Origin of the sequence: Winogradskyella psychrotolerans, assembly GCF_018860565.1 — a bacterium.
In the GTDB taxonomy this organism is placed as follows: domain Bacteria; phylum Bacteroidota; class Bacteroidia; order Flavobacteriales; family Flavobacteriaceae; genus Winogradskyella; species Winogradskyella damuponensis.
The window spans coordinates 1-57,671 of sequence record NZ_JAHKPS010000012.1; the positions used below are offsets into that span (position 1 = coordinate 1).

The 57,671-nt window shown below is 31.9% G+C and carries 57 protein-coding genes (1 of these 57 running past the window's edge); 42 read left to right on the forward strand and 15 right to left on the reverse strand.

What is annotated here, in order from left to right:
- Window positions 1-28: 28 nt before the first annotated feature.
- The 5 genes from KO504_RS04130 to KO504_RS04150 all read right to left on the reverse strand — a co-directional run bounded on the left by KO504_RS04130 (window position 29) and on the right by KO504_RS04150 (window position 3,372).
- Window positions 29-328, reverse strand: a complete 300-nt coding sequence (locus tag KO504_RS04130) for a type II toxin-antitoxin system RelE/ParE family toxin (RefSeq protein ID WP_215925070.1) — start codon at window positions 326-328, stop codon at window positions 29-31.
- Window positions 321-572, reverse strand: a complete 252-nt coding sequence (locus KO504_RS04135; RefSeq protein WP_215925071.1) for a type II toxin-antitoxin system ParD family antitoxin — start codon at window positions 570-572, stop codon at window positions 321-323. Before KO504_RS04135 ends, KO504_RS04130 begins: the two co-directional genes overlap by 8 nt.
- Before the next feature lie 221 nt (window positions 573-793).
- Window positions 794-1,516, reverse strand: a complete 723-nt coding sequence (locus KO504_RS04140) for a T9SS type A sorting domain-containing protein (protein WP_215925072.1) — start codon at window positions 1,514-1,516, stop codon at window positions 794-796.
- A 165-nt stretch (window positions 1,517-1,681) separates the two neighbouring features.
- Window positions 1,682-2,416, reverse strand: a complete 735-nt coding sequence (locus KO504_RS04145; RefSeq protein WP_215925073.1) for a hypothetical protein — start codon at window positions 2,414-2,416, stop codon at window positions 1,682-1,684.
- A gap of 149 nt (window positions 2,417-2,565) precedes the next feature.
- Window positions 2,566-3,372, reverse strand: coding sequence for an AraC family transcriptional regulator (locus KO504_RS04150; protein WP_215925074.1), 807 nt, complete (start codon window positions 3,370-3,372; stop codon window positions 2,566-2,568).
- A 180-nt stretch (window positions 3,373-3,552) separates the two neighbouring features.
- On the opposite strand from KO504_RS04150, the gene KO504_RS04155 reads away from it, so the two are divergent.
- Window positions 3,553-5,061 carry a succinate CoA transferase gene (locus KO504_RS04155; protein WP_215925075.1) on the forward strand — a complete coding sequence of 503 codons (1,509 nt, stop codon included), beginning with the start codon at window positions 3,553-3,555 and terminating at the stop codon, window positions 5,059-5,061.
- 83 nt (window positions 5,062-5,144) lie between these two features.
- On the opposite strand, the gene KO504_RS04160 is transcribed toward KO504_RS04155, so the two are convergent.
- Both KO504_RS04160 and KO504_RS04165 read right to left on the reverse strand, forming a co-directional pair.
- Window positions 5,145-5,534 carry a VOC family protein gene (locus KO504_RS04160; RefSeq protein WP_215925076.1) on the reverse strand — a complete coding sequence of 130 codons (390 nt, stop codon included), beginning with the start codon at window positions 5,532-5,534 and terminating at the stop codon, window positions 5,145-5,147.
- Window positions 5,535-5,604: 70 nt separating this feature from the next.
- Window positions 5,605-6,168, reverse strand: coding sequence for a hypothetical protein (locus tag KO504_RS04165; RefSeq protein ID WP_215925077.1), 564 nt, complete (start codon window positions 6,166-6,168; stop codon window positions 5,605-5,607).
- A gap of 343 nt (window positions 6,169-6,511) precedes the next feature.
- Here KO504_RS04165 and KO504_RS04170 point away from each other — a divergent pair, with 343 nt between their 5' ends.
- The 5 genes from KO504_RS04170 (at window position 6,512) to KO504_RS04190 (ending at window position 15,958) form a co-directional block, all read left to right on the forward strand.
- Window positions 6,512-9,562, forward strand: a complete 3,051-nt coding sequence (locus KO504_RS04170) for a PAS domain S-box protein (protein WP_215925078.1) — start codon at window positions 6,512-6,514, stop codon at window positions 9,560-9,562.
- Between the two features lie 70 nt (window positions 9,563-9,632).
- Window positions 9,633-10,013 carry a response regulator gene (locus tag KO504_RS04175; RefSeq protein WP_215925079.1) on the forward strand — a complete coding sequence of 127 codons (381 nt, stop codon included), beginning with the start codon at window positions 9,633-9,635 and terminating at the stop codon, window positions 10,011-10,013.
- Between the two features lie 5 nt (window positions 10,014-10,018).
- On the forward strand, window positions 10,019-14,896 hold the full coding sequence (locus KO504_RS04180) for a PAS domain S-box protein (protein ID WP_215925080.1): 4,878 nt from the start codon (window positions 10,019-10,021) through the stop codon (window positions 14,894-14,896).
- Between the two features lie 187 nt (window positions 14,897-15,083).
- The gene (locus tag KO504_RS04185; RefSeq protein WP_215925081.1) at window positions 15,084-15,497 is read left to right on the forward strand and encodes a hypothetical protein; all 414 of its coding nucleotides are present in this window, start codon (window positions 15,084-15,086) and stop codon (window positions 15,495-15,497) included.
- A gap of 11 nt (window positions 15,498-15,508) precedes the next feature.
- Entirely contained in the window at window positions 15,509-15,958 is a 450-nt protein-coding gene (locus KO504_RS04190; RefSeq protein WP_215925082.1) for a DUF7793 family protein, read from the forward strand.
- A gap of 29 nt (window positions 15,959-15,987) precedes the next feature.
- Here KO504_RS04190 and KO504_RS04195 read toward each other — a convergent pair whose 3' ends face one another.
- Window positions 15,988-16,605 (reverse strand): DUF6134 family protein, encoded by a 618-nt coding sequence (locus KO504_RS04195; RefSeq protein ID WP_215925083.1) that lies wholly within the window; start codon window positions 16,603-16,605, stop codon window positions 15,988-15,990.
- Window positions 16,606-16,924: 319 nt separating this feature from the next.
- Here KO504_RS04195 and KO504_RS04200 point away from each other — a divergent pair, with 319 nt between their 5' ends.
- The 3 genes from KO504_RS04200 to KO504_RS04210 all read left to right on the forward strand — a co-directional run bounded on the left by KO504_RS04200 (window position 16,925) and on the right by KO504_RS04210 (window position 19,581).
- Window positions 16,925-17,773 carry a universal stress protein gene (locus tag KO504_RS04200; RefSeq protein ID WP_215925084.1) on the forward strand — a complete coding sequence of 283 codons (849 nt, stop codon included), beginning with the start codon at window positions 16,925-16,927 and terminating at the stop codon, window positions 17,771-17,773.
- 75 nt (window positions 17,774-17,848) lie between these two features.
- Window positions 17,849-18,682 (forward strand): universal stress protein, encoded by an 834-nt coding sequence (locus KO504_RS04205; protein ID WP_215925085.1) that lies wholly within the window; start codon window positions 17,849-17,851, stop codon window positions 18,680-18,682.
- Window positions 18,683-18,744: 62 nt separating this feature from the next.
- Window positions 18,745-19,581: a universal stress protein gene (locus KO504_RS04210; protein WP_215925086.1), complete on the forward strand. Its 837-nt coding sequence runs from the start codon at window positions 18,745-18,747 to the stop codon at window positions 19,579-19,581.
- Between the two features lie 45 nt (window positions 19,582-19,626).
- On the opposite strand, the gene KO504_RS17390 is transcribed toward KO504_RS04210, so the two are convergent.
- Window positions 19,627-19,752, reverse strand: coding sequence for a hypothetical protein (locus KO504_RS17390; RefSeq protein ID WP_289846245.1), 126 nt, complete (start codon window positions 19,750-19,752; stop codon window positions 19,627-19,629).
- A 239-nt stretch (window positions 19,753-19,991) separates the two neighbouring features.
- On the opposite strand from KO504_RS17390, the gene msrB reads away from it, so the two are divergent.
- The 10 genes from msrB to KO504_RS04260 all read left to right on the forward strand — a co-directional run bounded on the left by msrB (window position 19,992) and on the right by KO504_RS04260 (window position 29,055).
- Entirely contained in the window at window positions 19,992-20,444 is a 453-nt protein-coding gene (gene msrB, locus KO504_RS04215; RefSeq protein ID WP_215925087.1) for a peptide-methionine (R)-S-oxide reductase MsrB, read from the forward strand.
- A gap of 169 nt (window positions 20,445-20,613) precedes the next feature.
- Window positions 20,614-22,182, forward strand: a complete 1,569-nt coding sequence (locus KO504_RS04220) for a protein adenylyltransferase SelO (RefSeq protein ID WP_215925088.1) — start codon at window positions 20,614-20,616, stop codon at window positions 22,180-22,182.
- Window positions 22,183-22,215: 33 nt separating this feature from the next.
- Window positions 22,216-22,713: a peptide-methionine (S)-S-oxide reductase MsrA gene (gene msrA / locus KO504_RS04225; RefSeq protein WP_215925089.1), complete on the forward strand. Its 498-nt coding sequence runs from the start codon at window positions 22,216-22,218 to the stop codon at window positions 22,711-22,713.
- Between the two features lie 10 nt (window positions 22,714-22,723).
- Window positions 22,724-23,683 (forward strand): aldo/keto reductase, encoded by a 960-nt coding sequence (locus tag KO504_RS04230; protein WP_252723619.1) that lies wholly within the window; start codon window positions 22,724-22,726, stop codon window positions 23,681-23,683.
- 75 nt (window positions 23,684-23,758) lie between these two features.
- Entirely contained in the window at window positions 23,759-24,040 is a 282-nt protein-coding gene (locus tag KO504_RS04235; protein WP_215925090.1) for a DUF427 domain-containing protein, read from the forward strand.
- A 16-nt stretch (window positions 24,041-24,056) separates the two neighbouring features.
- Window positions 24,057-24,581, forward strand: coding sequence for a peptide-methionine (S)-S-oxide reductase (locus KO504_RS04240; protein WP_215925091.1), 525 nt, complete (start codon window positions 24,057-24,059; stop codon window positions 24,579-24,581).
- Window positions 24,578-25,801, forward strand: coding sequence for a bifunctional alpha/beta hydrolase/OsmC family protein (locus KO504_RS04245; RefSeq protein WP_215925092.1), 1,224 nt, complete (start codon window positions 24,578-24,580; stop codon window positions 25,799-25,801). The genes KO504_RS04240 and KO504_RS04245 overlap by 4 nt, the downstream gene beginning before the upstream one ends.
- Before the next feature lies 1 nt (window position 25,802).
- Complete coding sequence (gene egtB, locus KO504_RS04250) at window positions 25,803-26,957, forward strand: ergothioneine biosynthesis protein EgtB (protein ID WP_215925093.1); 1,155 nt, start codon at window positions 25,803-25,805, stop codon at window positions 26,955-26,957.
- A 1-nt stretch (window position 26,958) separates the two neighbouring features.
- Window positions 26,959-27,900 (forward strand): L-histidine N(alpha)-methyltransferase, encoded by a 942-nt coding sequence (locus tag KO504_RS04255; RefSeq protein ID WP_215925094.1) that lies wholly within the window; start codon window positions 26,959-26,961, stop codon window positions 27,898-27,900.
- Between the two features lie 222 nt (window positions 27,901-28,122).
- Complete coding sequence (locus KO504_RS04260) at window positions 28,123-29,055, forward strand: sterol desaturase family protein (RefSeq protein WP_215925095.1); 933 nt, start codon at window positions 28,123-28,125, stop codon at window positions 29,053-29,055.
- Window positions 29,056-29,102: 47 nt separating this feature from the next.
- Here the strand turns inward: KO504_RS04260 and KO504_RS04265 are convergent, their stop codons facing one another.
- Window positions 29,103-30,908, reverse strand: coding sequence for an SLC13 family permease (locus KO504_RS04265; protein WP_215925096.1), 1,806 nt, complete (start codon window positions 30,906-30,908; stop codon window positions 29,103-29,105).
- A gap of 274 nt (window positions 30,909-31,182) precedes the next feature.
- Here KO504_RS04265 and KO504_RS04270 point away from each other — a divergent pair, with 274 nt between their 5' ends.
- On the forward strand, window positions 31,183-32,025 hold the full coding sequence (locus KO504_RS04270) for a phospholipase A (protein WP_215925097.1): 843 nt from the start codon (window positions 31,183-31,185) through the stop codon (window positions 32,023-32,025).
- 5 nt (window positions 32,026-32,030) lie between these two features.
- On the opposite strand, the gene KO504_RS04275 is transcribed toward KO504_RS04270, so the two are convergent.
- Entirely contained in the window at window positions 32,031-33,029 is a 999-nt protein-coding gene (locus KO504_RS04275) for a metal-dependent hydrolase (protein WP_215925098.1), read from the reverse strand.
- 131 nt (window positions 33,030-33,160) lie between these two features.
- Here KO504_RS04275 and KO504_RS04280 point away from each other — a divergent pair, with 131 nt between their 5' ends.
- The 3 genes from KO504_RS04280 (at window position 33,161) to KO504_RS04290 (ending at window position 34,778) form a co-directional block, all read left to right on the forward strand.
- A complete protein-coding gene (locus KO504_RS04280; protein ID WP_215925099.1) occupies window positions 33,161-34,165 on the forward strand; it encodes a c-type heme family protein in 1,005 nt (334 codons plus the stop codon).
- Between the two features lie 13 nt (window positions 34,166-34,178).
- Window positions 34,179-34,475, forward strand: a complete 297-nt coding sequence (trxA, locus tag KO504_RS04285; protein WP_215925100.1) for a thioredoxin — start codon at window positions 34,179-34,181, stop codon at window positions 34,473-34,475.
- A gap of 126 nt (window positions 34,476-34,601) precedes the next feature.
- The gene (locus KO504_RS04290; RefSeq protein ID WP_215925143.1) at window positions 34,602-34,778 is read left to right on the forward strand and encodes a hypothetical protein; all 177 of its coding nucleotides are present in this window, start codon (window positions 34,602-34,604) and stop codon (window positions 34,776-34,778) included.
- Window positions 34,779-34,844: 66 nt separating this feature from the next.
- Here the strand turns inward: KO504_RS04290 and KO504_RS04295 are convergent, their stop codons facing one another.
- Together KO504_RS04295 and KO504_RS04300 are read right to left on the reverse strand one after the other, a co-directional pair.
- Window positions 34,845-36,947, reverse strand: a complete 2,103-nt coding sequence (locus tag KO504_RS04295) for a TonB-dependent receptor domain-containing protein (RefSeq protein ID WP_215925101.1) — start codon at window positions 36,945-36,947, stop codon at window positions 34,845-34,847.
- A gap of 66 nt (window positions 36,948-37,013) precedes the next feature.
- Entirely contained in the window at window positions 37,014-37,394 is a 381-nt protein-coding gene (locus tag KO504_RS04300) for a hypothetical protein (protein WP_252723620.1), read from the reverse strand.
- 186 nt (window positions 37,395-37,580) lie between these two features.
- Here KO504_RS04300 and KO504_RS04305 point away from each other — a divergent pair, with 186 nt between their 5' ends.
- The 16 genes from KO504_RS04305 (at window position 37,581) to KO504_RS04380 (ending at window position 52,192) form a co-directional block, all read left to right on the forward strand.
- A complete protein-coding gene (locus tag KO504_RS04305) occupies window positions 37,581-38,306 on the forward strand; it encodes a peroxiredoxin (RefSeq protein ID WP_215925102.1) in 726 nt (241 codons plus the stop codon).
- Between the two features lie 75 nt (window positions 38,307-38,381).
- The gene (locus tag KO504_RS04310; protein ID WP_215925103.1) at window positions 38,382-38,834 is read left to right on the forward strand and encodes a methyltransferase family protein; all 453 of its coding nucleotides are present in this window, start codon (window positions 38,382-38,384) and stop codon (window positions 38,832-38,834) included.
- Window positions 38,835-38,840: 6 nt separating this feature from the next.
- The gene (locus tag KO504_RS04315; protein WP_215925104.1) at window positions 38,841-39,446 is read left to right on the forward strand and encodes a class I SAM-dependent methyltransferase; all 606 of its coding nucleotides are present in this window, start codon (window positions 38,841-38,843) and stop codon (window positions 39,444-39,446) included.
- A 109-nt stretch (window positions 39,447-39,555) separates the two neighbouring features.
- The gene (locus KO504_RS04320) at window positions 39,556-40,890 is read left to right on the forward strand and encodes a cytochrome ubiquinol oxidase subunit I (protein ID WP_215925105.1); all 1,335 of its coding nucleotides are present in this window, start codon (window positions 39,556-39,558) and stop codon (window positions 40,888-40,890) included.
- 2 nt (window positions 40,891-40,892) lie between these two features.
- The gene (cydB, locus tag KO504_RS04325; protein ID WP_215925106.1) at window positions 40,893-41,969 is read left to right on the forward strand and encodes a cytochrome d ubiquinol oxidase subunit II; all 1,077 of its coding nucleotides are present in this window, start codon (window positions 40,893-40,895) and stop codon (window positions 41,967-41,969) included.
- Between the two features lie 14 nt (window positions 41,970-41,983).
- Window positions 41,984-42,280 (forward strand): hypothetical protein, encoded by a 297-nt coding sequence (locus KO504_RS04330; RefSeq protein ID WP_215925107.1) that lies wholly within the window; start codon window positions 41,984-41,986, stop codon window positions 42,278-42,280.
- Window positions 42,281-42,383: 103 nt separating this feature from the next.
- Complete coding sequence (locus KO504_RS04335; protein ID WP_215925108.1) at window positions 42,384-42,998, forward strand: TetR/AcrR family transcriptional regulator; 615 nt, start codon at window positions 42,384-42,386, stop codon at window positions 42,996-42,998.
- A gap of 1 nt (window position 42,999) precedes the next feature.
- Complete coding sequence (locus KO504_RS04340; RefSeq protein WP_215925109.1) at window positions 43,000-44,250, forward strand: TolC family protein; 1,251 nt, start codon at window positions 43,000-43,002, stop codon at window positions 44,248-44,250.
- 95 nt (window positions 44,251-44,345) lie between these two features.
- Complete coding sequence (locus KO504_RS04345) at window positions 44,346-45,257, forward strand: HlyD family secretion protein (RefSeq protein ID WP_215925110.1); 912 nt, start codon at window positions 44,346-44,348, stop codon at window positions 45,255-45,257.
- A gap of 30 nt (window positions 45,258-45,287) precedes the next feature.
- Window positions 45,288-45,746 carry an OsmC family protein gene (locus tag KO504_RS04350; RefSeq protein ID WP_215925111.1) on the forward strand — a complete coding sequence of 153 codons (459 nt, stop codon included), beginning with the start codon at window positions 45,288-45,290 and terminating at the stop codon, window positions 45,744-45,746.
- Window positions 45,747-45,752: 6 nt separating this feature from the next.
- Window positions 45,753-46,655, forward strand: a complete 903-nt coding sequence (locus KO504_RS04355; protein WP_215925112.1) for an ABC transporter ATP-binding protein — start codon at window positions 45,753-45,755, stop codon at window positions 46,653-46,655.
- A gap of 71 nt (window positions 46,656-46,726) precedes the next feature.
- Entirely contained in the window at window positions 46,727-47,455 is a 729-nt protein-coding gene (locus KO504_RS04360) for an ABC transporter ATP-binding protein (protein ID WP_215925113.1), read from the forward strand.
- An 84-nt stretch (window positions 47,456-47,539) separates the two neighbouring features.
- The gene (locus KO504_RS04365; protein WP_215925114.1) at window positions 47,540-47,926 is read left to right on the forward strand and encodes a GxxExxY protein; all 387 of its coding nucleotides are present in this window, start codon (window positions 47,540-47,542) and stop codon (window positions 47,924-47,926) included.
- A gap of 400 nt (window positions 47,927-48,326) precedes the next feature.
- Entirely contained in the window at window positions 48,327-49,433 is a 1,107-nt protein-coding gene (locus KO504_RS04370) for an ABC transporter permease (protein ID WP_215925115.1), read from the forward strand.
- Window positions 49,434-49,543: 110 nt separating this feature from the next.
- Entirely contained in the window at window positions 49,544-50,665 is a 1,122-nt protein-coding gene (locus tag KO504_RS04375; RefSeq protein ID WP_215925116.1) for an ABC transporter permease, read from the forward strand.
- A gap of 69 nt (window positions 50,666-50,734) precedes the next feature.
- Complete coding sequence (locus KO504_RS04380; protein ID WP_215925117.1) at window positions 50,735-52,192, forward strand: NAD(P)/FAD-dependent oxidoreductase; 1,458 nt, start codon at window positions 50,735-50,737, stop codon at window positions 52,190-52,192.
- 349 nt (window positions 52,193-52,541) lie between these two features.
- Here the strand turns inward: KO504_RS04380 and pncA are convergent, their stop codons facing one another.
- Together pncA and KO504_RS04390 are read right to left on the reverse strand one after the other, a co-directional pair.
- Window positions 52,542-53,147: a bifunctional nicotinamidase/pyrazinamidase gene (gene pncA, locus KO504_RS04385; protein WP_215925118.1), complete on the reverse strand. Its 606-nt coding sequence runs from the start codon at window positions 53,145-53,147 to the stop codon at window positions 52,542-52,544.
- A gap of 43 nt (window positions 53,148-53,190) precedes the next feature.
- The gene (locus KO504_RS04390; RefSeq protein ID WP_215925119.1) at window positions 53,191-54,588 is read right to left on the reverse strand and encodes a nicotinate phosphoribosyltransferase; all 1,398 of its coding nucleotides are present in this window, start codon (window positions 54,586-54,588) and stop codon (window positions 53,191-53,193) included.
- Window positions 54,589-55,153: 565 nt separating this feature from the next.
- Here KO504_RS04390 and KO504_RS04395 point away from each other — a divergent pair.
- The 3 genes in view from KO504_RS04395 to KO504_RS04405 are tightly spaced (at most 54 nt apart) and all read left to right on the forward strand, a layout consistent with a single transcriptional unit that may run on beyond the window.
- Window positions 55,154-56,461 (forward strand): TolC family protein, encoded by a 1,308-nt coding sequence (locus tag KO504_RS04395; RefSeq protein WP_215925120.1) that lies wholly within the window; start codon window positions 55,154-55,156, stop codon window positions 56,459-56,461.
- A 54-nt stretch (window positions 56,462-56,515) separates the two neighbouring features.
- The gene (locus KO504_RS04400; protein WP_215925121.1) at window positions 56,516-57,592 is read left to right on the forward strand and encodes an efflux RND transporter periplasmic adaptor subunit; all 1,077 of its coding nucleotides are present in this window, start codon (window positions 56,516-56,518) and stop codon (window positions 57,590-57,592) included.
- A gap of 10 nt (window positions 57,593-57,602) precedes the next feature.
- Window positions 57,603-57,671: the 5' portion of an efflux RND transporter permease subunit gene (locus tag KO504_RS04405; protein WP_215925122.1), read on the forward strand. The gene runs 3,126 nt beyond the window's last position; 69 of the gene's 3,195 nt are visible here — the first part of the coding sequence; it begins with the start codon at window positions 57,603-57,605; the stop codon falls past the right edge of the window.

Consider the following 57,671-nt stretch of genomic DNA (forward strand, 5'->3'; position numbering starts at 1 on the left):
AACTCAGTTCTTTGTTGTGTGCAGTTTTTTATTCCGCTATTCTTTTCTTTAAGTCCATTCTTTCGTGCAATATTCTTGTTATCTCAACATAATTTTCATCCAGAGTTCTGTAAAAAAATATATGTCGATTTGCCTTAATTCCGAGAAGTTGTTTTGATATTCCTTCGTAGTTTTTTCCTAAATGAGGATTTTCTGCAATTTCTTGACAATCAGAAATTAGTCTATCGTAATATTTGTCAGCTTGTTTTTCCGACCAAACCTCAAATGTATAATCCCAAATCTTTGATAAATCCTCAACAGCTTTGTTCGTCAACTTATATTCAGCCATTCGAGTGCTTTTTCGCTTTTAGAGATTCAAGATGCTTTTTTGGGTCAAAATCGTGAGCTATTCCGCTGTCAATTCCTTCTTGTATTGCAGTTTTCAAAGCAATTACTTTGTTTTCTTCTTCCTCTAAAAGTCTCAATCCAGCACGAATTACTTCACTGACGTTTTTAAATCTTCCTTCACTAATTCGGCTTTGCACGAATTGGTCGAAATAATTTCCGAGTGATATTGATGTATTTTTGTTCATTTGATACTAATTTTAGCTCAAATATACCAAAAATTGGTATAAAAGTAAAATTTGCCTCAAATTGCACACAACGGTTTTGTATATGGTTTGTTGCGTGGTTTAGCACGTAATTTAGCAAATAAAAACCGAATAGAAAATCCGTGAGGATTTTCGTAAGTAGGCTTGAAACAGCCATTAATTATACACGGTGTTAGCAAAAGTATTTTAACTAAAATTTCATATCAGTATTTTATTATTTTTTTTCTTATAATTTGACCTATCTCATTTTGTAATGAAACGAAATATATTCCATCAGTTAAATCTTGTATATTAATATTAATACTAATTTTTTCTTCATTGTTTTCATACAGGTATAAAACTTGCTTGCCAAGAGAATTGAAAATTTGGATTGAGATATATTCAAAAGGTTTTTTAGAATCTATTTCAACCGAACTATTCTGTGCATTGTAAAATAAAGAAATATCATTTTTTTCATTATTTCCAATCGACAAAACCTCAGAACCATAAATAGCTTGATTACCATTAAATGACGTTATAATTAAGCTCATACTTTCATCACCGTTTGCAGTAATGGAATAGTCGAATGTGTTTCCATTATTATAATTCTCATAAAAGAAGTCAAAATAAATGCCTTCATAGATAGAATTTTCTGACTGCATACATCCTCCTCCAAGTGATTCGTATGGGCCATCCGAGAACGAAAAATTGTTACTAGTATTATTGAATTCTATTAATCCACCAATAGTTTCACAAGTTGTACCAAATAAATTAAAATATTCGATTGATTCATAGACATAGGAATCAAAATCTAAAGTCACGTATGTAATTTCTTCATTATTTGGTGGTAGATGACTATCGCTATCTATGACCAAATCCTGTAATATCCATATATTATCAAATAATATTTGGTCTTGAGCAAAGCTATTTAATGATATTCCAATCAATAATGTTAATATTCTAATTTTCATTCTAGGTTATATTTTTGCCAACGTTTATGTATAAGAATAGTTGCGGGTTTGTATGCGAGGATTTTCCGAAGGAAAATCAGACGTTACAAACACGCAACGACCTTTGATTAAGCACATAACCGCAATTATTTTTATACGGTGTTACCTACAGTTATTTTTTTTAAATAGTTCTTTAAATTCGATTATTTCAATTCGTTTTTTTTCATTTTCAGAAACTAATTCCAAAAAAATATATTTATCATTTAAATATAATATTTGAAAAGTTTGAATTTTCCTTTTAACGAGACATTCAATATTTTCCACATTCTTTAAATTTTCAGGTAACAGGAATGATTTATGAAAAATTTTAAAAACAAATGAAATAAAATATATAGAACCTATAAGTGATATTGCAATAATAATAGGGAAAATTAACTCACGAAACCATTCATTAAGAAAAATTTTGTTAATTCTTTTTTTACCAATAATTTCAACTAAAATCCCTATTAATAAGGTAGCTGAAAATAAAGCTGAATCTAAAAGAAATACATTTATCTCTTTATTTTTATTAAATCTGATTATAAAAAGGATAATAGGTAACGATAATATAACTGGTAATAAAAACAGTCTTATTTTATAAAGAATTCTAGGTTCTTTCTCAATATTAGCTGATAGATAAACTCCAAATTTAAAGGACAAATAAATTATTGAAAGGACAAATAAAATCAATAATCCATCAGCTATAACTTGTGAAATAGAGAAAAATCTTATGAATGAAGTGCTTATTTTTTGTAATTCAAACAGTTGCCAAAAACCTCCCAAAATTGTTGGAACAAGAAGTATTAAGGATAGGTTGCCTTTAACTAATTCTAATGTCTTTCTATTGTTCTCTGTCATTTTCTAATTGTAGGTAACGTGTTATATAAACATAATCATACCATTTATCCTTTTTGATATTCCGGATAAGAAGCGTTTTAACATGGTATTATAAGTTTATAAAATTAGGGAATAGTTTAGATATTTATATACGTGACTTTACGTATTTTTTAAGATTCGGTATAAATTTCGTTAGCTTTTCTGTATTCTGATGGACGTTTACCCATAACTTTACTAAAGGTGTTACTAAAGGTAGGCATGCTATTATAGCCAACCATATTTGCTATTTGAGATATGCTATAATCTGAATTCATTAAATATTCTAAAGATTTAAATATTCTTAATTGTGTATAGTATTTTATAAAAGACATGTTTAAGTCTTTTTTAAAAAGACGGTATAACGACTTGTCTGTCATACTAAAACTTGAAGCCAATTTGGGTAATAGGTGTTCCTGGTCTATTTTATCAGACATATATTTGGTAATGCTTATTAATCGGCTATCTGTAGGATGTGGAAGTTCTAAGTGTAGTGATTGTGAGACACTCTGTTCTAAAAGTGTTTTAAAAGCATATACAATTGGGTATTTGTTTGTTTGAGTTTTGATGATGTCCCCATTCCAATTTTTAGTAAATAATAACAATTCCATGAGCAGGTTGTTAATATGATAAATACCTTCTTTTTTGTAAAAGTCTGATGTCTGCGATGGCATTGGGAAATACAAGTTTCTCATAATTACTTTGGGAGAACTAGGGTAGATGGCGTGTTTTGTACCCGCAGGAATCCACATATAGTGCCTTGCTGGTAAATAATACATTCTGGTATTGGTCTTAACATGGACTACGCCACCTTCGGTATATAAAAACTGTCCTTTATCATGACTATGGTGTTCAATAAATAAATCATTCATGGTCGTATGGTAACAAAATATGCTTTTAGGGTTTTTGTCGACCTCTGTTAAATAATATTTATTGTTCATTATATAGGTAGCATTTGTGATGAATGCACTAAATTAATAATACAATGTCTTTTTTTAATAAAAAGACACTAAAAATCTTATATAAATTGCCAAAGTATTTTATTGAAAGCCCAATTGGTGGTTCAATTTTAATCAAATACGAGATTTTTTTTATCCCACAATTTATAAAAGACTCACATTATGCAAAGAATACATTACACCCCTTATTTAGATAAAATACAGACAACGGAACAAGCTGCTTTATTAATTAATAATAACGATGTTTTAGGTGTTAGTGGTTTTACAAAAGCAGGGGATAGCAAGGCTGTTTTGCCTATGGTTGCAGAAAGAGCTCTTTATGAGGGATTAAAAGTAACGGTGTTAAGTGGTGCATCTTTAGGCTATGATACAGATGCCAATTTAGCAAGAAATGGTGCCTTAGTTAAACGAATGCCATTTCAAGCAGATCCTACTTTAAGAACTGCTATTAATAAGCATGAGGTTCTGTACGTAGATCAGCACTTGGGACAAACTGCAGATATGCTACAAAAAATAGATACATTTAAAATTGATGTCGCTATTGTTGAAGCTGTTTCCGTTACGGCAGAAGGTTTTATTGTACCAACAACATCTGTAGGTAATTCTCCTATATTTTTAGAAAAAGCAGATAAGATTATTATTGAAATTAACACTAGTTTTCCTGAGAGCTTTTTAGGGCTGCACGATATAAAAGTATTAAAAAAACAACCTCATAGAGGTATTATTCCTATTCTAAAATCGGATACTAGAATTGGTGACCCATTTATTAGAATAGATCCTAGTAAAGTGGTTGCTATTGTATATACCGAAAAGCCAGATTCGCCTGCTGTGATTTCAGATCCGGATGAAAAAACGAAAGCCATATCCAATCATATTCTTGATTTTTTAGGTAAAGAAGTTGATGAAGGCCGATTAACAGAGTCGCTTTTACCATTACAAGCAGGTATTGGAAAAACAGCAAATGCTATTTTATCGGGTTTTACTAAAAGCCGATTTAAAAATTTGACCATGTATTCTGAAGTGCTTCAAGATAGTACTTTTGATCTTTTTGATGCTGGGAAATTAGAATTTGCGTCGGCATCATCTATAACGGTCACAGAAAAATGCGCGGATAACATATTTAAAGATTTTGAAAAATATAAAAGCAAATTAGTCTTACGGCCACAGAATATTAGTAATGCTGCTGAAGTTATTAGTCGTTTGGGAATTATTGGAATTAATACCGCTATAGAGTTTGATATCTACGGCAACGTAAATTCTACGCACATTACAGGAACAAAAATGATGAATGGTATAGGTGGCTCTGGTGATTTTGCTAGAAATGGCTACCTGAGTATTTTTGCTTGTCCTTCTACGTCTAAAGGTGGTTCTATTTCGCATATTGTCCCAATGGTATCTCATACCGATCATACGGAGCATGATGTAGATGTTTTGGTTACTGAACAAGGTTTGGCAGATGTAAGAGGTTTAGCTCCAGTAGAACGAGCGCGACTCATTATTAATAATTGTGTGCATCCAGATTATAGAGCACAATTGTTGGCTTATTTTAATAAAGCTTATAGTTTGGGCGGACAAACACCGCATATTCTTAAAGAAGCTTTTAGTTGGCATACCCAGCTTAAGACACAAGGTACAATGCACATGAATGACTATTCTAGTTGTGATGTTTAATTAGGGATAGAAATAGGGTAGAGGCAAGTTCTTTACCCTTTTTTTTATTCTAAATTAGAAGTGTTTAGTAACTTGTTGTACGGTTATAAAGTGGTGTCGTCATTGATTTCAATCCAATAGCCATTGGGATCTTGAAAGTAAACCTGCTTAATTCCGTCTTTTCGTATATAATCTTTGTTTGGTGTATTTAGCCAATCAGAGTATTCGATTTTTAAATCTTCTAGATGCTTAATAAATGCATCTATATTAGATGTTGCTAAAGCAAAGTGCACAGCTTTATTAATTTTTATTTCAGAATTTGGACGAGGAATTAGATGAAGTTGTTTTCCATCACTAAGAGATAGCCATCTTGTTTTAGAGTTTGAAGCTGTATTCTTAATTTCTTTAAGTTGAAGTGCCTTTTGATAAAATTCAATAGACGTGTTGACGTCTTTTACAGCAAGTGCTATATGATTAAAGGAAAAAGTATGCATTTGTTTAGAGCTTAAGATAATTTAAAGAAATAGTTAGGGGTGGTGTATGTACAACGTTTGTATTAGGTTATTAAAATCGATACCCAAGTCTTAAATGCAGGTTAACAGCAACATCGCTTTCATTTACTAAAATGACATGATCTTCTTTGAAGTAATGAACGTAACCGATTCCAATTCCTGTTTCATAAGTGAAATGACTTCCAAGATTTCTTCTCAGTCCCCAAGTTGGGATTATAGAAATATCACTTATAAAATTAATATTGTCTTCGTTAGAGATTATAAACCAATCAGGATGATATGTAATTTTTATGGAAATGAAATTACCACTATTTCCATCTATCCGTCTCGATTTTTCTTCTCTTTTGTTTAAATTGTAATACCAACGCGGTTCTAATGTTATTGTAGGTGTGAGTAAAAATCCATCAATATCATTAGTATCACTTCCATATATTCCTGTGTCAAGTCCCAGTTCACTTCTTAAAACGAATTGATTTGATAGTTTTGATTCATTATGCACCCAAATTCCTAAAATTCCCGTTTGGATTCCGTAAGTTGATTGCTCTACACTTGCATTTTGTGATTTTGCTATTAAAGTTAGTCCGCAGAAAGTTAAGGTCATTAAAAATCTTTTCATTTTGTGTAGGATTAGTGGCGTGTTTAGGTAACTAATTTAGCAAATAAAATGCAGAAATAAAGTCTGAGGATATTTTAGGGCGTTGAGAGCTTATAAGAAAAAAAACCAAAGGTGTGGATTTAAATTTGTTGATCCTTTGGTGTTACTTGCGCTAATACATAATTTAAAAGGAAGCGATTTCTTGTTTAAAGACGTGCAAATGAGTTGCTCTAAGGTTCGGAAAATTAAGCATAAATAATATGGGGAAACAGTTCTAAAAGCGGTTTACTTTGAGTAAACTATATTTTTATATATGTATTTCTAATTAAACACTTAACTTGTAAGAGGTTTAATTTACTAGCGCATGAATATCTATATTACTATTATATTACAATTTTCATTAATAGTTTCTAGCATCCTTATTTTATTTAGATTTAGGAAGAGTTTAGGCTTAGCTCCTCTTTATCTTTTCTTAGGATCTATTCAATATTTACAATCTCTTTCTGGTTCAAGAGTAAGTTTAATGGTTCTTGATGATCTGATCGTTTTCCCTGGATCTGTAATTATTTTTAGCTCAATTCTGTTCGCTGTCTTGTTAATTTATATAAAAGAAGGCGCTACGAGTGCAAGAGTACTTATATTAGGGATGATTATTTCAAACTTTCTGTTATTAGCCCTGTACAGTGTTACTTATGATCCAAAACTTACTTCACTAGCTGTAAATGAAACAGAATCAACATCGTTTTTCTTGTTAAATTATAGGTACTTTGCTGTTGGGAAAATTTTATTGCTTCTAGATTTTATTTGGATGGTTGTGATTTATCAATTTTTAATTTCAAAAATTAAAAAGTTACCCTTCTTTCTCGTGCTTTTTACATCTTTAGTAATAGTCTTATTTTTTGACGCTATTTTATTTAATTTAATATTTAATTATGGTGAAGACGATTTTAATCAATTATTATTAGGTCAAATTTTAGGAAAGTCTATTGCGGCTTTACTTTTATCTGTTATTCTTTATACGTATTTGAAATTTATAGATTCAGATGGTTGTAAGGCAACTTTTATTGCCAGTCAAGATCGCGATGTGTTTTCTATATTACAATACAAAAAAAGATATTTAGATTTAAAGGTTGAAAAACATGAATCTGAAGAAAAATTAACTAATCAATTAGAAACCTCTTTAAATAATATCTCGGATGGTTTTGTAGCGTTAGATACCAATTGGTGTTACACCTATGTCAATAAAAAAGCAGCAGATCTTTTAGGCAAATCAAAAGATGATTTACTAGGTAAACATATTTGGGATATATTTCCAGAAGGCAAAGGCTTGTCTTTTTATAAGGCTTACCATGAGGCTATTGAAACTCAAAAAACCATATATTTTGAAGATTATTACGAACCATTAGACAAATGGTTTGAAAACAGAATCTACCCTTCAAAAAAAGGGGTGACTATTTATTTTACAGATATTACGGAAATAAAGAAAGCAGACGCAAATAACGTAATGCTAGGTTCTTTAATAGAAACAAGTGACGAATTTATTGGATTAGCCACCTTAGAGGGGAAACCCATTTACCTAAATACTAATGGTCGGAAATTAGTAGGGTTAAATACCGATTTAGAACATATAGATTCAATCACAGATTTTTTCCCTCAAGCTTATAAAGATGTCATTATAAATGAGCAGTTACCTTATATTAATAAGAATAACAAATGGAGTGGAGAAACATATTTAAAGAATTTTAAAACGGGAGATTTTATACCTATTGAAAAGTCAGGGTTTTTAATAAAAGATCCAGAAACAAATAAACCCATAGCATTGGGTATTGTGGCTAAAGATATTACGCAACGTAAAGAAGCTGAGGAAAAACTAAAAAACAGTGAGCAACAGTTTAGGCGCTTAGCAGCAAATGCTCCAGTAGCTATTTTTCAATCAGATACTGAAGGGAATTGTAACTATGTTAATGAAGAATGGTTAAAATATTCCGGACAAACTTTTAGTGAAGCTTTAGGGTTTGGATGGTCTAATGCCATTCACCCAGAGGACAGAGATATGGTTTTAGAGCGTTGGAAAACATCAATTATGTCAAATCAAAGCTTATTAAAAGATTTTAGATTACTTCATAAAAATGGTGAGGTAAGGTGGATTTCGGCTAAAGCGGTTGGTGTATTTGATGTTAATAAAGAATTAACGAGCTACATTGGTATACTGAATGATATTACTGAAAGAAAAAAGGCCGAGGAGCAAGTCCTGAAAAGCGAAAGATATCTTGAAAATATAATAAATAATATTGCAGATCCGGTTTTTGTAAAAGATGAGCATAGTCATATACTATTAGCGAATAATGCTTTTTGTAATCTTTTAAACCTTGCAAAAGAAGATGTTATTGGTAAAACTTTAGCTGAAAATGTGTTGCCTTCTGAACGCGATGAAGCCTTCCGAATTGATAAAGAAGTCCTTGATTCTGGCATTGATAACATTAACGAGGAGACAATGACTTTAAGTAACAAAGAAACACTTATTATTTCTACAAAAAAGACACGGTTTGTAGATAGTAGTAATGCCAAATTTTTAATTGGTGTGATTAGGGATATTACAGAACGTAAGAAAGCCGAACTAGAATTAGAAAACTATAAGAATAATCTCGAAAAGTTAGTAGAAACGAGAACGGCTGAATTAGAAAAAGAAAAAGAAAAAGCACAATCTGCAGATTTAATGAAGTCTGCTTTTTTAGCAACCATGTCGCATGAGTTAAGAACACCTATGAATTCTATTATTGGTTTTACTGGGATATTAATAAAGGAATTGGCAGGACCACTAAATGAAGAACAAAAAAGACAACTTACCATGGTTAAAAATAGTGGTGAGCATTTATTGAGTTTAATCAACGACGTTTTGGATATTTCTAGAATAGAGGCAGGTAAACTAAAAGTAACGTATTATCCATTTGATTATTTAGCAGCTTTAGAAAGAACAATTGATTTTTTATTACCACAAGCCCTGGCTAAAGGGCTTAAAATGCGCACTGAAATTGCTGAAATAGATATTACGCTTATAAGTGATGAACGAAGAGTTGAGCAGATATTTTTAAACTTACTTTCTAATGCTATAAAATTTTCTAAAATCGGAACAATCCTTGTGAAAGTTCAGGTTATTGATGATTATGTTGTAACCGAAGTTATAGATGAGGGTGTTGGCATACAAAAAGATGATCTCGTTAGGTTATTTATGCCTTTTGTTCAGCTTGAAACAGGGCTAAGTCGCAGTCATGAAGGGACCGGTCTTGGTTTAGCAATTTGTAAAAATTTAATAGAAAAGTTAGGAGGCACTTTGCAAGTCTCAAGTGAAATAGGAGTAGGAAGTAATTTTACTTTTAAATTACCGCTTAAGCATTCCAATAAAATAAATGAGTAATAAATTATGAGACTCAACTAAATGTAATATATTTAAATTTCTAGAATGTTGGTTTTATACCCCAAAAAATATGAGTCCATCTATCTTAATAATTGAAGATAACGAACAAAATATGTATATGTTATCTTACCTACTTACAAATAGTAATTATAATGTATTAAAAGCCTATAATGGTGTTGATGGATTACAGTTAGCACATGATAATCATCCAGAAATCATTTTAATAGATATCCAACTACCAGATATGGATGGTTATGAAATCTGTGCTAAGCTTAGGCATAATGGGTTGCCAAAAAATACAACCTTAATTGCTGTGACCTCTTATGCTATGGGAGGAGATAGAGAAAAGGCACTTGAAGCAGGTGCGGATGGTTATATAGAAAAACCTATAAACCCTGATACCTTTGTTGGTCAAATGGTGAGAATTTATAAAATAAAGCAGTCGAAATAGTATTTATGAAAACCATATTAATAGTAGATGATATCTATGAAAATCTTTATTTGCTAAAAGTTGTACTTGAAGAAGCTGGATACAAAGTTCTTGAAGCAAATGATGGAAAAGAAGGTTTAGGTATACTAAAGAATACTTATGACAATAAGGATAAGGTGGATCTGATAATTTCAGATATTTTGATGCCTGTAATGGATGGCTATATATTTTGTCAAGAATGTAAAAAAGATAAAAAATTTAGTCATATTCCATTCATTTATTATACCTCCACTTATACAGAAAAGCTTGACGAGGAGTTTGCTTTGAAGCTTGGTGCTGTTCATTTTTTAAGAAAGCCTACAGATCAAGAAAAAATACTAAAAGTTATTCAGGGTGTTTTAAAAGAAGATCAGACAACAATAAAGTCTACTAAAGGTATTCAATACTCTGAGCAAGAAGTTTTAAAACTCTATAGTGAGCGACTCATTAGTAAACTAGAGCAAAAAAAAATAGACTTAGATAAAGAGGTGTCCGAAAGGATAAAAGCAGAGCAATTATTAATTCATAAAAATGAAATTTTAGATTTAATTGCTTTAAATACACCCATCGATGAGATTTTTAATAAGTTACTTTTAAATTTTGAATCGGTTCATCCAGAATATTTTGGTTCTTTAAGTTTACTAAATGACGATGGTGTTCATCTTAATCTTGTCGCGGCGCCTTCAATGCCAAAACCTTTTGTTGAACTAACTAAAACGGTTGAAATAGGAGAGAGTCAAGGCTCTTGTGGCACAGCTGCATTTACAAAAAAACCTATAATAGTTTCAGATATTAGCACTGATAAATTATGGGTAAATTATAAAGATATAGCCTTAGAGAATAACTTAAGGTCATGTTGGTCATTGCCTATATTATCCGAAAACAATGATGTTTTAGGAACTTTTGCAATTTATAGTAAAACTATAAATACGCCTTCATTACAAGATATTCGTGAACTAAAACTAACACGAAGTCTAATAAGTGTTGTTATAGAAAAGTTTAAGATTATAGGCGAAATTAAAAAGAAAGATGAGTCGTATAAAGCCTTAATGAATCAAGCAAGTGATGCCATACTCTCTTACTCATTAGATGGCACCATACATACATTTAATAAAGCAACGTATCAAATATTAGGCTATACTTTAGAGGAATTTTCAAAATTAAGTATTCATGATTTTCTTGTTGGAGACTTTATTTCAGATCAAAACCTCTATGATAGGATCGTTAAGGGTGAATCTGTGCTTTTTGAAAGGCAGATGAGGTGCAAAGATAATACAATAATTGATCTAGAAATCACAGCAAAGAAGCAACTAGATGGTAAGGTGTTGTCTATTGGACGGAATATAACAGAACGTAAAAAAGTAGAAGCCAAACTTAAGGAAAGTGAGTATTATTTAAAGCAATCACAAATCGTTGCTAATTTGGGGTCTTATGTTGTGGATTTAAAAACCGAGTTTTGGGAAGGCTCTGACGTTTTAGACGAACTTTTTGGTATTGATGCATCCTATGAGAGAACTGTTAAAAGTTGGAATGCTCGTATTCATCCTGATGAGCAGGAAGAATTGTTAAGTTATTTTGAACAGTGTGTAGCAAATAATGAACGCTTTAACAAAGAATACAGAATAATAAAATACAATACAAAAGAAGAAATTTGGGCTCATGGTATAGGAGAATTAGTTTTTGATGAAGAAAATAATCCTATCAAATTAATTGGTACTATTCAAGATATAACGGATCGTAAAAAGTCTCAAATTAAACTTCAAGAAAGCGAATATAGTTTAAGACAGTCTCAAGTAGTTGGTAACATTGGTTCTTATGTTCTAGATTTAAATACAAGAATATGGGAGTCTTCAGCAGTTTTAAATAATGTTTTTGGTATTTCGGAATCCTATGTAAAAACCATTGATAGTTGGGTAGATATTATTCATCCAGATGAAAGAGAGCAGATGTTAAATTATTTGGAAAATGGAATCAAGAATAATAGAAAGTTTAATAAAGAGTATAGAGTTGTAAAATTAAATACTAAGGAAGAGATTTGGGTACATGGTACTGGAGAATTTATTTATGATAAAGATGGGAAATCTATAAAAATGATTGGGACGATGCAAGATATTACCCATCGTAAGAAATCAGAAATAAAACTTCAAGAAAGTGAATATAATCTAAGACAATCTCAAATAGTTGCTAATATTGGTTCTTATACAATTGATTTAAAATCTGGTGCTTGGGGAAGTTCTAAAGTGCTAGATAAAATTTTTGGTATAAATGAATCGTATGTGAAATCCGTGGACGGTTGGATTGCTATTATTCATCCAAATCATATTGAGAAAACGGTAGAACATTTTACTAATGCTATTAAGAACAGAAAAAAAATAGATATAGAATATAAGATTGTAAAAATAGATTCAAAAGAAGAAGCTTGGGTTCATGCCTTTGGCGAATTTATTTTTGATAGTGATGCTAATCCTGTAAAAGTCATTGGGACCACACAAGACATTACCGAACGAAAAAATAATGAATTAGAATTAAAAGTTGCCAATGAATTTTCATCAAGCCTTTTAAAATCAATGCATGAAGGCTTGTTTGCTATCAACTTAGATTCAGAAATAATTAGTGTAAACCCTTCGTTTTGTAAAATGACAGGTTTTACAGAGGAAGAATTATTAGGTTTAAAACGTCCCTATCCGTTTTCTCCCCCTGAATTAAAAAAAGAGAATGATAAACGTTATAAATTATTAATACAGAATAAAAACACTAAAGATTATGAAAACATATATATGCGTAAAAATGGGGAACGTTTTCCCGTGCATGTTATGGTGTCAAGTATATATGATGAAAATGGAATAAAGACAGCCAATTTTGCTACCGTAGAAGATATTACAGAACGACGAAAAGCTGAAATTGACTTAAAATTAGCGAAAGATTTTAATGACAAACTAATGATGTCTATGCAAGAAGGCTTGCTTATATTAGATATGTTAGGTAAAATTATTAAAGTCAATGAATCCTTATGCAAAATACTTGGGTATTCAGAGCAAGAACTTATAGGTTTGGAGTTGCCGTATCCTTTTGCGAAAGCGGAGGATTTGGAAAAAATGGAAAATATAAAGTTAAAAGTAGAAAATGATGAAGCTCCATCCTTTCAGCTAGAATTTATTAGAAAAAATGGTGACCAATTTTACGCTTCGTTTTTAACAGGTACAATAAAAAATGATAATGGAGAAGTTATAGCAATTTTTGCTACTGTAAAGGATAGTTCTGAAGAAGAGAAAGCAAAAAAGGTTCTTGAACAGAACGCCAAAAAATCGTTAGAACGGAAAAATGTTATTTTAGAATTGGCCAGTTTGGTGGGGAAGGATTATAAAGAAGCATTAAATAAAATAACTGCATTAGCAGCCAAAACATTAAATGTTGATAGAGGAAGTATTTTAAAGTTTAACAATGATAGAACAAAAATGCTTTGCGAAAAGTTATATCATCTAAAAAATGACTCCTACGAAAAGGGACAAGTTTTTTGTAAAAAAGGCAATGAACGCTTTTTTGCAACTATAGACGAAAACAAAATAGTTAGTGCGACAGATGTTCTATCTCACAAGTTGTTTCAAGGGTCGTTAAATACGTATTTCATTCCATTAAATATCAAATCTAAATTAAGTATTCCGATACAAGGAATAAATGAAGTTTATGGGATCTTGTGTTTTGAGCATTTAGATACATTACATGAATGGAGTAGAGACGAAGAAGAGTTTGCTACTTCTATTGCTAACTTAGTGTCTTTAATGATTCAAAGTACAGAACGAAAATTGGCAGAAAAGGCATCGGCTATAGCAAATCATCAACTTACATTAGCTAATGAAGAGCTTAATAAACTTAGGGATCAATTAGAGCAAGAAAACGTATATCTAAGAAACGAATTAGATTTAGTGTTTAACTACGAGGAAATGGTTTATGGAAGTACAGAGTTTAGCAATGTATTAACTGAAATAGAAAAAGTAGCGCCTACAAATGCAACAGTGTTATTGCTAGGGGAGTCTGGAACAGGAAAAGAATTATTAGCAAGGGCCATTCATAATATTAGTGCCAGAAATAATAAACCTTTAATTAAGGTGAATTGCTCAGCCATACCAAGAGAACTTTTAGAGAGTGAATTATTTGGGCATAAAAAAGGATCGTTTACAGGGGCGTTTAATGATAAAATAGGAAAGTTTGAATTAGCACACAATGGTACTCTGTTTTTAGATGAAATAGGAGAATTGCCTCTAGATATGCAACCAAAAATACTGAGGTTTTTACAAGAAGGAGAAATTGAGGTTGTTGGTGGTGCTGGTACAAAAAAGTTAGACGTAAGGGTTGTAGCGGCAACTAATCGAAATTTAAAAGAAGAAATTGCAAAAAAACGTTTTAGAGAGGATTTGTTTTTTAGGCTTAATGTGTTTCCAATTAATGTACCTGCACTTCGTAAACGAAAAGATGATATACCTTTGTTAGTGGAGCATTTTGTAGATAAGTTTAATAAAGATTATGGTAAAACTATTAAATATATTGCTGATGAGTCTATGAATAAACTTAAGCTTTACGATTGGCCTGGTAATATTAGAGAGTTAGAAAATCTAATTGAACGTGCAACGATTTTATCTACAGAAGAAACGCTGTTTATTCCAGGGTTTGAATCATCTAGTCAAACGGTGAATCCAATAAATAAAAAAGACTTATCATTAGATGTTGCGCAACGTAATCATATTCTTCATGTATTAGAGCAATGTAAATGGAAAATAAGTGGGCCAGATGGTGCTTCTAACTTATTGCAAATCAAGCCTAGTACATTGCGAGACAGAATGAAAAAGCTAGATATAAAAAAGCCTTAATAAAAACGGTATTCCGTTAATTTGTAAAAAAACAAAAAAAGAAGTCGCGGTATTCCGTGACTTTTTTAATGCATTCATTCTTAATGGTTTAGGTTTAGGTGCTTGATTGTTAGTGTTTTGTGTGCTGTTTTGTTAAAATGTTTTTGTTTTGGCATATCAATTGGTATTACAATTCAAAACAAATATTATGGGAGATGTAATACAATATGATGGCATTAAGCTTTGGGTAGATAAGGAGGTAATTCGCTGTAAATTAAGTCCTGCTTTTTTTAAAACGTATGACAAGACAAAAACAGAAGAGGCATTGTATAATGCTATTTCTACTTTATATGATAGAGAGTATAAGCCACTTCTATTAGATTTAAAACAATTAAACAGTTCTGATTCGATAGAGATATTTATACTCATCTCTAATAGTGTTTCAATAAACACCTTAGTACTTTCTAGAGTGTTTTTAGTGCGTTCTACTAGTTTAAAAATTTTATTAGCAATAAACAATATTACAGGTAATAAGGTTGTTCCTAATAAAATACACACAGATTTTAATGTTGCGCTAGCATACTGCCAAAACAATTATCAGATTTTTAATAGAGTTAGTTAATAGTAAATAGTATGTGTAAAATTATTGGATTTAATAATGCTGTATTTTGGACAGATGAAACAGGAATTCTTTACTGTGAGTTTAGTAATAATGATCCAAATTTTAAATTAGAATTAAATAACGTTAAGCTATACATTAAAGCTATTACAAAATTGTGCGATGGTAAACCAATGCCATTTCTCATAGATTTAAAAGATACTTGTGGTACTTTTTCTGTGTCTGCAGCTAAATTAATGGCTCATAATCCTGAATTAATTAAATTAAGAATTTCAGAGTCTTATGTTATTAATACATTTGGAATGAAATTGTTGTTGTCTTTTTATAAACGTTTGTATGATAGAGTTACTCCGTTTGCTATTTTTACCGATTTAGAATCAGCTAAAGCATATTGTTTAGAAAGAAAAGATAAGTTTTATAAAGGTACTGCGCATAATTTATCAATAAATAGACATGGAGTGTAATTTGTTTTTAAGTGTTAATTCTGTGGCTATTATTTGTTTCTAGCAATAATGTCAAACTTAATTAATCCTCCGTCTATATTAGCCCTTTTTAAAAGCCCATTTTTGTAATAATAATTGTTTTCTCGCTCTTTGGAATTCACTTTCTTGTATGCATGATTTCCCAACGCTATTATGGTGTTAAAATTTCCAGTCTGTTCAGAATAACAGCGATCTACGTGCTTTGGCTCTGTAAAGTATAGCAGAACTGTTGCATAATATATAGGGTCTTTTACAGTTTCTTTATCCTTTTCATTTTTTAAAACCTGATAGCCCGTTTCACTCTTTTTAGTAAACGTTTTGGCATGTGGCTTATCATTTATAGTGATGTCTACGTTAGATGTTTTTAACATATTACCATTAAAAGTAACATTGTACTCATGGTTTACATTAATTTTTTTTATAATTCGAGTTTCAATAGTTGTAGAGCTTTGGTAATAGGTTAGTGAATCATTACTCGTTTTAGTGGCTTTTAGGCTGCCAATTGTTTTATTATTGTACACAATGTCAAAGTAAAGCGTTTCTTTGCTTGTAGAATTGGTTTGAGATGCAATGGTATTATTAATAGTTAAACATAGTAGCAAAAGTACCATGGTTTTGATCTGATTCATGATAAATTAATTTTGATTGATTATTTCAAAATTTGAAAATAATAAGCCTTAAAAGGGTGTCATATTTGTGTAATTTTTTAAAATTAAATTCTTCTCATTTTCTCTGTAACTGTATTCGTTTTTATAAATAATTACGGCATACAATTTCAAGTAAAAATACGCAATTCGCATAGACATCACTTTTATAAAACGTATTAAATTTGGTTTTAATGAGTTGTGAGTTATAACTCTATTCCAAAAAATAATTGAACTGACATATATCATTGTTTATGTGTGGTGAGCTATTTAATTTTATGAATAAATAATAAAAACGCTCATTATGCTATCTATTCTTCTTCCGACAGATTTTTCAGAAAATTCAATGAATGCAATTAGGTATGCATTAGAATTTTTTAAATATCAAAAGACAACATTTTACTTTATGCATGCGTATCAAAATGAATTTTACGATCATGAAGAACTAAGATCTCGTGATGTCTTTGATGATGTTTTAGATAAAGTTAAAACAGCCTCTCAAAATAATTTAGATATTCTGCTCGATAAAGTAAAAGAAATAGCACCAAATCCAAGGTTTACATTTCATACCATTTCGGCTTATAATACGCTTGTAGAAGAGGTTAATCTTATTGCTGACGGAAAACAAATAGACTTGATTGTGATGGGAACCAAAGGAAAATCAAATGAGCGCCATATCGTGTTTGGGAGTAAAACGTTTCAAGTTTTAAAATATGTAGAATGTCCTATTTTGGCTATTCCTTCTAATTATACAAACACACAGCCTAAGCGTATTTTATTTCCAACCAATTATATGATGCCTTATAAGCGTCGCGAACTTAAACTATTATCAGTTTTAGCTAAATCTTATCGAAGTAGTATTGATGTTTTACATGTTTCTACCAGTCATAAATTGTCTATTAGACAGGAAGATAACAAAGCATTTATTTCTAATATATTGAGTGATAACGACGTGAAATTTTGCCATGAAGAAAGTAGAAAGGTAGCAGACACTATTAAAACATATATCAAAGAAAAAAATATTGACATTATTACTATGGTAAATACGCAGCACTCATTTTTAGAAGATATGTTATTTCCATCTAATATTGATAAAGTGAGTCTTGGATTAAAAATACCATTATTAGCTATGCAAAATAAAACACGTTCTTAACTTATTAGAAACCCATAGTCTAAATTTTATCATTTAAACAATATATATCCATTCAAAAACAATAAACATAAGCACATGAAACAGATTCTATTACCTACAGATTTTTCAGATAATTCTTGGAGCGCAATTGTATATGCTTTAAAGTTATATGCTAATGAAACTTGCGCATTTTATTTTCTTCATTCTTGGTCTTTTCTAGAATCAACATCAAGAACGTACATTACATCAACTTATGTCGATCAATTAAAGGAAAAATCAATAAAAGAATTAAATGAGCTTAAGGGCAGAGTAGAGGTTGTCAATAAAAACCCAAATCATGCATTTCAGGTTATTCATACTTCAGAGGTTTTACAAGATGCGATAGAGACAGCTATTAAGAAGTATAACATCGATATGATTATTATGGGAACAAAAGGAGCTACTGGAGCAAAAGAATTTTTCTTTGGAAGCAACACTGTTAACACAATACAAAAGATAAAGCAATGTCCTATTTTAATTATACCTGATGGACTTGACTTTGTTGAACCAAAACAAATTACATTTCCTACCGATTTTAAACGCTTTTACGGCGATGAAATACTTGAGTTAATACAGTTGTCTAGCCTTTATGATTCTCAAATAAGGGTACTTCATATTAATAAAGAGGATAAGTTAACAGACTTACAGATTGATAATATGGGAGTACTAAAAAAATATTTGAAAAACAATGAGTATAGTTTTCATTGGATGCCAGATTATGCTAAAAAATCAGAGACAATACATGATTTTATAGAAGAGTTAGAAATTAACATACTTGTAATGATTAAATATGAACACAACATTATTGAAAATATTATTAATGAGCCAGTTATTAAGAAATTAGGGTTTCAGGTCACTATCCCTTTTCTAGTTATACCAAGTGCAAGCTGATAAATGTCATTTTATAACATAGTTGTGGGTTGTATTTTGCCAAAAAATAACTACTTTTAGCTATGAAAAAAAATATTCTACTACCAACAGATTTTTCCGAAAACGCATGGAGCGCGGCTATTTATGCACTAAAACTATATCAAAATTTAGATTGTAAATTCTATTTTTTGAATTCGTATAAAATGAAAGTGTCAACCATGTCTAGTTTTTCTAATAAGTTATTAGAAACAGTATCTAGTCAGGCAAAGGATGAGCTTAAAGAGATAAAGAATAAGGCAGAAAACTATAATACAAATACAAACCATGAGTTTGAGATTATTATAAGTTCTGGTGATTTATACGATGCTATAGATGCTTCAATTGAGAAGTATAATATAGATCTTATTGTAATGGGTACCAAAGGTGCAACTGGAGCTAAAGAACTTTTCTTAGGAAGTAATACGGTTAATATTATTAAAAAAGTAAAGAAGGCTCCTGTATTAATTGTGCCAGACAGGTATGATTTTGTAGAACCAAAACAATTAGCTTTTCCTACCGACTTTAACCGTTTTTATGGCGATGAGTTATCACCTCTAAAAGTTATGTCAGAACGTTATAATTCTAAAATAAGAATTATACATATTAACGAGCAAGAGAAACTTACAGATATTCAAAACTCTAATTTATCGCATTTAAAATCGTATTTTAAAGCGGATACATATAGTTTACATTGGAAGCCAGGTTATACAAAGAAAACCCAAGCCATTTATGATTTCATTAAAGAAGAAGATATTAATATTCTGGTGATGATTAATTATGAGCATAGCTTTATTGAAAATATCGTTAATGAACCAGTTATAAAGAATTTAGGGTATCAGCTAACCATTCCTTTTTTAGTAATACCATGTACGAGCTGTTAATAGCAAATTTTTTACGATAGAATTACAGGTGTTAAATAAAGTCACCTAAGTTTTATTCACCATAGCACTAACAATTTTTAAAAACGTAACCATTTTATGTGTTACGTTTTTGTGTTTTATAGAACTAAAGTTATAGTGTGTTGCTAGTTCGTAAGCTGTTATTTCTTTCATCTATTTTAATGGTGATTGTTAGAGATAAAAGTTTGATAATCTTATTGTTATTTTACGGTGTTTATGACTGCTCTTAAAAAGTGAAAGTTTTATTCTTTTTTTCGACAAAACCAGGAGGTGAAGACGTGTTCTTTGCTTAAATTCATTTAGAGAACACCGTTTAATAAGCCATTATAATGCTACTTAATAAGTAACAATTAGTAATTTAGCATTCTAATTAAAAGAAAGGATCATATTTTATGTTAACGTGGAAAGAAGTTATTAATTTTTCGGTAAAAGGAAACCCAGAACCAGATCGTAGAGTAGAAAAAACGGAAGAGGAATGGAGAGCTATTCTTACACCAGAACAATTCAGAATTACACGCAAAGCAGGAACAGAAGCGCCAAATTCAGGAGCATTGTGTAGCAGTTATGAGGCAGGAAAATACAATTGCGTTTGTTGTGATACGCCATTATTTGACTCTACAATTAAATTTGAATCTGGTACAGGTTGGCCAAGTTTCTCTCAACCAATTAAAGAAAATGCAATTAAATATATAAGAGATACTGCTTTTGGAATGGTAAGGGTAGAAGTACAATGTAATACTTGCGATGCACACCAAGGGCATGTTTTTCCTGATGGCCCAGAGCCAAGCGGATTAAGATATTGTATAAACTCTGAATCAATGGTGCTGCAAACAGAAAATCAATAAGGAGATTAAAAATCAGAGTTCAACTCATAATAATTAGAATAAAGAGAGTCTTTGGGCTCTCTTTTTATTGATATGAGTTAAACTAAAAATAAGTATCTATATAAATTGTTTGCAATTTGAAAAGTTCAAATGAATTAAAGATGATTATCTTTAGTGAAGAAATAAGACAATGACATTAAAACTCAACATAAAAGATAAATTTAATAAAGCACTTCCCGCAGACTCTATTCTTGAAAATTACAGAAGACAAGTCGAGGGCGCTTGTTTTTCGTTTGTAACACCTAAAATTCCAAGTCACCCTTCGTTAATTCACGTGTCGCCAGAAATGCTTCATAATTTAGGGTTAACAAAAGAAGATAGTGAAACTAAGGCTTTTTTAAACATAGTTACAGGAGCAAAAGTGTTAACTAATACTAAACCGTATGCCATGTGTTATGCAGGACATCAATTTGGGAATTGGGCAGGACAGTTAGGTGACGGAAGAGCAATCAATTTAGCCGAAATTGAACATGATAATAAACATTGGGCATTGCAATTAAAAGGCGCAGGAGAAACACCTTATTCGCGATCTGCAGACGGATTGGCGGTATTGCGTTCTTCAGTTAGAGAGTATTTATGTAGCGAAGCCATGTATCATTTAGGTGTGCCAACAACAAGAGCTTTGTCTTTGGCATTATCTGGCGACCAAGTCTTACGAGATGTGATGTACAATGGAAATGCAGCTTATGAAAAAGGAGCAATTGTAGCACGTGTTGCACCATCTTTTTTACGCTTTGGAAGTTATGAGATCTTTGCAGCAAGACAAGATCATAAGACCTTAAAAACCCTTGTCAATTTTACCATAAAAAATCATTTTCCACATTTAGGTACACCTTCTAAGGCAACTTATATTGCGTTTTTTGCTGAGGTCGCTCAGCGTACTTTAGAAATGATTGTGCATTGGCAACGTGTTGGTTTTGTGCATGGAGTAATGAATACAGATAATATGTCTGTGTTAGGATTAACAATAGATTTTGGCCCTTATGGTTGGTTAGAAGGTTTTGATCTTGGATGGACACCAAATACAACAGATAGAGAACATAGGCGTTACCGTTATGGTAATCAACCTAATATTGGACTGTGGAATTTATACCAATTGGCAAATGCATTATACCCTTTAATTGAAGCAACAGAACCATTGGAGGCTATCTTAGAACAGTATAAAACAGATTTTGATATTGAATCACTAAAAATGATGCGATCAAAATTAGGATTACAAATTGAAAGTCCTTCTGATAAACTACTGCTACAAGATTTAGAAGACCTTTTGCAATTAACGGAAACGGATATGACCATTTTCTTTAGAAATTTAAGCCGTTTCAAAAGTGAAAAGCCTTTTGAAGGATTTGCTGTTATTGAAAAGGCATTTTATACTTTAGATGATCTTTCAGACTCTATAATAGAGCAGTGGAATAATTGGTTCCAACGTTATTCAGAACGCTTGAAAGATGAGTCGTTTTCATACGAGGAACGAAAAGCGGCAATGAATGCTGTAAATCCAAAATATGTATTACGAAATTACATGGCGCAATTAGCAATAGATGATGCCACTAAAGGAGATTATGGGGTAATAGAAGAGTTATTCAATCTTCTTAAAAAACCTTATGATGAACAACCAGAATCAGAAAAATGGTTTGCAAAACGACCAGAATGGGCAAGAAACAAAGTAGGTTGTTCTATGTTGTCTTGCAGTTCCTAATCAAAATATAAAAGAATAAATAAAATATAAATTATGACTAACTATAAAAAAGCATACATAGCAGGAGGTTGTTTTTGGGGAATGGAAGATTTATTCAGAACACAACCCGGAATTATAGATACAGAAGTAGGTTACCAAGGTGGTGAAAATGATAACCCAACTTATAAATACCATCCAGGCCACGCAGAAGGCATTGAATTAACTTATGATCCTAATGAAACTTCTTTTGAAAAAATTCTAGATTATTTCTTTAGAATTCATAATCCAACAACTGTAGATCAGCAAGGAAATGATAAAGGTTCTAGTTATCGTTCTGCTATTTTTTACCAAAATGAAGAAGAAAAAGCGATAGCCGAAAAGGTTATTGAATTGGTAAACGCATCAGGTAAATGGGATGCTGATGTTGTAACTACTTTAGAACCTTTTTCACCATTTTGGGTTGCCGAAGAAAATCATCAGGATTATTTAGTGAAGAATCCTAACGGCTATACCTGTCATTATTTAAGATTTGAAGAACCTTTCATTAAATAATTTAGAGAGCTTGAAAATTAAGAATAATATAGGATTAGGAACAGCGGCAATCGGTAGACCCGTTTATATCAATATTAAGAGTAATGCCGCTTCTGGTGGCTTTTCACGACCTGAGTTTAAGAATAAGGGCTTTCAGATTTTAGAAGAAGCTTATGATAAAGGTGTCAGGTATTTTGACACTTCACCAGGTTATGGATTGGCCGAAGAATTACTAGTTAATTGGTTAAAAACAAAGAAAGACCCAAGCATTCAAGTATCTACAAAATGGGGTTATACTTATGTGGCAGATTTTAATCCTAATGCAAAAGTCCATGAGGTTAAAGAGCATTCAATTGATAAACTAAATGCACAATGGGAATACTCTAAACAACTATTACCATACCTTAAAGTATATCAAATTCATTCTGCAACTTTAGATACTGGAGTTCTTGAAAATACAGAAGTTTTAAAACGTTTGCATGAATTAAAAAAGGAAAATAATCTCACTATTGGGTTGTCTACTACAGGAGCCAATCAAACCGAAGTTTTAGAAAAAGCCTTGTCAATTCAAGTTGAAAATGAAGCTTTATTTCAATCTTTTCAATGCACTTATAATATTTTAGACCAAAGCGTTTTTAAATATGCAGAAGCTTTAAAAAACCTATCAGGACCGTTTATAATAAAAGAAGCTTTGGCTAATGGTCGATTAATTCCTAACGATAATTATCCAGCTTATAAAAACCTTTACGATTATATGAATCGTTTAGCAAAGCAATATCATGTTGGAGTAGATGCCGTCGCTTTGCAGTATTGTATGGCTATTTTTCCTGAAGCATTAATATTAAGTGGAGCAAGTAGTGGTGAGCACTTAGACGCCAACTTAAAAGCAAAACAATTTTTATTAACCAATTCTGAAGTAGATGAGTTAAATACCTATGGAATTTCTAACCGTAAATATTGGCAAGAAAGAAAAGAATTGGCATGGAATTAAACTAAGCCTATGTAATTGAGGCTTACTTGTGATGTATAATAGATAAACTATTACGATTAAAATATAAAGTATATAATGAAAGCAATTTGGGAAAATCAAGTCATCGCAGAAAGTAATAATACAGTGGTCATTGAAGGGAACCATTATTTTCCTCATGAGAGTTTAAATAAAGCGTTTTTTAAACCAAGTGATTTACACTCTACATGTCCATGGAAGGGTAAAGCATCTTATTACACATTAGAAGTAAATGGGAAAGAAAATAATGATGCAGCTTGGTATTATGAGAATCCATCAGAGTTAGCAAAAGGAATAAAAAATCACGTTGCTTTTTGGAGAGGAGTAGAGGTCACAGAATAAAGCGTTGTAAATAGTAATGAGGCACTTTGAAAAAATAGGATTTGGTGGAGGATGTCATTGGTGTACAGAGGCTGTATTTCAGTCTCTTATTGGTGTAGAACAAGTACAGCAAGGTTGGATTGCTTCAAGCGGAGATAATGCTACATTGTCTGAAGCGGTAATTGTAAATTATAATGCAGCTTTAATTTCGTTAGAGGTTTTAATTGAAATTCATTTGTACACGCATAAAAGTACATCGGATCATAGCATGCGCCAAAAATACCGTTCAGCAATTTATGTTTTTGATAAAATTAAAGAAAACAAGGTGTTAAACGTGCTTAAAACACTGCAATCTAAATTTAATAATAAGTTAGTCACGCAAGTGCTTCCATTTTCAGAGTTTAAACCTTCAAGAGAAGCAATTTCAAATTACTATTATAAAAATCCTAACAAACCATTTTGTGAAACCTTTATTAATCCAAAATTAAAATTGCTTTTAGAAAGGTTTGGTAACTATACCGACATAAGTAAAACAGTACATTTAAATATTAAAGTATCATGAAAAGTAACAGAATAAAAATAAAAAATAATAAAGGCTATACACTAGCTGCGCATTTAGAATTACCAGCCAATCAAAAGCCAAATTACTTTGCCGTTTTTGCACATTGTTTTTCATGTACAAGTAATTTAAATGCAACAAGAAATATTTCAAGAGCCTTAACAGCACATGGTTTTGGTGTTGTACGGTTTGATTTTACAGGTTTAGGTAGAAGTGAAGGAGAATTTGCTGAAAGTCATTTCTCAGCAAACGTAGATGATTTAATTGCCGTGAATGATTATATTACAGAACAATTTAAAGCTCCTAGTTTATTAGTAGGACATTCTTTAGGTGGAGCAGCGGTTATAGTTGCAGCATCCAAATTAGAAAATATTAAAGCGGTTGCAACTATAGGTGCACCAGCAACTGTAGAGCACGTAACACAGCATTTTTCGCACAATATAGATGAGGTTGCAGATAAAGGAGAGGTGGAAATAAATATTGGTGGACGACCATTTAAGGTAAATCAAGAGTTTATTAAAGATTTTAGTAAAACCGATTTGCCAACGATAACAAAAAACCTACGCAAACCCATACTCATAATGCATGCTCCTTTTGATAGTATTGTTGGCGTAGAAAATGCACAACAGTTGTATTTAAAAGCAATGCACCCAAAAAGTTTTGTGAGTTTGCATGATGCAGATCATTTGCTTTCAAGTTCAAAAGATAGCACGTATGTAGGTCGTATGATTGGAGAATGGGTTAAACTGTATATACCACAGTTAGAAAACAAAATGCTTAGTACAGAAGATGAACAATTAGTGGCACATCTTAATTTAAAAGAGAATAATTTTACAACGCAGCTTCAAACTAAAAATCACACTTTTGTTGGCGACGAGCCTGCTAGTGTTGGTGGAGACGATTTTGGACCGTCTCCTTATGAATATTTAAATGCAGCTATTGCCACATGCACGGCTATGACTTTAAAGTTGTATGCAGAGCGAAAAAAATGGGATTTGCAGGAAGTCTTTGTGTATATTTCTCATGCACGTAAACATAGTGACGAATTAATGTTGGATATTGAAAAACCAGGGTATTTAGACCATATTTCTAAGCGTTTAAAATTTGTTGGAAATTTAGACGACAAGCAGAAACAACGCTTAAAGGAAATTGCTTATAAGTGTCCTGTTCATAAAACAGTAGCTAGCGAAGTAATATTTGACACTAAAATAATAGAATCATAGTTTGGATACAACAGCCTTAATTACAAAGTTTAAAACAACAAGAAATGCAACAGAAGAGATTTGTAAACCTCTAGAAATCGAAGATTATTCGGTTCAGCCTATTGTAGATGTGTCGCCACCTAAATGGCATTTAGCACATAGCACATGGTTTTTTGAGCAGTTTGTTCTTAAAGCTTTCAAAAAAGGATATACCGTTTTTAATGATGATTTTGCTTACCTTTTTAATAGTTACTACAATAATGCAGGCGAACGTGTGTTGAGACCAAATAGAGGTTTAATGACGCGACCAACTGTAAAAGAGGTTTACGCTTATCGTAAGTTTGTAACGCAAAATGTTATTGATTTATTAACTGAAAATAGCTCAGTGGCCTTATTAGAACTGCTTGAAATAGGTATTAATCACGAGCAGCAACATCAAGAGCTGTTGGCTTATGATATTAAATATATTTTAGGACATCAACCTACATTCCCTAAATATGATACTCATTTTGTACTTTTAGAAGCACAGGAAAAACAAGAATTTATTCCTATTGAAGAAGGAGTTTATGAAATAGGCCATAAACGCAATGATTTCTGTTTTGATAATGAATTAGGCGTTCACAAAGTATATATTCATCCTTTTGAAATTTCAAATCAACTTATAACCAACAAAGCATATCTCGAATTCATTGAAGCTGGAGGTTATCAGGATTTTAATTTGTGGCATGCAGAAGGCTGGGATTTTATTAATAACAATAACATAAAAGCACCTCTATATTGGCATTTTACTAATGGTAAGTGGCATTATTACAATTGTAATGGTTTGGAAGCGATTAAATTAAATGAACCTGTAATGCACATTAGTTATTATGAAGCCTTTGCTTTTGCAGAATGGAAAGGTATGCGCTTACCAACAGAATTTGAGTGGGAAGTAGCGTCTTCAAAATTTAATTGGGGCGCCTTATGGGAATGGACCGCAAGTGCTTATCAACCGTATCCAAATTTTATAAAAGCAGATGGAGCACTTGGAGAATACAACGGTAAATTTATGATAGGGCTTCAGGTATTAAGAGGTGCCTCTATAGCAACAGCAAAAAATCATAGCAGACACACCTACAGAAACTTTTTTCATCCGAGTTTACAATGGATGTTTTCAGGAATTAGACTTGTAAAATAATATGAATGCACAATTTAAAAAAGACTTAATAGAAGGGCTTTCTAAAGAACAAAAAACGCTTTCGTCTAAATATTTTTACGACGATGCTGGCAGCCGGATTTTTCAGGAAATTATGAATATGCCTGAATATTATCTAACTAATAGCGAGTTTGAAATTTTGTCTTTACAGGCGAAGCAAATTATTGAAGCCTTAAATTTTAACGAACCCTTCAATATTATAGAGTTAGGTGCAGGTGATGGCTTTAAGACTTTTAAACTACTGGAATACTTGGTAAATAATAATATCAATTTTCATTATGTACCAATAGATATTTCCCAAGGAGCTATGGATGATTTAACAGGGAAATTGAAACAAAAATTACCACAGCTATCTATTCATCCAAGGGTTGGCGATTATTTTGAAGTACTTTCAAAAGAAAATATGCAAACCAAGATTCCTAGTTTATTATTGTTTTTAGGAAGTAATGTTGGAAATTACTCTAAGAATGAAGCTGTATCGCTTATGGAGCTGTTTAATAGTAATATGAAGCAAGGTGATAAATTGCTTTTAGGTGTAGATTTAAAAAAGAATCCTATAACAATTCAGAATGCTTATTTTGATAAGCATGGCATTACTAAACGGTTTAATATTAATTTGCTTTTACGTATCAATCGTGAGTTTGATGCCGATTTTAAAATAGATGATTTCGATTTTTATTGTCATTATAATCCAATAAATGGCGAAGTGCGTAGTTATATAGTAAGTCTTCGTAATCAGAAAGTAGAATTGAAAAAAATTAACGAAAGTTTCGATTTTACTTATGACGAGTTAATCTGGACGGAATTATCTAAGAAATATAGTCTTAAAGGTATTGAAGAGCTTGCTAAGGATAGTAATTTTAAAGTTAAAAATCATTTTTTAGATTGTAAACACTATTTTACGGATACATTATTAATAAAATAAAAATGTAGAAAATTTCTTAATCAAAAGTCGCTACGTTTTAAGATCTAGTGTAATAAATAGAATATTTATCAATTTCATAGGTTTTTAGTACAAATCATATGAATTGGTCCTATATTTTTTAGGATTTAAACTTCTTTTATTATTATTCCATAAGATGTAATTTAAAGAATATAGAAATTGTATTTTGCGGAAAATGACTACAACTAAAAAAAAATATAATAAATGGATTTTACTAATCCTCTCGTTTACGGAGTTCCTTGTTTCTTGGGTTTTATAGCTCTTGAGCTTTCTTATAGCAAAACATTTGATAATAAAAACCTATATAAATGGAGGGATTTAGTATCGAGTTTATCACTGGGAATAGGGTCAGCAGTACTTGGTGCACTTTTAAAAACTGTTTCTGTAATGTTGGTTTTTAATTTTGCTTACGAGGTTTTTAACCCTATGGTAGACGGAGTTAGAACTAATATAATGGGATGGGATTCCTTTGGTTATGCTTGGTATATTTGGGTAATATGTATGCTCTTAGATGATTTTTCTTATTATTGGTTTCATCGCCAAAACCATATGGTTAGGATATTTTGGGCAGCGCATATTGTACATCATTCTTCTGATAATTTTAATTTAGGAACTGCTGTTAGAAATGGTTGGTTTACATTGTTTTATAAACCCTTTTTTTATGTGTGGATTGTTATGATTGGTTTTCCGCCAGCAATGCTTTTATTTTGTTTAGGTCTTGAGTCTTTATGGCAATTTCAGCTTCATACGCAGTATGTTAAAAAATTAGGATTCTTTGATAAGTTTCTAAATACACATACCATGCACCAAGTGCATCACGCTAGAAATATTGAATATATGGATAAAAACCATGGAGGTATTCTTAATATTTTTGATCGTGTTTTTGGAACTTGGAAAGAATTAGACGATGACGTTGATATTGAATACGGAGTTTCAACACCTCCAAATTCCTATAATATCTTTATAATTCTAACTCATGAATACAAAAATATTTGGGAGGACATGAAAAAATCTAAGCAATGGAAACACAAGTTTATGTATGTTTTTGGTCCACCAGGTTGGAGTCACGACGGAAGTACATTAACCATAAAACAAATAAGAAACGAACAAGCTAAAAATGTTTCTAAGGTAAAGTAAAGCGCTATGAAGGCTTAAACTTAAACACTTGTTGATGTGTTTTTTAATTAAAGAAGCGTTGATAAAACTAGTGTTCCTACAATCCAAAGTATCAAGGATAATACACCTCCAATAATTAAGAAGTGTTTAAACTTATAAGCACCAGTACCATAAATAAGCGTGTTAGTTTGATAGCCAACAGGAGTGAAAAAACTAAAATTAGCTCCAAACATAACGGCTAATAAAAATGGTTTGATATCTAAATTCAAACCGCTAGCTACGGCAATAGCAATTGGTGCCATAATAATAGCTGTGGCATTGTTAGAAATAACTCCAGACATAAGCATAGTAATACCAAATAAAATACCTAAAACTACCATTGGAGTTTGATTGCTCATTAAAACTAATAAATGTTTAGATAGCCAAGTATCTGCACCACTATTAGACATGGCAATGCCTAATGGAATCATTCCGGCTAATAAAAAAATAATTTGCCAATTGACTTTTTGGTAAACGCTTTCTAACTGAATAATATTAGTTAAGAGCATGGCGGAAACACCAACAAGGGACGCTGTTAGTATACTTAAAATGCTGCTTGCAGCTAGAGTAATGACTCCTAATAAAATAAAGAGCGCCATTGTTCTTTTAGATTTGGAAACATTGGGTTTAAACTCGTGTTCGTTTAGTATAGCAATATTTTTAATATTATATAAGTCTGAAATTTTATGTTCTTGCATTTCAAGTAGTATACGATCACCAGGCTTAAGATTGATGTCTTTTATGTTTTTACGTAATAAACGTTCTTTTGTATTTCTTATGTTTCTTCGCTTTTTTATAGCAATAGGATAAGCTCCTTGAAAAGACATACGACGTAGACCTCTTAATGTTTTACCAATAAGGTTGGAACCAGGAAGTATAAGCGTTTCTACATAGGTCATATCGTATTCAGAAGTAGCTTTGTCAGAATTTTGAGTTTGCTGTTTTTGTCGTTTTTCATTTAATATAAAGCCATTTCTTTTCATAAATGGTTGAAAATTTTCCAAGTTGCTCATTAATACTAAACTATCGTTAGCTAATAGTTTTATGTATTTTCCAGGGTTGTTTATAACTTGGTTATTTCGAATTAGCTTTAAGATTTTTGCATCTTCATTATTAAAAAAATCAATATCACCTAATCTTTCTCCAATTAACGGTGCATCCTTAGTCACTTTAACTGTAAAAACATAAGATTCAATATTGTAATCTTTAGATAAATTGCTTTGTTTTTTCTTTGGTAAAAAGGGAGAAGCAATCGTCATAATTACCAATCCAATTATAAAGAAAACAAGACCATATAAAGAGAATTCAAAGAAACTAAAAGCTTCAATACCATGTTTTTTTGCAATAGAATTCACTAATAAATTAGTAGAAGTACCCATTAAAGTACAGCTTCCACCCAATATACCAGCAAAAGAAATAGGCATTAACAAACGCGATGATGAAAACCCGTATTTTTCAGATAGTTGATTAACTATTTTTATAAAGATAATTACAACTGCAGTTGTACTTATAAAAGCTGAAATACCCGCTGATATAACCATAAATGCAGGTGTGAGTAAAATAAGAGGAAGGATGCTTAATTTTTTAATACCATCAGATATTAGTTGTATTACACCATTTTCTTCAAGGCCAACAGCTAAAATCATTAAGGCTAATATGGTAATTGTAGCTGGGTTAGCAAAACCACTAATAGCTTCCTCAGGAGTAGCTAATTGTGATAACACTAAAGCAACAATAATAAAGAACGAAATTTTATCTACAGGAAAGAATTCAGTAATAAAAAGCAGAATACTAACACCAATAATCGCAAAAACCAATATAATAGGTAATTCCATAAAAAGTAATGCGTTAAATTAATTGTCTTTTACTTATTGGTCTCATTCACTTTGCCTTAATAAGTTTAAACATAAGTTGAGGGTACTAAAGATAGTTATCAATTAAGTAAGTTTTGTAACTTAATTAGTAATATTTTTATCTCATTTAGAAGGTGTTAGAGCCACCAAAATAGTCTCTTTAAAATATTTATTTAAGGTATTTTCATTACTGTTTGAGTTAAGTAATTTCAAAATCTAAGCTTAAGTTTGTGTACTATTTTAGAATCTCATTTATATGAAACAATCTTTTTTTACAATTGTAGGTTTTCTTTTTATCGTTTTTACAGCTTCAGAAGTTAATTCGCAAAGCTATACAAAACAAGAGTTAAGAGATTCGATTGCAAAGCTGCCTTATTTTTCAATTCATAAAGACAATTATTTTATTACTGGAGTACCAACAAATAAAACCATTAATAAGAATACGGCAAACGCAAAGTATCAGATTAGTTTTAAACAAATTCTAACCAGAAGTCGTTTACCTTTAGATACTTATTTGTTTATGACTTATACGCAGCGGTCTTTTTGGAACATTTATAAAGAATCTTTTCCTTTTAGTGATATTAATTTTAATCCGTCAATTGCTTTAGGAAAGGCTTTTTTTGATAAAAATGATAAATTAAAAGGTATAGCCAATCTTTCGTTTGAACATGAGTCTAATGGTAGAGATAGTATTTTTTCTAGAAGTTGGAACCGTTTGAGCTTAGAATACACAACTAATGTTGCTAAAAACACTATTGGTAGGTTTAAAGTATGGGTGCCTTTTGGTTACAAGGAAGGAAATCCAGATTTATTAGAATACACAGGCTTAGGACAGATTAATCTTTCGCACATTATAAAGCCTGATAAGTTTTTTTTCGATGTAAGAGTTAGAAAAGGTCTAAATTTTGATCTAAAAGGATCAATTAGAACACGTGTTTATTTTAATCCATTTGATAATAACATATCTAATCAATACTTAATGCTCGAATGGTTTTTAGGGCAAGCAGAGGGGATGTTAAATTATAAACAATCGCAAAGCATGATTAGAATAGGTTATGTTATTAGGACCAATGAGTTTAGGTGGTTAGGAGGTAAATAGTAAATTTAGTTTCCTTTTATTCTCTCCCATAAATCTTGCATTAATTTTTTTCCATCACGTTGCGTTTTTTCTTGTTCTATAAAATTAACATTTCCAGAAGCATCTACATCAATGAAGTATTTAAACACAAAGTTTTGAGATTGAGATTCCATATTCAATAGTCCAAATCGCAAGTCGTTATAGTATAATTTATCATCTATTTTGTTAATGGTGTACCAACCTTCAGAAATAGCAATCATACGTTTTACTTTTTCGTTTTCAATTAGTTTTCCTAGCAGTTCATGGTTTTTAGGGTAACTTTCAAAGGTTATACCCTTAGTGTCAAAAAATGAATAATCGCCTAATAAGTATGCCTCTTTAGTTTCGACATTAGCGTTCCATAAAATGGTATTTAAAGGAGAAGGTCTAATATCTATTTCTTGGTAATTAATATCTTGGGTTTGTAAGGCGCTCTCAAAATGATTTAAAGCTGCGTCTTTTAAAACAAAGGTTAAGGCTAAATAGGCTGTGCTTATAGTTAATCCAATACCATTATAAAGTTTTCTTTTTTTAGATGTTCGTTTTTGAAACATCGTTAAAATTAAGAATACTAAAAAAGGTAAGGTGTAAAGTGGGTCAATTACAAAAATGGTTTTAAAAGCCAATCTTATATCCAAAGGCCAAAATAGTTGTGTGCCCCAAGTCGTATGTGCATCTAATATAGGATGTGTTATCAATGCCCAGAAAAATAACCAAGACCAACCTTTAAAGTCCTTATACTTTTCGTAACGAGATACTAACCAACCAAAAATAGGAGCAAAGAGCACTGAAAAAACAATAGAATGAGTAAAGCCGCGATGAATCGCCAAAGCCGAAACCGTATCTGTAAAATGAGAAGCAAAAATATCTAGATCTGGTATCGTACCTGCGATAGCACCATATAAAATAGCTTTATTGCCTACTTTGTTTCCTAAGACAGCCTCGCCTACAGCTGCACCTAAAACGATTTGTGTGAGTGAATCCATAATTGGATGTAAAAATACATTTTCTAATACAGAAAATTAGTATAATTTTTATAGTGCTTTTAAGCAGCATTGTAACATTAGTTACCTAAGTATTTCGTATTCCTTAGTATCTTTATTCAAACTAAATTTGTATGAAAAATTTTATTGGATTTCTTGTGTTAATTATAACTTTAGTGGGTTGCAACTCAAGTCACAAAACCAAAGACACATATAGTAGTACTGATAAATCGAGTGCAGTAACAGAACATCCAGGTAAAAAATTAATGGAAGCAAATTGTTATGTGTGTCATAATCCTACCGCAACGCAAGCCGATAGAATTGGTCCACCGATGATTGCCATTAAAAAACATTATATTAATAATGAAACAAGTAAAGAAGATTTTATTGCTTCAATGCAAGCTTGGATTAAAAACCCCAATGTAGAGGATGCTAAAATGTATGGGGCTGTAAAACGATTTGGTGTGATGCCTAAACAAGCATTTGCAGAAAAAACAATCCAACAGATTGCAGATTACATGTATGATTTTGAAATTGAGCAACCAGAATGGTTTGAAGAGCATTTCAATGAAGAAAGAGGCAAAGGTAAGGGTATGGGAAATGGTCAAGGTAAAAAACAGGGTATGCATCAAGCCCAAACTAATTTTGAAGACTTGTCTTATGGTGAGAGAGGTTTAAAGTACGCCTTGACAACAAAAGCCGTTTTAGGTAAAAATTTAATGGGTACTATTCAGAAAAAAGGAGTATTGGAAGCCTTAACATTTTGTAATGAACGCGCGTATCCTTTAACAGATAGTATGTCAGTGGTGCATAATGCTGTTATTAGACGTGTGTCGGATAAACCAAGAAATCCAAAAAATAAAGCAAATTCAGAAGAATTAGATTATATAAACACCTTTAAAAAGGTTATCGCTAATAATGAAGAGGCAAGCCCAATTGTAAAAGAAGTGGATCATAAAGTAAAGGTTTTTTATCCAATTACGACTAACACAATGTGTCTTCAGTGTCACGGAAAACCTAATGAAACATTGAATGAAACCACTCTAGCTAGAATTAAGAGTTTATATCCTATGGATAAAGCAATTGGTTATAATATTAACGAGGTAAGAGGTATCTGGAGTATCACTTACGATAAATAAAAATAAGTCAGGTATGAGCAAATTTTCAGAAATAATAAATCAAGATCAACCCGTTTTAGTTGATTTTTTTGCAGATTGGTGTGGACCATGTAAAATGTTGAGCCCAATTTTAAAACAAGTAAAAGAGGCTATGGGTGAAGATGTTAGTATCATTAAAATTGATGTCGATAAAAATCAAGCTCTAGCTTCAAAATACCAAGTGAGAGGAGTGCCAACTATGCTTTTGTTTAAAAATGGGAAGCAAGTATGGAGGCAGTCTGGAGTGCTTCAAAAAGATGAGATTATAAATGTTATAACGACTACTAATTAGTAAATTGAGACTTATATAAACAAATATGAATAGGGTGTTTGTTTTTTATGTTTAATGACAAATATCATTTTTCTTAAAGCTTATTGTTCTTAATTTTACAGTCTCAAAAACTAAATAAACACAAATATGATTAATACATTGATAGCATTATATAGTTGGACTAGTGGAGTTGTAATGATTGCAATTTTCGCATTGGTTTGTATTACGTTGGTTGGTATTCTTGTTAATTTTATTTCTAAAAGTAAAAGTAACGACGAGTCTAACAGTCTTAATGAAGATAATAACTCAGAGTCAGAGTATTAATTAAAGCTAATTATATATTACAAAGAGGGTAGTTTATTCGAAACTACCCTCTTTTTTTGTGTTGAATTAAAATTTATACTGTAAAAATGCTGAAAAATTTCGACCAGGTTCTGTAATTGGTATGCTTCCTAAATCGGTTTGGTTTGTAAAAGAGAAATTTAAATGGTTACTATAAGCTTCATCAAAAGCATTAATCACAGCAACGCCTAAAGTCATATTCTTAATAGGTTTTACGCCCAAACGAATATCTAAGGTTTGATAACCGTCTGTAGCTGTTTCCCCAAAGCTTCTTGAAATATGATCTTGTTTAGATACCAAGTTGTATTGAACATTGGCCCAATATTTAGATTTATTAATACCTAGTGATAATCTTGTTGTCAATGGAGGTGTAAGCGGTAATGATTCTTCTAAATCCTTGTTTTTGGCATAGACATAAGAAAATTCAGATTTAAAATAATAATGATTTAAAAAATCGATTTGTGCCATCACTTCAAATCCAGTTTTGTAGGCTTGGTCAAGATTTCTAAATACTTTAGGATTCGTTGGCTCTAACATTGGGTTGAACTTCCGAGTTAACGATTCATCTACAATACCAACAATATAATTTTCAAAGAAGGAATAGTAGAATGAGGTTTCATATTTAAAGCTATTAAAACCATTTTTTAAGGGCTCATTGCCTTTAAAACCAATTTCAAACTGATTATTAACTTCAGCCTTCAAATCCGGATTACCAATATATTCATAAGGGTCTTGACCCACTGTAAAATGATTAATAAAGCGTTCAATCATATTCGCAGAACGTATTCCACGACCATAAGCCGCTTCTAAAGTGAATTTGTCTGAGACTCTTTTTTTAACAGAAACAGTTCCACTAACATTGTGTTCGGTTCGTTTTTCAAGATTGTACATGGCTGCAAAGTCTTCTTCAGGATCTTGTATATCTGAAACCACATTGTCATAACGCAATCCAGCAGTAAAAATAGTATTAGCACCTAAACTATATTTCGCTTCTGTAAATACACCTATATCCGTAATATAAGAATCTTGCCAAACCTTATCGTTAAACTCCATTGGTGTTGGTAATGGATTACCATTCATTACTTTTACTAATCGTGTTCTGCCACCATCTCTGGCAATATGCAGGGCATCTAATCCAGAAAAGATATTTAATTTTTCAAAAGGGTTCCAATTAAGTTCTATTTTTCCACCAGCTGTAACAGCATCAACAGCAGAAGCGGCTTCCATCATCATAAAAGAAGGTCTCTTGTCGTTAGTCATTAAATGATCGACATAACTATAATAGACTTTTGCCGTTAGAGATTTTATTGTTTTTCCGATGTTATCCAATGTGTAATCTAAAGAAAGAATGCTACTATTGTCATACTCAGTATCCATTGGTAAGGCAGCATGTAAAACATCTCGCCCAAAAGATTGTCTCCAATGTGCTTGTAAGCGTTGGTCCTCCGAAAAATTATAACCTAATTTAATACCATAATCTGTACTTCTAAATGACGATGGAATTTCAGTGCCATTACCATCTTCATAGTTTCCAAAATCTCTATAACCAGCATTAGCCACAATATCGTATTTATCTTGTATGTATTGCAGTTGCACTAAATTAACCAGTGAGTTACCGTTACTTTCGTAGCCGCCAGAAACTTTTCCGTGCAATCCATAATCTTCATAATCTGGTTTTTGAGTTACCAAATTAACAATACCTCCAAAAGTCGCTCCGTAGCGCACAGTATATGGTCCTTTTATGATTTCAATTTTTGAAATTTCTTCAGGAATAATATGTGTAGTTATCGGATCCATACGGTTAGGACAAGCATGCATCGCTTTAGTACCACCATCGTATTGAATATTGAGCTGTTCGTATTGCGCCCCTCTAAACGACGGATCTATAGCATAATTCCCTCTTTTTATAACTGAAAAGCCATTGATGTTATTGAATAAATCAGCAACGTTTTTTGGCTGAACAATTTTCTCATCATAGTTATTAGAAACAACGGTAAGTACAGGGTCTGTTTTTAAGTTTCCGGTAACAATAACTTCGTTAAGTTGGGTTGCCTTTTGTTTTGTTGTATCTTTTTTAGTCTCTTTTCGTTCTTGACCATAGGATACTACGGTAATTAGTGCGCATAAAAGCACACTGCAAAATGTTTTCATAGTAGAGTTGTATTTATTTGATTTAAATAATTGTGATAGTAATTGCTATCAATTAGTGAAGACAAATTATACCCTAGGAGGATGAAAACAGTAGTTTGTATTATTAAAAGTATATAAATTAAGGTAATGAGATAAAAAGTGTAATCTCTTAGTTGTCTTTACTTTAGTTAATTGAAATGAAGTGTTAGGACTTGGGTATAAAATAAGTTCTTTAAAATCAATTATGCTTTTTGGTATATTCTGATCGCTGTTTTGAGATTCAGCAACTTTCATTAATTGGCATTTTCCGTTACACTGCAATTCGGGTTTGTCTTTGTTCTCACATAGGTTTTCTACAAAGCCTATGGGGTCTAATGTGTAATAAGTATACGCTAAAGACGCTTTAGTACTATTGAAAATAATCAATAATAGTAAGAATAATACAAAAACGTGTTTGCGTATCTTCATTTAGAAATTATTGAATAGTAATTAGTGAACTGATCTTAATCATTGCGTGCAACTATAATAGAAGCTAATTTTATTATCACCATCAAAGTTCATTATAAAATAGTCATATGAGGGTAACTTTAGTTACATAGTTAAAAACTATTGCGATGTATATTTGTTATAAGTTAATCTAATACCATAAGAATTATGAATACTACAGAAACAATACACGAAGAACAATCATTTTCAATGCCAAGAATTGGGGATAAAGCACCAGAATTTAAAGCCGTAACAACACAAGGGGATATTAATTACCCGTCAGATTATAAAGGAAAATGGTCTATACTATTTAGTCATCCAGCAGATTTCACACCTGTTTGTACATCTGAGTTTATAACATTTGCACATTTAGAAGAAAAATTTGAAAAAGCAAACTGTAGCCTTATTGGTTTATCTATTGATGGTTTATATAGCCATATTGCTTGGTTAAGAACGATTAAGGATAAAATTGAATTTAACGGCATGAAAAATATTGAAGTTAAGTTCCCTTTAATTGAAGACATCTCTATGGAAGTTGCAAAAAAATACGGTATGATCCAACCTGGAGAAAGTAAAACACAAGCCGTTAGAGCGGTCTTTTTTGTAGATCCAAATGAAACCGTAAGAGCTATTATTTATTACCCATTAAGTTTAGGACGTAATTTTGATGAATTATACAGAGCTTTAATAGCGATGCAAACAGCAGATAAATTTAATGTGGCAACACCTGCTGATTGGAATCCAGGTGATGATGTTATTGTATCACCAGCAGGATCTTGTGGTGTAGCGGAAGAACGAATGACATCTTCAGAAGATTTAGATTGTAAAGATTGGTTCTTCTGTACTAAGAAGCTAAATAAAGATTTAGTGTTAGACACAATTCTCAAAAAATAAATAATTATAACATTTAAAGAGCCTCTTTTAGAGGCTCTTTTTGTAATTTTAAGTACATCAATAGAACGCGAGGAATTGAAAACAGAAAATCCATCAAAAAAAGATTATGTATTTGTGGGTATTCAGCTTTTGCTTTTTGTCTCTTATGTTTTCCCTATTAAAATAAGAGTTGTCAACCTTGTCGGATGGTTACGATATTCGGGTTTAGTCATAGCCATATTAGGTTTGATATTAGGAGGCATAGCGCTATTTCAAATAAACACAAAAATATCACCGTTTCCTACACCCATAGCAAGTAGTAAATTACATACCGATGGTGCTTTTGCTTTGGCTAGGCATCCTATTTATACGAGTATTTTGGCAATCACTTTAGGGTATGCGTTATATGATGCTTCTATATATAAATTGGTGATAGGGATTTTATTGGTGCTGTTGTTTTATTTCAAATCAATATATGAAGAACAATTACTCTTAGAAAAATTTCCTGAATACTCAATTTATAAACTAAAAACTAGACGATTTATTTAGCACTTTATGAAGAACAATACTGCAGACTTTTGGAATGAACGGTATGCAAATGAAGAATTTGTTTATGGTACCAAACCTAATACGTTTTTTAAGCAACAATTAGATGAACTAAAGCCAAGAAAAATATTGCTTCCAGCTGAAGGCGAAGGGCGCAATGCAGTATACGCAGCAACACAAGGTTGGGAAGTTACTGCTTTTGACATGAGTATTAAAGGTAAAGAAAAAGCGTTGAGATTAGCAAAATTGAAAGATGTTAATATTACTTATGAAGTTATAGGTGTACAAGAATTTAAAACCGATGAGAAATTTGATGTTATAGGTTTAAGTTTTGTGCATTTTCCAATAGATATTCGTAAACAGGAGCATCAACATTTACTTCAGTTTTTAAAAGTTGGAGGAGCGGTAATTTTTGAAGGCTTTGCAAAAGCGCAATTAGGTAATGCTTCTGGTGGCCCTAAAAATAAAGAAATGTTATTTTCTATAGATGACGTAATACAAGAGTTTACCGGATTAGAATTTAAAATATTTGAAGAAAAAACAATTGAACTATCGGAAGGCAATTATCATAAAGGAAAGGCTCAGGTCATTCGATTTGTTGGTGTAAAAATGTAATTGAAGAGTTAAGGGTATATTTTCGTATTTGTAATAATCCAAAACTGTAACTATTGTGACATAGAGAATTTTTTTTAATGATAACTTTGTAACATCCAAAATAAGACATATGGAAGACATGCTATTCTATGATCGTATGCAGTTTGCCTTTACAATCACATTTCACTACTTATTTCCGCAATTAACCATGGGATTATCCTTAATGATCGTCTATTTTAAATGGAAATTCCTCAGGACAAAAATTGACAGATACAACGATGCTGCAAAATTCTGGATGAAGATTTTTGCGCTCAACTTTGCTATGGGTGTCGTTACAGGTATTCCAATGGAATTTCAATTTGGGACCAATTGGGCTAAATTTTCAGAACTTACAGGTGGAATTATTGGTCAGACTTTAGCCATGGAAGGGATGTTTTCCTTCTTTTTAGAATCGTCCTTTTTAGGACTCTTTTTATTTGGTGAAAAACTATTAGGTCATAAACTTCATTTTTTAACTGGTTTTTTAGTCTTTTTAGGTTCTTGGGCAAGTGGTTATTTAATTATTGCCACCCATTCTTGGATGCAATATCCAGTAGGCTATGAAGTTCTTGAAAACGGCAAATTTGTACTCAATAATTTTGGAGCGCTATTCTCAAATCCATGGTTGTTGCCAGCCTATTTGCATAATCAAGCTGCTTCTTTAGTAACGTCCTCGTTTGTCGTTGCAGCAATAGGAGCGTTTTATTTGTTAAATAATAAGCATCATGAATTCGGAAAGCTATTTGTAAAAACAGGTGTCATTTTCGGATTAATTTCTAGTTTGTTAGTGGCTTTTCCAACAGGAGATTGGACTGCTAAAAATGTAGCAGAACACCAACCAGTTACCTTTGCAGCCATGGAAGGTATTTTTGAAACCGAAGAAGGCGGTTCAGAAATTGTTTTGATAGGGCAACCTAATATGTTAGAAAAGAAGCTAGACAATAAAATAGCAGTTCCAAATATATTGAGCTTCTTAACCTATCAAGAATGGGACGCTCAGATAAAAGGACTAAATGAATTTGATGAAAGTGTACATCCAACCAATGTTCCTGGATTGTATTATTCATATCATATTATGGTTGGATTAGGAACTATTTTTATTGGTTTAATGCTTTTAGCTGTTGTGCAATTATTTCGAAGGAAATTATACCAAACCAAATGGATTTTATGGTCACTTATGTTTATGTTGCCTTTTCCATACATCGCTAATACTACAGGTTGGTATACAGCAGAATTAGGTAGACAACCTTGGCTCGTTTATAATTTATTACGAACAGCAGATGGGGCATCGCCAACGGTGTCTTCAGGTAATACATTATTTACACTACTCGGTTTTATAGGTTTATATCTGCTGCTAGGCATGCTATTTTTAATGTTAGCAGGAAAAATTATTAATAAAGGACCACAACTAAATCAACAACACTAATTATGGAACTATTTTGGTATATCGTTTTAATGACAATGTTAGCTGTTTATGTGATTTTAGACGGTTACGATTTTGGAGCAGGAATCATACATCTGTTTTTTGCAAAAGAAGAAAAAGATAAAAAAGCTATAACCAATGCTATTGGTCCATTTTGGGATGCTAATGAAGTTTGGTTAATTGCGGCAGGAGGTGTTTTGTTTTTTGCATTTCCTACATTATATGCATCGTCGTTTAGTGGGTTTTATTTACCTCTAATCATGATTTTATGGCTACTTATTTTTAGAGCAATCGGTTTAGAACTCAGAGGTCAAATTCACAATAAAATGTGGGAATCCATTTGGGATAAAGCTTTTGGAATTGCTAGCTTATTGTTAGCGCTCTTTTTTGGTGTTGCATTGGGTAACGTTGTAAGAGGAGTTAACTTAGGGAATGTGGTTAATGGAGTTTCTACCTATGAAGCTCATTATTTCTTTCTACCACTTTGGAATCCAACTTTTAGCCCGCAAGCAGAACAATTAGGGATTTTAGATTGGTTTACAGTACTACTAGGAATCATCGGTGTTGTAGCTTTGACCATACATGGTGCGAATTGGATTATTTTTAAAACGAATGCAAACATTAATGAAAAATTAAAGAAAGTGGTCTTCAATCTAAATATAGTGTTGTCAGTTTTAGTGATTATTTCCCTTTTGATTTGGCATATTATTGAACCACAACCATTTCATAATTTTATAGATAATCCTTGGTTATGGGTTTTTCCTATAATTACGTTTACGGGATTGTTTGGCTTATTTAAGGTGAAAACGTTTAAAAAACATGGCATGGGCTTCTTGTTTTCTTCTTTATTTCTAGGGGGAGGTTTAGCATCCACAGTGGCATCAATTTTTCCAAAAGTATTGCCTTCTACCAATAGCATTAATCCAGATTTAACCTTGTATAATGTAGCAGCTCACGAATATGGATTGTCGGTTGGTGTATATTGGTTTGTAATTGCAGCAGTTTTAGTCGCTATTTATATGATTATTCAATATAAAGTCTTTAAAGGAAAAATGGATGATGTTGGTTATGGAGAGCATTAATTAATAGTGTTATTATGACGGGTACTTTAATTTCTTTAATTAGTATTTTCATAGGAATCATTTCTTCCAATGTATTTGGATATTTTAAAAAGAAGTATTCTTTTGGCTTTACAGGAAATACATTAATTGGCGTATTTGGAAGTATCTTATTGGTCAAAACTTTTGGAAGATTGGGGTTTGATCCATGGCACATAATGAATGATGGAGATTTTGATGGTTTAAGATTAACAATCAATTTGTTTGTGTCTGCTTTAGGCGGTATTCTAGGTCTTATATTTGCTAAAATGATTTATAATAAAATGAATAAATAGAGTGCCTAAAACAGAATTCAAAAGTTAAAAAATAATCAAACAGATGATGGTTTGATTATTTTTTGTAAATTTATTAACCAATTGGTTAAACCATATAGTTGAAATGAAAAAAACAAAAGACGAAAATACCGAAGAGCTAATACTAAATGCCGCAAAACACATTTTTCAATCTAAAGGAATGGTTGGCGCACGAATGCAAGAAATAGCCGATAAGGCAGGTATTAATAAAGCGATGTTGCATTATTACTATAGAAATAAGCAGTTATTGTTTGAAGCTGTTTTTAAGAATGCGTTTTCGTTGTTAGCACCACAATTGAATGCCGTTTTAAATGATGATTCTTCTATTGAAGATAAAGTGAAAAATTTCACATTAAACTATATAAACTTTATAGCAAAGCATCCGTATTTGCCAAATTTTATTATTCAAGAACTCAATAGGAATCCAGGTTTTCTTTTAAAAATGAAAGATAATCCAGCTTTTCCCAATATTGAAAAGTTTAAGAAACAAGTTGCTCAAGAAGTTGAAAATGGTATTCTAAAACCCATTAGTGCCGAACAATTATTTATCAATATTATGGCTTTAAACGTTTTTCCGTTTGTGGCAAAACCTTTACTTGTGGCATTCACTAATACCGACGATGAAACCTATAAACAACTCATAGAGGATCGTAAAACGGAAGTTGCCGACTTTATTATTAATTCTATAAAGCATACTTAAAATGAAGCAGTTAGTCCTCATCTTATTACTATCAATTGGATGGTCAAGTTTTGCGCAACAAAACATTACATTAGAAGAATGTTATGATTTGGTGACAGAAAACTATCCATTGGCAAAACAGTCAAAACTTTTAGAGGCGCAAAATAAATTGGATACAGAAGTTATTTCGACTTCAAAATTACCTCAGTTAAGCTTAGATGCGCAAGCAACCTATCAATCGGATGTGATTGAGTTTCCTTTGGCAATGTCTGAAATCGAACCCTTAAATAAAGACCAATATCGTGCGACTGTTTCTGTAAACCAATTAATTTATAATGGAGGAGCAACAGCAGCGTCTTTAGATTTAAAATCCGCGCAACTAAAAACGAAACAAAAACAAGTAGAAGTCAGTTTGTATCAACTCAAACAGCAAATTAACCAACTCTATTTTTCTGTGTTGTTAGCGCAAGAATCTCAGTTGTTATTAAAAGCGAAAAAAGCGCAATTAGAAGCAAAACTTAAAGAAGTACAATCAGGAATTAAGTATGGTGTTATTTTACCAACTTCAGATAAAGTTTTAGAGGCTGAATTATTAAAAATAAACCAACAATGCAACGCATTAGAAAGTAATAAAGCAACCCTTATTGAAACATTATCTAGTTTAATAGGGCAATCAATAGGTGCTTCAACAACATTTCAAAAACCACTTATAGAAACACAGTTACGAACAGAATTAGCAAGACCAGAACTGGAATTATTTCAATTTAAAAAAGATGAAATTAAAAATTCTGAAACACTGTTGTCTAAACTAAACGCACCTAAATTACTTGGTTTTGCAACAGGTGGTTATGGAAATCCAGGATTAAATATGTTAGATAATTCGTTTCAAACATTTTACACGGTTGGTGTTAAAGTGAATTGGAATGTTTTCGATTGGAATGCGAACAAAAAACAAAGAGCATCTTTAGTGATCAACAAAGATTTTATAGAGAATGAAACCGAAATTTTTAAACTCAATACTACCATTGCGCTAAATCAACAACAAAAAGAAATCGATAAAATTGAATCTTTTATTACTTCAGATTTAGAAATAATTAATCTTAGAAAAGACGTGCTAAAATCGGCAGATTCACAACTTAAAAATGGTGTGATTACATCTTCGGCATACATCACAGAACTTACTAATTTATACGAAGATGAGAACACCTTGATAAAACATAACATTCAGTTACAATTGGCAAAAGCAAATTATAATGTCATTAAAGGACAATAGAAGAAGATCTAATAGATTCCGCAGATTAGAGTAGAGAAATAAATAGTAAGATCTGCGAAAATCAGCGAAATCTGCGGGAAACAAAAACCATAAATATGAAAAATAATAAATACATACTAGGGCTAAGTATTATCGTTTTTAGCTTGTTTTCTTGTAGAAACAACAACGGAAAAGCAGACGGTTACGGCAATTTTGAAGCCACAGAAATAACCATTTCAGCCGAAACTAATGGAAAACTAATGCAGTTTAATCTCGATGAAGGAGATGTGCTTCAAAAAGAACAATTTATTGGTTATATAGATACCATTTCTTTAGCATTAAAACGTGAGCAGTTAGAGGTTTCTAAAGCTGTTATTGCTTCAAAATCTAAAGGAGTCTTATCTCAAATAGCGGTTTTGAATTCTAAATTAAAAACAGCAAATACCAATAAAACACGAATAGAAAATCTGATAAAAGATAATGCAGGAACGCAAAAGCAATTAGATGATATAACAGGAGAAATTGATGTCATAAAAAATCAAATTAGAAGTGTCGAAATTCAAAATGCACCTGTGGTTAATGAATTGAAATCTATTGATGTGCAGTTAAAACAAATTGACGACCAAATCCATAAAAGTAAAATTGTAAATCCTGTAAACGGAACCGTTTTAACCAAATACGCAGAACCAAATGAAATTACTGCTTTTGGAAAACCGTTGTATAAAATTGCCGATTTAACCACCATGCAATTACGAGTTTATATAAGTGAAACACAATTGGCTAATATTAAAATAGGACAAGAGGTAACGGTTAAAATTGATGATGGAGATAGTATGAAATCGTATAATGGTACTATTAGTTGGATTGCTTCGGAAGCAGAATTCACACCAAAAATAATTCAGACTAAAGAAGAACGTGTGGCCTTAGTTTATGCCGTAAAAGTGGATGTTAAAAACGATGGAAGCTTAAAAATTGGAATGCCTGCCGAACTATGGCTAAATGCTTCGGAGGAACCTATGAATAATTAAATAAAAAACCATAACTAAAATTATAGAATCATGGAAAAACATATTTATAACGTCGATATTAAATGGACGCAAGACAGAAAAGGAACCATGTGTTCCCCAGAATTGAAAAATGAGGCAACTAATGAAACTAATTGCATTGAAGTGGCAACACCACCAGAATTCCCTGGCGGAATGCCAAATATTTGGTCACCAGAGCATTTATTTACAGCAGCAGTAAGTAGTTGTTTAATGACTACCTTTTTAGCAATAGCAGAATATTCAAAATTAGAATTTGTGAGTTTTGCATGTGGTTCTAAAGGTGTTCTAGAAAAAGTGGATGGTAAATTTGTAATAAGTGAAGTGTTATTATTTCCTGAAGTTGTAATTACAGACGCAGCTAAAAGAGAACGTACAGAACGTATTTTAGAAAAATCGGAAAAAGCCTGTTTAATTTCAAATTCTGTGACTTCAAAAATTACAATGGAAGCTAAAATTATAGTTCAAAATTAAAATTTAGTGAGTATAACGGTCAACCATATTAGTAAGTCTTATAAAAACGTAAAGGCCTTAGAAGATATTTCTTTTCAAGTAAAAGAAGGAGAGCTTTTTGGACTTATTGGTCCTGATGGCGCAGGTAAAACAACGCTGTTTAGAATTTTAACAACGCTTTTAATTGCTAATGAAGGTTCGGCAACGGTTGCTGATTTTGATGTGGTTGCAGACTATAAAAAGATTCGGAATAATGTAGGCTATATGCCAGGGAAATTTTCACTCTATCAAGATTTAACGATTGAAGAAAATTTAAATTTTTTCGCAACTATTTTCGGAACAACCATAGAAGAAAACTACGATTTAATAAAAGACATTTATGTTCAAATAGAATGTTTTAAAGACCGTCGTGCAGGAAAACTATCGGGTGGAATGAAACAAAAACTAGCTTTATGTTGTGCTTTAATTCACAAACCAAAAGTATTGTTTTTAGATGAGCCAACAACAGGAGTGGACCCCGTGTCGAGAAAAGAATTTTGGGACATGCTAAAACGTTTACAGCAAAAAGGCATTACCATTTTAGTATCTACACCCTATATGGATGAAGCTGCTTTGTGTGATAGAATTGCATTAATTCAAAATGGTAAAATTTTGCAGATTGATACACCTCAAGCTATAGTGAAACATTACCCAAAAAAGATTTATAATGTTAGGGCAAGCAATACATACCAACTCATAAATGCTTTAAATGATTATGAATACAACCATAGTGTTTATCCTTTTGGTGAGTTTGTACATTATACGGATAGCAGAAAAGATTTTAATCCGAAAGATTTAATAGACTATTTAGAATCTAAAGATTTATCGCATATAGAAATCGGAAAAACCGAACCAACCATTGAAGATACCTTTATGGAATTGGCGAAATAAATGTCTGTTCGAGTGCAATCGAGAACTAATAAGACATCTCGACTGCGCTCGATGAGACAAAAAAGAACTAAATGAACAAAAACAACGTCATAGAAGCTCAAAACCTAACCAAAATGTTTGGAGATTTTACAGCTGTAGATGCCATTACTTTTGATGTTAAAAAAGGAGAAATATTTGGTTTTCTAGGAGCAAATGGAGCAGGAAAAACAACAGCTATGAAAATGCTGATTGGGATTTCTAAACCAACGTCCGGTGCTGCAAAAGTTGCAGGATTTGATGTGTTTACTAATACAGAAGATATCAAGAAAAATATTGGTTATATGAGTCAGAAATTTGCGTTATATGGCGATTTAACGGTTAAAGAAAATATTACATTTTTTGGAGGAATTTATGGCTTGTCAAGAAAAAGTATCAAAGAGAAATCTGCTGTATTAATAGAAGAGTTAGGACTAGAAAAGGTGGCTAGTAAATTAGTAGGATCCTTGCCATTAGGTTGGAAACAAAAACTATCCTTTTCGGTGTCTTTGCTTCACGATCCTAAAATTGTGTTTTTAGATGAACCAACAGGTGGAGTAGACCCAATTACGAGACGTCAGTTTTGGGAAATGATTTATAAAGCAGCCCATCAAGGCACAACTGTTTTTGTAACCACGCATTATATGGATGAAGCTGAATATTGTGATCGTGTATCTATCATGGTAAATGGAAAAATTGAAGCTTTAGATACACCTAAGAAATTGAAAGAGCAGTTTCAAGTAGATAATATGAATGATGTGTTTTTAAAACTAGCAAGAAGATAGAGAATTTCCTACAGATTTCGCAGAAAATAACTTAAATGAAATCTGTGTTTATTCGCGAGATTTACGGAGTAAAATCAAATAATTATGGAGGAAAAAACAGAAAATGAAATATCCTATATAATCAGAGGAGCGATTTTTAAAGTCTATAATGAATTAGGTCCGGGGTTATTCGAGTCTGTATACGAAGCTGTGTTGATGTATGAGTTAGAGAAACAAGGATTATCAGTTAAAAAACAAGTTCCGTTGCCTGTGTTTTATGATGGTATAGAACTAGAAATTGGCTTCAGATTAGATTTATTAGTTAATAACAAAGTAATAATCGAAATAAAATCGGTAGAAACTTTAGCTAAAGTACATCATAAACAAGTTTTGACTTACTTAAAAATTTCAGAATTAAAACTAGGCATTTTAGTGAATTTTAATGTAGATGATATAACAAAAGGGATTTTTAGAAAAGTAAATGGATTATAAAAAAAATCCCTCAGATTTTGCAGAAATGGACTTAAAAAAATCTGCGCTTATCAGTGAAATCAGCGGGAGATAGATAGTTATAAAAAATGTCGATCAGATAATGCAGATTTGAGTAGAAAGAGTAAATATCAAATCAATTAAAAAACAAAAAAGATCAGCGATAATCTGCGAAATCTGCGGGAGATAGTTATAAAAAACATCCCGCAGATTTCTCAGATTTTGCAGAAATGGACTTAAAAAAAATCTGCGCTTATTAGTGAAATCAGCGGGAGATAGATAGTTGTAAAAAATGTCAATCAGATAATGCAGGTTTGAGTAGAAAGAGTAAATATCAAATCAATTAAAAAATAAAAAAGATCAGCGATAATTTGCGAAATCTGCGGGAAAAAAGAAATAAATAATGAAAAGATTCATAGGTTTCATAAAAAAAGAATTCTATCACATTTTTAGAGATAGACGCTCATTGTTTATTCTCTTCGGAATGCCAATAGCACAAATTATGCTATTTGGTTTCGCTATTACCAATGAAATAAATAATGTAGATATCGCTATTCTAGACCATTCAAAAGATGCAACAACAAAAGAAATTATTAATAAAATTTCAGCATCAAAATACTTTAGTATCAATCAGTTTATTGACAGAGAAGCCGATATTGAAACTATTTTCAAAAAAGGAAAAGTAAAAGCAGTTTTAAATTTCGAAGAAGGTTTCAGTAAAAAGCTAATCAAAGATCATAAAGCTTCTATACAGATTATTACCGATGCTACAGATCCAAATACAGCAAATACCATAAGTAATTATGTCAATGCCATTCTTCAGCAATATCAAAAAGGATTGCATAAAGACATCACAATCGCCTATCAAATTGTACCACAAACCAAAATGGTTTATAATCCAGAATTAAAAAGTGTGTACATGTTTGTTCCTGGTGTTATGACTATTATTTTAATGTTAGTTTCTGCAATGATGACTTCCATTTCTATCACAAGAGAAAAGGAATTAGGAACTATGGAGATCCTTTTAGTGTCACCAATAAAACCAATTCAGGTTATTGTAGGTAAAGTGTTTCCTTATATTTTTCTGTCTATTATAAACGCCATTGTCATTGTCGTTTTAAGCATATTTATATTTAAAATGCCAGTGCAAGGAAGCTTATTTTTATTAGCTTTTGAAAGCGTATTATTTATAATCACAGCATTAGCTTTAGGTATTTTAATCTCAACAATTTCTGCTACGCAACAAACAGCAATGATGATTTCTTTAATGGGATTAATGCTACCCGTAATTCTATTATCAGGTTTTATTTTTCCAATTTCGAGCATGCCTTTACCATTGCAAGTGATTAGTAACATCATTCCTGCAAAATGGTTTATCATCATCATAAAAGGGATTATGCTAAAAGGCGTAGGATTGCAATATATATGGAAAGAAACCTTGATTTTAGTTGGAATGACCATCTTTTTTATTGGATTAAGTGTGAAGAAATATAAAATACGATTAGAGTAAAAGAGTAAAGTTGTCTCGTCGAGCGCAGTCGAGACGTTTATTAAAAGTGATATTTAAAAAAGATTCCTGCTGAAGTTTATCTTGAGCGGAGCCGAAAGGTGGGAAATAATATGAAAACAATTTTATACATCATTCAAAAGGAGTTCAAGCAAATTTTTAGAAATAAAGGCATGCTTCCTATCATTTTTGTACTGCCAATATTACAACTTGTTATACTATCTAATGCCGCTACATTTGAAGTCAAAAATATCAAATTTGGTTATATTGATAATGACCACACATCAACATCGAGAGCATTAGTCGAAAAATTTAATGCCTCTACTTATTTTGATGTATTAACAGATTTTCCTTCTGAAGCATTAGCAAGTGCTTCGATGTTAAAAGGTGAAGTGGATGTGCTTTTACAAATTCCACATTATTTTGAGCGCGATTTACAAAAAGAAAAACAGAACAGCTTAGGCGTAACTATAAACGCAATTGATGGCGCAGCAGCAGGAGTAGAAAATGTATATGTCACACAAATTGTACAACGTTTCAATCAAAACATAAAAATGGATGTATTACAGGTTTCAGACAAACAAATACAACCAATTATTATAGAGACTATTCCATTATTTTGGTATAATAAAACTTTAAATTATAAAACCTTTATGGTTCCTGGTATATTGGTTTTACTAGTCACCATGATTACGCTCTTCCTTTCAGGAATGAATATTGTCCGCGAAAAAGAAATTGGTACTCTAGAACAAATCAACGTCACACCAATTAAAAAGAGTCAGTTTATTATTGGGAAACTTTTTCCGTTTTGGGTTATAGGAATGGGTTTATTAACGGTTGGATTAATTTTAGCCAAAGTCATATTTAATGTTCCAATGCTAGGGAGTTTACCGCTTATGTATTTATACACTTCAATTTATATTCTGGTCATTTTAGGCATCGGTTTATTCATTTCTAATTTTACAGATACACAACAGCAAGCGATGTTTATTGCGTGGTTTTTTACTGTTATTTTTATTTTAATGAGTGGTTTATTTACACCAATAGAGAGTATGCCAAAATGGGCACAAACGCTTACTGAATTTAACCCAATACGATATTTTGTAGAAGTCATGCGTATGGTGATGCTTAAAGGTTCTGGTTTTAACGATATTCTTCCACAGTTATTAAAAACAGCACTTTACGCTTTTATAATGAATGGATTAGCGGTTTGGAGTTATAAGAAGACGAATTAAAAGACTTGTGTAACATTAGTTGCTATGTGTCATTTTATTTGATATTACCTTTAATTAAAATTAATGATTATGTCTAAAATTGTCATTCTTGGAGCCGGAATTTCTGGTCACGTTGCAGCAACGCATTTACGCAGAAAACTACCGAAAAAGCACGAAGTTATTGTAGTATCACCCAACAGTAATTACCAATGGGTTCCGTCTAACATTTGGGTGGGAATTGGTAGAATGAAATCTGAAAAAATCTATTTTCCGTTAGCGCCTTTATATAAAAAGAAAGGTATTGGTTATAAGCAAGCCAAAGCGATTTCCTTTTTTCCTGAAGGAGATGAAACCGAAGAGAAACCTTATGTTTTATCCAAATATGTGGTTGGAGAAAAGAAAGGACAACAAGAAAAAATAACATATGATTATTTGATTAATGCCACAGGACCAAAACTTAATTTTGAAGCGACTGAAGGTTTAATTCCTGGTGAAAATAAAGCCTATTCTGTTTGTACATATTCACATGCGGACCATGCTTGGGAAGGTTTGAAAGCGCTAATTGAGCAAATGAAAGCTGGTAAAAAAGCTAAAATATTAATTGGTACAGGTCACGCAAAATCAACCTGTCAAGGTGCTGCTTTTGAGTATATATTAAATGTAGAACAAGAATTACGCCAGCACAATGTGCGTGATATGGCCGAAGTGACTTGGATTTCTAATGAATACCAATTAGGAGATTTTGGTATGGATGGTATGTTAATGAGTTATGGAAGTTTAACGATGAAATCTCATGAAATGATTGAGATGATTTTTGAAGACCGAGACATTAAATGGATTTTAGGAGCAGGCGTTAATAAAATTGAAGATGGCATAGCACATTACGAAAACCTTGAAGGCGAGCATAAATCAGAATCTTATGATTTTGCCATGTTAATTCCATCATTTTCTGGTCATGGTTTCAAAGCTTATGATAAAAATGAAAACGACATCACAGAAAAACTCTTTAAAGGTTTTATGATTGTTGATGCAGATTACACACCAAAACCTTATGAACAATGGTCTGTAAAGGATTGGCCGGAAACCTATCAAAATCCCAATTATAAAAACATTTTTGCACCAGGGATTGCGTTTGCTCCACCGCATTCCATTTCTAAACCACGAAAAAGTAAAAATGGAACCGATATTACACCAGCGCCACCAAGAACAGGAATGCCATCTGGTATCACGGCGAAGTTAGTAGCAGATAATATTATAGACTCCATAAAGAGAGGAAAAGAGTCCTTAAGCCACAAAGGGTCTATGGGAAATATGGGAGCAGCATGTATTGCTTCAGCAGGTTTTGGATTGCTTAATGGAAGTGGAGTTAGCATTACCACTTTTCCAATTGTTCCAGATTATGAAAAATATCCTAAAACACAAGGGCGTCAACTTGGTAAAACTTTTGGTGAAATTGGTTTAGCTGGTCACTGGTTAAAACTAGCTTTACACTATGCTTTTATTTATAAAGCTAAAATGCGACCATTTTGGTGGTTGATTCCTGAATAGGTTTTTTTAAAATTAGTGTGAGCTAATGAATTTGGAGTAAACACATAAGAGTAATGTCCCCTCGAGGGGACTTTAGGGGTGTTTTATTAATAGAGTAATCAAATATGTCAAGTCACAGAAATATAACCGTGAAAATTAAAATACTATGACACAAAGAATTTCAAAATATCAAAGATTTAAAATGATGAATCCTATCATTCAGTTTTTCAAATTCATTTATTTAAGTATCAAAATAATGATAGTCGTCGCAGGAGGTCATGGTGGCACAAGAAACGTGAACTAAAATAATGATTAGAAATTAGTATGGGATTAATGTCAAGAACTCGTCTATATAATGGTACAATAACTACTAAATAGATGTGGATGTTACCATTTGAATACCCATAGCAATCATTTCTTTCTTTAGCGTTTCAAATACGTCCTTATTCAGTGCTTTTGAGGCATCTTCAATAAAAAAGCAATCAAAACCTTCTTTAACAGCATCGCGAGCTGAAAAATAAACACAGATATCCGCAGCTAAACCACATAGAAAAAGCTGTGTGGTTCCCTTTTCTTTTAAATAACCAGCCAATCCAGTTGATTTTAAATGGCCATTGTCATAAAAAGCACTGTAACTATCAATAGTTTTGTTGGTTCCTTTTCTAAAAATAGCTTCAAATTTGTCAGTATTTAAATCCGGATGAAATGCTGCACCTGCAGTACCTTGCACACAGTGATTTGGCCATAAAGTTTGTGGTTGCCCATCAATTTCAATTTCATCAAAGACAGATTTTTTATCATGATTACTAGCAAAACTGATATGGTCTTTAGGATGCCAATCTTGTGTGCCAATGACTAAATCAAATTGATCTTGAATCTTATTAATTACAGGAATAATTTGATCGCCGTTGGGAACCGGAAGAGAACCGTTTGGTGTGAAATCGTTCTGAACATCAATGATTAGTAGCGTTTTCATGAGTAGAATTTAATTTTGAATGTATTTTTTAATATCGCTTAGTTTAGAATTTATGCTTCTTAATTAAAGTGTCACGTTCTTTCTTGAGTGCAGAACTCAGTCCGATTTTGTAAATATGCGGATTCTGAAAACGTTTAAATTCATTAGGAAGTTGTTTTAAACGTGATTGCGAATATTTTGAAATTTCAGTAACCGATCGAGGCGGAACTATTCTTTTTCCATTTTTCATAACCTGTTCAAGTAAAGGCTCATGCTTAAATGAATTAAGGTCTAAACTTTTTGTCGTATCAAAAGGATGTTCCATTAATGTAACGTTATCTTCAGAAGAAAGCGTTACGGCATCGGCACCATAGAACATACCATTAACGTCTATCATTCGGTAAACTTGCTTTTTAAATGGAAGCGATATTTTAATAATATTTTCAGAAAGCTTGATTCTTGGTGTATCGTTATATTCTGCTAATTTATAAACACCGTCCATGGCAGCATCAGGTTTTCCGGTCACTAGATTTGTGCCAACACCAAAAATGTCAATGGACGCACCTTGTTCCTTCAAACTTTTTATAACATACTCATCCAATTGATTAGACGCAACAATTTTTACATAACTCAAATTCGCATCGTCAAGTATAGCGCGCGTTTTTTTAGATAAATAGGCTAAATCACCACTGTCTAAACGCACACCTAACAAACGGTCGCCTAGTTTTTCCATTTCTTTGGCTACAGTAATAGCATTGGGTAGTCCACTTTTAAGGGTATTATAAGTGTCTATTAAGAAGACACAATTTTCTGGTCGCATTTTAGCAAAATCTCTAAAAGCTTGTAATTCTTCATCATAACTTTGAATAAAAGAATGTGCCATAGTACCTGTAGAAGGAATATCGTAATCTTCGGCAGCTTTAACATTACTCGTACTGTCAAAACCACCAATGACTGCAGCTCTAGAGGCATAATAGCCACCTGTAGCATGTGCACGACGTAAACCCATATCTAAGAGAATGCCATCTTTAGCGCTAAATCTTATTCGGCTAGCCTTTGTAGCAATCAAGGTCTGAAAATTAAGAATGTTTAGTAAAAGCGTCTCAATAATCTGAGCTTCTATAATATTCGCTTCCACTTGTAAAATAGGTCGGTTAGGAAATACAACATCACCTTCTTTACTTGAATAAATGTTTCCTTTAAAACGAAAATTCTTTAAATAATTTAAAAAATCACTTTCAAACCCTTTTTGTTCTAAATATGAAATATCTGATGAAGAGAACTCGAGTGTTTCAAGAATATCTAAGACATCTTCTAATCCTGCAAAAATGGAATACCCACTTTTAAAAGGATTATGTCTAAAATAATAATCGAAGACGGCTCGTCCATTGGGTTTAGTGCCAAAATAAACTTGAGCCATTGTAATTTGATAGAGATCGGTATATGCAGCAGTAATATTCATGAGAATTTTGGATTATATCTTTACAAGATATCCAAAATGAAAAGATGTCTTGTTGAGAATTTTGAAAAATTAAAGGGAATAAATTTAAGGATATTTTACCACTCGGAAAGGGAAGACCTAAGAAAGATTGTATTTGTTTATTAAAAAAAATGATTTAATCGTAATTCATTTTTGCTAAGTAACATTAGTTACCAAGTATTACTATATGTTGACTTACTTTTGTAATATAAAATGGGTTTTGTTCGGCTTAATTAGAATTAAAAGCTTTGATTTTACGAACAGCCAGGTTAGTATGACACAAAGAATTTCAAAATATCAAAGATTTAAAATGATGAATCCTGTCATTCAGTTTTTCAAATTCATTTATTTAAGTATAAAAATAATGTTAGTTGTAGCTGGAGGGCATGGAGGCACAAGAAAAGTTAGCTGATGTGGTTATCAGTTTTTTTTGGTTGGTTAGTAAAAGGGCATTTATAAGGATTTATAAATGCCTTTTTCGTTGGTAACCTTTGTTACTAACTTCTGATTTTACCTAATGTACATTTGTACTATAAATTAATAATTGATGAAAAAACATATTTATATACCACTATTACTTTTCGCGTTTACGATGTCCGTGAAGGCTCAAGATGCAGTGTCTATAACAAAAACTGAGGTCTTAAGTAGAGTTTCAGAAAATAATACAAGTATAAAGATTTCTGAAGAGGAGTTTAAACAAGCGAAAGCCGATTTTAGACAAACCAATGCAGTGTTTTTACCTAACATTACAGCAAGTCATACCGCAATAGCAACTACGAATCCGTTAATGGCTTTTGGTTCTAAGTTGAATCAAGAAATATTAACGCAAAACGATTTTAATCCTGCATTATTAAACGATCCTTCGCAGATTGAAAACTACGCGACAAAATTCGAAATTCAACAACCATTAATCAATTTTGATGGTCTGTATCAACGTAAAGCAGCCAAATCTAAAATGGAAGCCATGTCTTTAAAGACAGAACGTACACAAGATTACTTAGCGTTTGAGGTTGAAAAAGCCTATATGCAATTACAATTAGCGTACAAGGCAGTTGATGTTTTAGAAAAAGCATTAGAAGCGGCAAATGCTAACAAGAAATTAGCAGATAATAGTTTAAAACAAGGCTATTTACAACGTGCAGATGTGTTGAATGTTGAAGTTCGAGTAACGGAAGTTCAGAATCAGTTGCAATCTGCAAAAAGTAATGTGCAGAATGCCTCTAACTACTTATCGTTTTTAATGAATGATGAGACGTATGTGATTTACACACCAACAGATGAGTTAACGGTTTCAACTATTGCAATGGAAGATAAATCTATTTCTGAAAATCGTTCGGATATTAAAGCCATGGAATTGGCTTCAAAGGCTTATGAAGCTATGAATAAGGCTGATAAAATGGCATTCTTACCAAGATTAAATGCATTTGGAAGTTACGAGTTGTATGACGACCAGATTTTTCAAGCGGATGCCAATGGTTATTTGTTTGGGGCACAATTAAGCTGGGATATTTTTCAAGGCTCTAAACGCTTTGGGAAAGCACAAAAAAGTAAATCAGAATTCGAAAAATCAAAACTAGAATACAAGCAATATGTGTCTCAAAGTAATTTGGAATTAAACAAAGCAAAGCGCGCTTTTATCGATGCAGAAAATAAATTAGCATTAAACACTTTAGCCTTAGAGCAATCTGAAGAGTCTTTAAGAATAAGAACCAATAGATTTAAAGAAGGGTTAGAAAAAACGTCTGATTTATTAATCGCAGAAACACAATACGCCCAAAAGCAATTAGAATATTACCAAACCATTTTCGAATACAATTACGCACAAGCCTATTTAGAATTTTTAACCAAAGAATAATTTTTTCTACAAAGTTTCTAAAACCTTGTAGGTATTAAAATAAAAACAATCAAAATGAAAAAAACATATACAATTCTAACATTTTCCTTAGCCTTATTACTAGCGAGTTGCGGAAGTGAAGACAAAAAGCCAATTACCGATAATTTACCTGCAATTACGGTAAAAACGAGTCAGGTAGAAGCCAATACGAATAGTCCGTTTTTGGCTGTAAGTGGAAAAATTCAAGCCGTGAATAGTGCTGATTTAAGCACTAGAATGATGGGTTACGTTAATAAAGTACATGCTAATGTTGGAGATAAAGTAAATAAAGGTCAATTATTAGTGTCTATAAATAATGCCGATTTACAAGCCAAACGGGCACAAGTCAATGCCGGAATTACAGAAGCTACGGCTGCCTTCAATAACGCACAAAAAGATTACAACCGTTTTAAAAACTTGTTTGCAGATAACAGTGCATCACAAAAAGAGATGGATGATATGACAGCAAATTATGAAATGGCAAAAGCACGATTAGAATCGGCTAACCAAATGAAAAACGAAATCAATGCGCAGTTCACATACAGTAATATTACGGCACCTTTTAACGGAACTATTACAAGTAAAAATGTAGAAGCTGGTGATATGGCAAATCCAGGAGCACCATTAATAAGCATTGAAACACCAGGACATTTTGAAGTGATGGCTATGGTACCAGAATCTGAAATTTCTCAGATAAAAAAAGGAACTACTGTTGACGTGTTGGTGAAATCAATTAATCAAACCTTAAAAGGAAAAGTAGCTGAAGTAAGTACATCTGCCAAAAACACAGGTGGACAATATTTAGTAAAAATAGATTTAGATAAAACAGAGGCTACTATTTTATCAGGAATGTTTACAACCGTACAATTTCCTGTAGAAAGAAAAGCAGCGACAGCAATGGTTTTAATTCCAAGTGATGTTATTATAACAAACGGACAATTATCTGGTGTGTATACCGTAAGTCAAAGTAATACAGCATTATTAAGGTGGTTGCGTTTAGGAAGAACCTTTGGAGACCAAGTAGAAGTATTATCGGGTTTAAATGCAGATGAGGCTTATATTGTATCAGCAGAAGGAAAGCTATACAATGGTGCAAAAATTTCAATTCAATAATTAGATTATTATGAAAGAAGGAATCGCAGGTAAAATCGCCAAAGTCTTTATGCAATCGAAGCTTACAGTGCTTTTGATG

What these genes read in the sequence shown, in the direction of transcription:
- KO504_RS04260 (WP_215925095.1), top strand. Translation starts at nt 28,123, where the DNA reads ATGGATTTTACTAATCCTCTCGTTTACGGAGTTCCTTGTTTCTTGGGT.
- KO504_RS04155 (WP_215925075.1), top strand. Translation starts at nt 3,553, where the DNA reads ATGCAAAGAATACATTACACCCCTTATTTAGATAAAATACAGACAACG.
- KO504_RS04320 (WP_215925105.1), top strand. Translation starts at nt 39,556, where the DNA reads ATGGAAGACATGCTATTCTATGATCGTATGCAGTTTGCCTTTACAATC.
- KO504_RS04280 (WP_215925099.1), top strand. Translation starts at nt 33,161, where the DNA reads ATGAAAAATTTTATTGGATTTCTTGTGTTAATTATAACTTTAGTGGGT.
- msrB (WP_215925087.1), top strand. Translation starts at nt 19,992, where the DNA reads ATGTTAACGTGGAAAGAAGTTATTAATTTTTCGGTAAAAGGAAACCCA.
- KO504_RS04190 (WP_215925082.1), top strand. Translation starts at nt 15,509, where the DNA reads ATGTGTAAAATTATTGGATTTAATAATGCTGTATTTTGGACAGATGAA.
- KO504_RS04295 (WP_215925101.1), bottom strand. Translation starts at nt 36,947, where the DNA reads ATGAAAACATTTTGCAGTGTGCTTTTATGCGCACTAATTACCGTAGTA.
- KO504_RS04255 (WP_215925094.1), top strand. Translation starts at nt 26,959, where the DNA reads ATGAATGCACAATTTAAAAAAGACTTAATAGAAGGGCTTTCTAAAGAA.
- KO504_RS04305 (WP_215925102.1), top strand. Translation starts at nt 37,581, where the DNA reads ATGAATACTACAGAAACAATACACGAAGAACAATCATTTTCAATGCCA.
- KO504_RS04180 (WP_215925080.1), top strand. Translation starts at nt 10,019, where the DNA reads ATGAAAACCATATTAATAGTAGATGATATCTATGAAAATCTTTATTTG.
- KO504_RS04390 (WP_215925119.1), bottom strand. Translation starts at nt 54,588, where the DNA reads ATGAATATTACTGCTGCATATACCGATCTCTATCAAATTACAATGGCT.
- pncA (WP_215925118.1), bottom strand. Translation starts at nt 53,147, where the DNA reads ATGAAAACGCTACTAATCATTGATGTTCAGAACGATTTCACACCAAAC.
- KO504_RS04395 (WP_215925120.1), top strand. Translation starts at nt 55,154, where the DNA reads ATGAAAAAACATATTTATATACCACTATTACTTTTCGCGTTTACGATG.
- KO504_RS04315 (WP_215925104.1), top strand. Translation starts at nt 38,841, where the DNA reads ATGAAGAACAATACTGCAGACTTTTGGAATGAACGGTATGCAAATGAA.
- KO504_RS04130 (WP_215925070.1), bottom strand. Translation starts at nt 328, where the DNA reads ATGGCTGAATATAAGTTGACGAACAAAGCTGTTGAGGATTTATCAAAG.
- KO504_RS04335 (WP_215925108.1), top strand. Translation starts at nt 42,384, where the DNA reads ATGAAAAAAACAAAAGACGAAAATACCGAAGAGCTAATACTAAATGCC.
- KO504_RS04375 (WP_215925116.1), top strand. Translation starts at nt 49,544, where the DNA reads ATGAAAACAATTTTATACATCATTCAAAAGGAGTTCAAGCAAATTTTT.
- cydB (WP_215925106.1), top strand. Translation starts at nt 40,893, where the DNA reads ATGGAACTATTTTGGTATATCGTTTTAATGACAATGTTAGCTGTTTAT.
- KO504_RS04160 (WP_215925076.1), bottom strand. Translation starts at nt 5,534, where the DNA reads ATGCATACTTTTTCCTTTAATCATATAGCACTTGCTGTAAAAGACGTC.
- KO504_RS04360 (WP_215925113.1), top strand. Translation starts at nt 46,727, where the DNA reads ATGAACAAAAACAACGTCATAGAAGCTCAAAACCTAACCAAAATGTTT.
- KO504_RS04175 (WP_215925079.1), top strand. Translation starts at nt 9,633, where the DNA reads ATGAGTCCATCTATCTTAATAATTGAAGATAACGAACAAAATATGTAT.
- KO504_RS04290 (WP_215925143.1), top strand. Translation starts at nt 34,602, where the DNA reads ATGATTAATACATTGATAGCATTATATAGTTGGACTAGTGGAGTTGTA.
- KO504_RS04220 (WP_215925088.1), top strand. Translation starts at nt 20,614, where the DNA reads ATGACATTAAAACTCAACATAAAAGATAAATTTAATAAAGCACTTCCC.
- KO504_RS04365 (WP_215925114.1), top strand. Translation starts at nt 47,540, where the DNA reads ATGGAGGAAAAAACAGAAAATGAAATATCCTATATAATCAGAGGAGCG.
- KO504_RS04265 (WP_215925096.1), bottom strand. Translation starts at nt 30,908, where the DNA reads ATGGAATTACCTATTATATTGGTTTTTGCGATTATTGGTGTTAGTATT.
- KO504_RS04400 (WP_215925121.1), top strand. Translation starts at nt 56,516, where the DNA reads ATGAAAAAAACATATACAATTCTAACATTTTCCTTAGCCTTATTACTA.
- KO504_RS04270 (WP_215925097.1), top strand. Translation starts at nt 31,183, where the DNA reads ATGAAACAATCTTTTTTTACAATTGTAGGTTTTCTTTTTATCGTTTTT.
- trxA (WP_215925100.1), top strand. Translation starts at nt 34,179, where the DNA reads ATGAGCAAATTTTCAGAAATAATAAATCAAGATCAACCCGTTTTAGTT.
- KO504_RS04340 (WP_215925109.1), top strand. Translation starts at nt 43,000, where the DNA reads ATGAAGCAGTTAGTCCTCATCTTATTACTATCAATTGGATGGTCAAGT.
- KO504_RS04205 (WP_215925085.1), top strand. Translation starts at nt 17,849, where the DNA reads ATGAAACAGATTCTATTACCTACAGATTTTTCAGATAATTCTTGGAGC.
- KO504_RS04380 (WP_215925117.1), top strand. Translation starts at nt 50,735, where the DNA reads ATGTCTAAAATTGTCATTCTTGGAGCCGGAATTTCTGGTCACGTTGCA.
- KO504_RS04370 (WP_215925115.1), top strand. Translation starts at nt 48,327, where the DNA reads ATGAAAAGATTCATAGGTTTCATAAAAAAAGAATTCTATCACATTTTT.
- KO504_RS04240 (WP_215925091.1), top strand. Translation starts at nt 24,057, where the DNA reads ATGAGGCACTTTGAAAAAATAGGATTTGGTGGAGGATGTCATTGGTGT.
- KO504_RS04245 (WP_215925092.1), top strand. Translation starts at nt 24,578, where the DNA reads ATGAAAAGTAACAGAATAAAAATAAAAAATAATAAAGGCTATACACTA.
- KO504_RS04345 (WP_215925110.1), top strand. Translation starts at nt 44,346, where the DNA reads ATGAAAAATAATAAATACATACTAGGGCTAAGTATTATCGTTTTTAGC.
- KO504_RS04330 (WP_215925107.1), top strand. Translation starts at nt 41,984, where the DNA reads ATGACGGGTACTTTAATTTCTTTAATTAGTATTTTCATAGGAATCATT.
- msrA (WP_215925089.1), top strand. Translation starts at nt 22,216, where the DNA reads ATGACTAACTATAAAAAAGCATACATAGCAGGAGGTTGTTTTTGGGGA.
- KO504_RS04170 (WP_215925078.1), top strand. Translation starts at nt 6,512, where the DNA reads ATGAATATCTATATTACTATTATATTACAATTTTCATTAATAGTTTCT.
- KO504_RS04300 (WP_252723620.1), bottom strand. Translation starts at nt 37,394, where the DNA reads ATGAAGATACGCAAACACGTTTTTGTATTATTCTTACTATTATTGATT.
- KO504_RS04210 (WP_215925086.1), top strand. Translation starts at nt 18,745, where the DNA reads ATGAAAAAAAATATTCTACTACCAACAGATTTTTCCGAAAACGCATGG.
- KO504_RS04135 (WP_215925071.1), bottom strand. Translation starts at nt 572, where the DNA reads ATGAACAAAAATACATCAATATCACTCGGAAATTATTTCGACCAATTC.
- KO504_RS04200 (WP_215925084.1), top strand. Translation starts at nt 16,925, where the DNA reads ATGCTATCTATTCTTCTTCCGACAGATTTTTCAGAAAATTCAATGAAT.
- KO504_RS04235 (WP_215925090.1), top strand. Translation starts at nt 23,759, where the DNA reads ATGAAAGCAATTTGGGAAAATCAAGTCATCGCAGAAAGTAATAATACA.
- KO504_RS04165 (WP_215925077.1), bottom strand. Translation starts at nt 6,168, where the DNA reads ATGAAAAGATTTTTAATGACCTTAACTTTCTGCGGACTAACTTTAATA.
- KO504_RS04145 (WP_215925073.1), bottom strand. Translation starts at nt 2,416, where the DNA reads ATGACAGAGAACAATAGAAAGACATTAGAATTAGTTAAAGGCAACCTA.
- KO504_RS17390 (WP_289846245.1), bottom strand. Translation starts at nt 19,752, where the DNA reads ATGAAAGAAATAACAGCTTACGAACTAGCAACACACTATAACTTTAGT.
- KO504_RS04150 (WP_215925074.1), bottom strand. Translation starts at nt 3,372, where the DNA reads ATGAACAATAAATATTATTTAACAGAGGTCGACAAAAACCCTAAAAGC.
- KO504_RS04275 (WP_215925098.1), bottom strand. Translation starts at nt 33,029, where the DNA reads ATGGATTCACTCACACAAATCGTTTTAGGTGCAGCTGTAGGCGAGGCT.
- KO504_RS04350 (WP_215925111.1), top strand. Translation starts at nt 45,288, where the DNA reads ATGGAAAAACATATTTATAACGTCGATATTAAATGGACGCAAGACAGA.
- KO504_RS04185 (WP_215925081.1), top strand. Translation starts at nt 15,084, where the DNA reads ATGGGAGATGTAATACAATATGATGGCATTAAGCTTTGGGTAGATAAG.
- KO504_RS04195 (WP_215925083.1), bottom strand. Translation starts at nt 16,605, where the DNA reads ATGAATCAGATCAAAACCATGGTACTTTTGCTACTATGTTTAACTATT.